This window comes from Arsukibacterium sp. MJ3 (genome assembly GCF_000987765.1).
In the GTDB taxonomy this organism is placed as follows: domain Bacteria; phylum Pseudomonadota; class Gammaproteobacteria; order Enterobacterales; family Alteromonadaceae; genus Alishewanella.
Genome location: NZ_LAHP01000001.1, coordinates 288358 through 329379 on the forward strand (window position 1 = coordinate 288358; position 41022 = coordinate 329379).

Genomic DNA, 41022 nt, shown 5'->3' on the forward strand with positions numbered 1-41022 from the left:
GGCATTAGCACCACTTTGCGCTGACACCGCGCTTTTCGCATCGGTATAACTGGCACTATCAGCGGTTTTACCGCCCCGCTCTAAGGTTTTCACTGCGGCCGGTGGCGGCGTAACCGACTCTGGTGCGCTGAGTGCGGTTTTACGTTCAGGTAAAGACAAAATAAGCAGTTTGTTGTTAAGCAGCGCCGTGGCTAAGGTGCGGCATAATTCAGCGTCACGCACTGCGCTCCAGGGCACCGCTATATTTTTAGTGGCTATCTCGCTGCAGAACCATTGATACACATGTCGAATACTGTCGCTTTGGCTAGCGTTGCGGTCAAACGACTGGCGAAGCCAGCTCGTAGCTGCAGCGCGGCTGGCAAACTGCAATGGTGTGCCATTTTGACCGGTACTTTCCGTACAAAACACATACATATTACCCGAGCGGGATTTAAGGATTAAAGAATGCGCCGCCATGCCAATAATCGTCCTTAACGTTCAGATATACTGCTGGCTTGCTGCCAGCTAAAAACCGCTACGGCGCGATATAATCGTGCCGAAATTTCACACTGTAATGTAAAGCCAGTGTGGCTTGACAAGGCAAACCCAAGATACAAATGCAAAAACCGATATAGCCCGCCGGCGGCCCCCAATTCCCCAGTAACATAAGCAGATAATGCCAACTGGCTATCGGCAGTTATTACCGGCGCTAAGCGTGGGTATTGCAACTGCCAGCAAGCTGTTAATGCGCTGTCGCCATTATCAGCCATGTATATCCGGCTAAGCGGGCCATCAACGCTAGCCGCCGCTGCTGTAAACAACTGTGCCAATGCAGTCTCGTCAGTGTGGTTATTCACTGTGGCATCACTTGCTAGATAATGACAATTAAGGCCAGTGTTGCTTCGCCGTAATGCCAGCGCCACAGCACCCTCGGACCATACAACCGGCTCGTTCAATTGGTGATCAGTTACCGCCATAGTTAACGACAAGTTAGCCAGTATTGTTGTTGCCGGGCTATCGACGCCAATAACCCAGACAAGCGGCTCGCCGCCATGTAATAACTGTCTTGCCGCAACTAATGCCATTAATGCAGCACTTCTACCATAAGGAAAAAACTGGCATGCAGGATGGCTCAGCAGCCTTGGAAAAGTGCGTCGCAAAGCATCAATAAAACCGGCTAGCACATGCTCGTTCGTCAGCAGCTCAGGTAACACTAACATTACAGCAGCATTTTCAGGTACCGTAGCTAGCTGAGCCAACACTTTTTGCAGCAACCAAAGCAAACGCAAAGCGAGATCTTGATTGATGATAAAGGTGATATCAGTCGTGTTATCAGTATCAGTCAAAATATTATACTGCAGCACCCGGTTGTTGATCAGCGCTAACGTTGGCGCAACCGGCATTGCCTCAAGCTGTAATGCCCAGTCAGTCTGGCCGGTTTTACCCAACACCACCGCATAATCACTAATGGTTAAGCAACTGGCCATACGCCCCCTCGCCAGCTGGTCGGCTCTGCTAACGGTAAACCTGGCTGTTGTAATACTCGCAGGGCGGCAGAGGCGAAGCGCTGCCTGGGGTTACCGCTTCGCCAAAGCGCAGCTAAGTTATGCCGCGCTGGTGCCACACCGGCAATAAGCCTCTCTTCGCTTAGAAGAGTGGCAGCGATAGTGGTTTGTTGGTCACGTTGCAGTGCAGCGGTAACCAATGCACCCAACATGGTAATGAGGGCGCTTTGGGTTGCTACCTGATACTCTGGTTGTTTATTCAGCTCCAGCAGCAGCGGGCAAAATTTGCTCAGGCCACTAAAGCCCATCGCGTTAATTGCCAAGGTGGTATCAACCAGACTAAGCGCATTAATAATTCTTATTTTATCATCAGCATTAGCAGCTAACAGCAATAGCTGTAATTGCCTGGGCGTTAAACTGTCAGCAGTTAACAGTTGTTGCAGCAACTCAAATTTATCTGCAGGTTGTCCCAACAGATACAAATTGAAATGAAGCTCGGCCCTTACAGAGGTGCTCAGGCAAGTATCAGTCGAAAGTGCTCGTAAGCTAACCCGCTGCTCTGTTAAACCACAAAGGCCCGTTAACTGAATGGCACTGCGGATATCAAGTGCCAACATTTTTTGAAATACATCAGCCGCCATTGGCTTTGTTGCCAGCAAACACAGCAACGGGCTGTGCTCTGGCCGGCAATACTGCTTTGTATAATGTGCCGCAGTGGTGTGCTTTAATGCCAGCCACAATTCGGCTAATAAACACTGCGCTGGCAGAGCCAAAGGTAACGCCAGTAAAGTAGTAAGTTCTCCGGCCGAATTATCAAGCAGTGCGCTCAGCCACAACGGAATATCATGTTCAACCGGCACCAGATAACGCTGACACAACTGAACACTTTGCAATAAGTGTTGATCGTGCTGCTGTAACTGACTAAGGGTAATGTAATCACTGTTGCACAGGCTTAAACGTTGCTGCCACAATATATCGCAGCGCTCTGCCAAATCAGTGAATGTTTGCGTCATGGCTTAGCCACCTATTAGCACGGTCGGCACGCCCACTACCAGTTTACCGCCGTGCGCGCTGTCATCGCCCAGCCGGGCAGCATTTTTGCCATTAATAAACACCGTAGCCGAGCCACTGCTTATGTTATCAGGCGGGCCAACACACAATAATTTATCTCCTTTACGCGCTGCTGGCATACCGGCAATGCTTACATTAGGTGAGCCCTGTAATACAGGGCCACCGACATGCGGCACCTGACCCGTCACTTTGGGGCAAAGATGCATACAACCAATTATTGCAGCGGGCTGGCTCATATTTCACCTTCGTTTCGTTGACTCATCAGCCTAGTTAATGCTGACTTTGGCGCCATTAATAGTAATGTTAACGCCCTTAATCGCAATAGAGCCGTCACTCTTCATAGCAATAGACGCTGCACCGGTTTTAATGGTTATGGCGTCGCCTGCGTCAATAGTTAATGCTTTGCCTATTTTGTGAATCTCAGCACCGTCTACTGTAGTGCTGCGATCTTTATTGATGATCGAAGTGTCGTTACCTTTGATAACACTGCTGCTGTCATTATCAATGGCGATGTGTTGGTCATGCTCTACCTGCAACTGAAAATCTTTCTCTGCATGCAAGTACAGTAACTCATCGCCTTTTTTATCTTCAAACCGTATTTCATTAAAGTTATCCGCTGCGCCGCCTTCACTGGAGCGGCTTTTTACACCACTCTGTGTTTTATCTACCGGTAAATCATAAGGTGGCATATGATCAGAATTGTAGACTGCACCAATAATGACTGGCTGATCCGGATCAGCATTTAAAAACTCAACCAGTACTTCCTGATCGCGACGCGGATAAAAAAACATGCCCCACTTTTTACCGGCCCAGTTCTGACTGACTCTTATCGGACATGAACTTTCATGGTCAATAATATCGCTGCGATCCCAGTGAAACTTAACCGTTACCCTGCCAAGTTCATCAACGGATATTTCTTCGCTACCTTTACAGGTAACCGTTGCCGTTTGTACCCCTTTAATCAATGGCTTCGCCGTTTGTAATATGGGCCGGTAGGCAACATCTTTTGGCACACACCGAAAACTATTGATAATAACATTTCCCGCGCTTTGGTTAGCACCTACTTGGTTAACTATGGCGGCCTGTAAACGCAAGTCGGTAATAACGTACTGCTTACCCACTTCTGCTTTATCTTCATGATCGCTAATGGTAAAGGTGCGCCCGGCGGTAAAACTGCGACAACTGCTGGTACCCTGTTGCATGGCCATATCACGTTGCAATGCCTCAAGCCGCACAATGGCTATGTCTTTTGCTCTATTATGTATGTCAGCTTCAGCCGCATAATTAAATATTTCATAATCACTGTGTTTGTTAACTAAGCTGCCCTTGTCATAGCTGCCGGTTGGTAACGCTTTCGGCTTTTCCAGGTTATAGCCACGTTGCACAAACTTGCCTGGCACCATCCGCAGCACTTTATGCCATTGGCCAATATGCGCTTGTGCCAGGGTGCCACTATGAAATTTAACGTTTTTTTCCTGGCAAGGCTCATACGCAGTGGCTTTATCAGCCAAAATCAGTTTATGCACACCTTTGCTATGTTCAAAAAAGTAGAAAATACCTTCTTGCTCTAATAGCCGGCTAATAAAACTGAAATCAGCTTCTTCATACTGAACTTTGTACTCATAATCTGGATAGTTGCTGCTAATCTTTGAGTTGGCATCCAATGTAATGCCATGTTCTGCGGCCAGGGTTTCAACAATTTTCAGTACGTTCTGCGCTTTAAAAATGCGACTATTCACCTTATGCTGCATATACCATGCTGCTGGCACGATACTAAGATGATAGTCGCGAAAATTATTACCCGCGGCCTCTTTATTCACCCGCAAGCCTAACCCGTTCAGTTCCGCCACGACACCATGAATGTAGCGTTGGCGGCTATCTCCTAATTCAAGGGTTATGCAAACTTCTTTACCAATCAAATCTTTAGCAACTATTTCCTGTCCGTTCGTATAAATAGTGGCTGCAAGCGAAAATAACCGGGATATCCCCTCATCTAACACAAACTGGGTCAGATAAAGCGCATCTTTACCCAGAGGGGTGTCAATTCTGATGCTGTTTTCATCCTGAGTTGCTTTTTGCATCCGTTCGCCTTAATCAACAATGGATTGGTAAATAAATTTTGGGGTGGAAGTACAGCTAATACCCTAACCAGCATCAGCTGTATTGTTTGCTTACAGCTTGGCGCCTTTAACGCCACTGTAACCGTATACCAATGGAGCGGTAACGTTGTTTTTGTCATCTGTTGGGGTAACAGTCATCATCAGCTCGGTATAGCTGATGACAATTGTTTCAACAGGACGGTCGCCAGAAACTGACATCTGATAGCTGCTGATCATGGCATCAGTCAGTTCAATTTTCATGATTTCTTCAATTTTGTCACCTTGCTTGGTAATGTGAAACACGGCCTTCTGGCCTTTACCAATAGTGGCTTCTTTGAATAAATCGGGTGATGATTTATCTTGCAGTTTAGTAATAACAATGTCGTTTAACCGGGTAGAACTGGCTTCACGGTCCATCGCAGTACCGGTATATGACGTTAGCTCACGGTGAGAACCCCAATCCATCGATAATACGGTAATTAAGTCTTTAAACTCATCTGCGGTTGACTCGCCTTTGATCGCACCATACTTCAGGTAGGTATTTGCTTGCATGCTATGCTCCTTTTGCATATTTAACATAGTGTCCACGAAGGACAGATATAAACCCGGGCACTACACACCCCGGCCAAACGTCAAAAAAACACTTCTGACAATCACTTTTAATACTGCAAACATCTTTACAATGTTTAAACATAAAGTGAACTTTGTTAGTAAAGTACTTTTTAAACTGACTAAATTATACCTTTAAAGTAATTATGATCAACTTTTAATTAACTATTTATACTCACTTATCTCTAAAATAGTATTTAAATAACATTTAAATGTCTACAAATCACAATACGTGTTATTTAGGTAATTTTAATCAACGCTATAATTAAACATTTCTTCACAAAAGCGCAACCTAACCCGATCTACCGTCTGCCGTTGCGCCGTTCGCTGCAGGATCAAGACCGACAATTCTGGCAATAAACTGTTTTGCAAAGTGCCATGAATGGTTCGTGCGCCCGAACCGGCATCCTGGCAACGGCTAACAATGGCGTCTACAACGGCTTGGTCGTAGCTGAAACTTGCACCGTAATGCTGTTGTAAACGCTTTTCAATCCGCAGCAATTGCAGCCGGGTAATCAGCGCCAGCTTGTCATCGGCCAGCGGCAAATAAGGAATAACAGTTAAGCGGCCTAAAAATGCCGGCTTAAATATTTGCAGCAAGTCGTCTTTTAATGCTTTCGTCAGGCCAGCGATAGTAGGCGCCGTCTCCGGATCTTCTAATAAACGCATTGTGGTATCGGTGCCGACATTAGAGGTCATAATGATGATGGTGTTTTTAAAGTCGATATCCCGGCCTTCACCATCCTTAATGGTACCTTTATCAAATACCTGATAAAAAATATCCTGCACCCCAGGATGGGCTTTTTCCATTTCATCCAGCAGCACCACACTATAAGGTTTACGCCGCACCGCTTCCGTTAAAATGCCGCCCTCACCGTAGCCAACATAGCCAGGAGGAGAACCTAATAATAACGACACTTTATGCTCTTCTTTAAACTCTGACATGTTAATCACGGTCAGGTTATCTTCACTGCCGTATACCTGCTCGGCTAATGCCAGCGCAGTTTCTGTTTTACCCACGCCGCTTGGGCCAGTTAACAGGAAAATGCCATTGGGTTTATTTTCATCTGCCAGCTGAGCACGTGAGGTTTGTACCGTGCGGGCAATCAGTTCAAGAGCATGCTGCTGCCCCACCACTCTGCCGGCAAGGTGTTGCTCCAATGCCAGCACATTGTTAATTTCATCGACCTGCATTTTACCCAGCGGTATTCCGGTCCAGTCAGCGACAACTTCTGCGATTAATTGCTCAGTAACCTGCCAGTGCACCATAGGGGTGGTTAGTTCAGCCAGCGAGGCACGTAATTCGGTCAGTTGCTGAATTAGCGGGTTGTTGTCGGCAAGCGGTTCGGCATTTGGCCCGGCATCATCGGCTGTTGGCATCGTATCGTCTGCAGTCGACTTCGGGGTAGCGTGTTGCAACTGTGTTGCCAACACTTTGGCCTGCGTTACCCATTCACGTTGAGTATGCCATTGCTGCTGCAGGCTACTAAGGGTACTTTTCGCGCTTGCTAATTGCTGCTGTAAGTCTGCAAGCTGGCGGGTATGCATTACGCCCAGACGCTGTTCTCGTTGCAGTATGCCAATTTCACTTTCCAACTGAGCAACATGGCGTTGTTTATCTTCAACCGGTCCAGGTACGGCATCCTGGCTCATTGCTACCCGGGCGCAGGCAGTATCCAGCAGCCCTACCGCTTTATCTGGCAGCTGGCGGCCATTAATGTATCGGTCAGATAAATAGGCCGCAGCCTGCAGTGCTTTATCGGTAATGCTTACCCCATGATGCTGCTCCATTACACCCAATAAGCCGCGCATCATCAGTACGGCTTGGGCCGGGCTGGGCTCCTCTACTTTTACCACCTGAAAACGCCGGGTTAGCGCCGCATCTTTTTCAAAATATTTTTTATACTCAGCCCAGGTAGTGGCCGCTATGGTTCTAAGTTCACCGCGGGCTAATGCTGGTTTTAATAAATTAGCCGCATCATTTTGACCGGCCTGGCCACCACTGCCAATCATGGTATGGGCTTCGTCAATAAACAAAATTATTGGCGTGGTGCTTTGCTTAACCTCATTTATCACATTTTTCAGGCGGCTTTCAAATTCGCCTTTCATACCGGCACCGGCCTGTAGCAGGGCTAAATCTAACACCCGCAGCGCCACCGTCTTCAGTTTATCGGGTACATCTGCAGCAGCAATTCGCAGCGCTAGGCCTTCCACTACTGCAGTTTTGCCCACACCCGCCTCGCCGGTTAAAATTGGATTGTTTTGGCGGCGCCGGGTCAAAATATCTATCATTTGCCGAATTTCAACATCACGGCCCACAATAGGGTCTATTTTACCGGCCCGGGCCTGGGCTGTTAAATCAATAGTAAACTGATCCAACGCCGGCGTTTTTCCGGGCTGTGCTGCGTTAGTTTGCGCGGGTGCCGTCCCTTGTTCGGCCGACTGGGCCGCCAAACTGGGCCAGACCCTTATTAACTCAGCCGGGTTAATTTTTTCCAGCTCCGGAATGCGGCGCAGCATTACTCCAGCCAGGCTTTCATCCTGCAGCAGGGTATACAACAGATAAGCGCTGCGAATGTGCCGGTCGCCAAACTCTATAGTAGTATTAAGCCAGGTCGCTTTTAACCAGCTGATCAGCTGCACTGAAATGCCAGGCAGCGAATTATTTCCAGTTTTCAGTTGCTCTAACGCGTGCTGCAGCTGCTGGTGCACCTTATCAATGTCCAGCGCAAAACTGCGAAATAGCAGGTTGAAATCAGCGTTATTTTGCTGCAGCAAGGCATCCAGCCAGTGCTCAATTTCTACCGTATAGTGGCTGCGTGACTGACAGCGCCCAGTAGCGGCTTCCAGTGCTTGCTTACAGTCGTTGTTGAGCTTTTCTACCAGACTCTTTAAAGAACTTGTCGACATAAATGCTTCCTGTGCATTAATTAAAGCCGGCCCAGTTGAAAACCAACCTGAGCGGGGTGCTGCGATATTGCAGCGCGAATACTTAATCTACTACCTCGCCCGAGCGCAGTGTGCCGCTCGGCCAAGCGGGTACAGGCAAAATCCTGCTGTTTAGCCTTAATAACCAGCCGAACCTGCAGATGCGGATCAAGATAACGACTAACAATATGCTGAATAACCTGATAACGGCTGGCGCCGGGTAGCAAGCTCGGCAATGTGGCACCAGGGGCGTCTACTTCAATTATTACTGCCGAGCTAACATCCCACACACGCTGGCCTAACATGGTGGTCTGGCCTAAGGCACCGTTTTGGCCCTCCGGTAGTCGGCTACCGCTAAGTCGGCTTTGCTCCGCAACCCCCAAAGCTAGCCAGCGCCCGGATAACGACACCACCCGGGCAGTGGCGCCAAGTAAGTCGGTTAAAATTTGCTGCAAAAACTGGCCGCTGCGGTTGCGCTGGCTAAAGGCGCCGGCGTAATACAGGCCAAGATTGTCCTGACAGCCACTCAGTTTTTGCAATAACGTGCTAAAAGGATCATTCAGGCCATCGGCAATTTCATACTGGCAGGCAAAGCGGTATTTCTCCCAGGCCCGGTAGTACAGCGATATTAGCCGATGATTAAACATATCGAAAAAGTCACGCATGGCACCATCACGTTGTTTCAGCCGTTGCAATAACATTTCTGTGTAATGTTGCGGCATTACTCCACTAGGCCCGGTTAAGCCTAAAAAGCTGACATACAGCTCCAGTGCCAGTTTGTCATCGTCGCCTTTGCGCGAGGTGGCTTTGTTAATTGGCTGACCGGCAAACCCAAGATGCTGTTCCGCTTTAAAGCGCACTAACTCGGCATGAGGAAAAGCATCGCGCCCTACGCCGTGCCATTGCTTTTGCTCGGCGCTTAACTGGCGCTCTATCTGGTATACCGCTTGGTAAAAATCAAAATCGCCAGGGCTGGCTACTAATGCTTTTAAACTCATAATGTCAAACTCACAACAATACCCTGCTACCCACTCTGGCAGGCCAGCGATGGTAAATTTGCTCGTGCTCTTTCAGTTTTACGCTAAGCCGGGTATAGCTATTAATGCTGGCGTATTGGGCAAAGAACGCATCCAGTATATTGGCAAAAAAGTAAACATTACTGCCAGCATAAGCAGACTGGCTAAACTCCAGTATTATGTCAGTACCACTACATACCGCAATTCGGCCTTGCTGATTTACCCGGGCCGAGCCACTGCTCAGGGTTAAGCCAACAATACCGTCAATCAGCGCCTTAGATTCCGGGGTGCAGCGAAAATCGTACAGCTTCAGGGTTTCCTGTAACACGGTTAACGCCTGCTCGCCGCTAAAATGATTTAGGGTAAGATGGTTAACCAGCTGCCAGCGGCTGCTTTCGGCCAGTGCCGGGCGAATACTCATTGTCGGCGCAACCAGACAGCGCACCGATTTAATCACATCAGCATGTTTACTTATGACAAATTGTGGCTCACCACCGCCAAAGGGCAAATAAGCGGGCTGATTGCGGTTACTGCACAGCGCATTGACCTGAATAACCCAGTTTTGCTGGTCATCATCGCTGTTAACCCCTTTAAATTTGCGGTCAATTATCGACAAATACACTTCAGTGCCGGCTTCGGCGTAACCACCCGCCCAATCTACAAACTCTCGCCGGGTATGCCAGAACAACTGCTGTTGTTGCAGGTAATCAGGGTGCCCTTGGCTGTAATAAGGATTAAGGGTTAGCTCGTTACCTTGTGGATCAAATGCCTGTACCTGCTGCACCTGCACCACTTCACAGACGTCGGCATCGAGATAGCGTGGTGCCAGCCGGTATTCATATTGTGCAGCTTCTAACTTTATCGGCTCCAGCTTTTGTTTAAACAAATTAATCACCGGCGTACAACCCAGCAAAATACTGTCAGCGTTAACATGGCGCTCTAACTCATCCGCGCCCTCCGCCAGATAAAAATACAGGTCAAGCTTGTCGGCAATGCCCGGCCAGCGGGGGTCTAAGTCGGTCAGCGCAAAAAACAGAAATTTTTCCGGACATAAAAACTGTTCAATCAACAGGCGGTAGCCGCTAAAGCTTCGCTGGCTATATGGCACCACTTGCTCATTGTCGGCAAACCCCACAGCTGCTAAGTGCCGTGGCTGCATAAAGCGCATTAACTCTGGTTGCCCTGCAGGCGCCACACCAATGCTAATAACTTGGCGCATAATAAGCTCAAACAATTTATAAACATGGTGGCGCTGACCGTTCAGATAAAACCGCAGCTTACCCACCGCTAACTCTTGCAGCGTGGTATTTTCGAACTCACACGCCAGGCTCAGCGTTAATAACGCTTTGGCCGTTTGGCTGACAGGCGGTTTGGGGGCAGTAAACGGCGCATTTTTAAATTCGGCCTGCACTACTTCCAATGGCCAGATATCCGTGTCGTAACAACTTTGAAAGGTACAGGGTTTTAAACCATTAGCCCGGGTTTCAAATTCGGTACCACGCTTAATACAAATACCCGATGTCGACAGGTTTTGACTTACCAGCTTCAATACCGACACCGAAGGAATAGGAGCCTGATAATCCGGATACATCTGGCCGAGCAAAGCATCGGTTAACTCGGGGAAGCTGTCATCCAGCTTTTGACGAATTTGTGCACTAAGTAAAGCAAAGGCCTCAATTAACCTTGAAACATGAGGGTCTTCAACCGTCTCTTCACTAATCCGCAGCCGGCCGGCAATTTTTGGATATTTCTCAGCGTATTCTGCACCCATCCGGCGAATAAACGTCAATTCACGATTGTAATACTTTAATAACTCATCATTCATTACTGATAATCTCTGATGGTCAGGCCCAGATGAACTGGCTCAACTTCGGAATCAAACATAATATGTTCAGGTTCAGGATCCGCGTACAACAAGGCCTGGATCCGTAAGCGTAATACCCGCTCAATAGTTTGCTGCTCATCAGGCAATGATACCTCTACCTCAACAAACCGCGGCTCAAAGCGGCGGATACATTGCTCTACCGCCCGGCACAGTTGCTGGCGGCCTTCGATAGAGTCGACCACCATTACTGAAAAATCCGGCAGACCGTAATTTAGTAAACTTTGCGACAGTTCCGTATAGCTTTCTGGCCAGACATGCCACTGTACCCGGGTATTGAGCAGGTTCTCTAAATCGCGCCGCACGCTTTGTCGTAATGCTTTTAAATCAAAACCACGGCGTTGCCGGCCCGGATCTTTCTGGCCGGGAGCATCATCAATCAACCGGTCAAGCAGCGACATTTGCAGAGCTTGCTTCTGATGCAGTTTCATCTTAATTATTCAGCCATTGCCGGTTTGGCAGCGGTGCTCGTTGCACTAACTGCGTTAAGCGCCAGCACATCACCTAATGCCACAGCTTGCTCACCCAGCAGGATCATCTTCTGGCCGCTACCGGTTATTAACCGGCGGTCATGCTCATGCCAGTTGGTGGTCCGGCCTAATTTTGTCTCAGCATCGCTGTTGTCCACATTGCCATTGGCAACATAAATTAACGGCAAAAAGGCCTCACCCTGTGGTCCATCAATAATACTGATATCAACGCGCCGCCAAATAATATCTAGCAGGCTTTTCGGCGGGTGTAGCTTTAAACTGTCAATCTGTTCAAAAGCGGCCAGGTAGTATTTGCCGTCGGTGCCAAATAACTCCAGATAACCGCCCAAGCTGTCATCTAAATCACGGATATCAGCGTAAATCTCGCCATTTTGTTCAATAGCAACCTGTGGCCGTAACTGCTCCATTTGCTCAGATGCCTGCACCGCCGCACTACTATCTTGCTCGCGTAGCGCTAAGCGTAACGTTAATAAAGCACTGAACAACGGCGAAGGCTCACCAAATAAATTAGCTGTCATTGCGCCCTGATAAAAGTCACGCCGAGCCGTTTCTGCACGAATTAACTGGCGAACATTAACCGCTCCCAGTAAAAAATCCGGATGTTGGCGTACTATCATATCCAGCTGATTATCGGCTTTTTCCAGTTCACCAGCGATGCACAATAACTCGACATAAATGGCTCGGAACTGGGCATTATTTGGGTCATCCCGTAATACCAAGAGGGTATGCTGCAATGCGGTTTGCAACTGGCCGTTAGCCATTAGTGAATTTAGTTGTTTTATAAAAGGTTGTTTCATAATGATCCCTCAGGCTAACGCCTTTTGTTTCGGAGATAGCTCCGCGACTAATTTGACTGATGTCACCATCTGATCCAGCTGAAAGTGAGGCTGCAACTGGATCACTGAATAGTAGCGACCCGGCTCACCCCGCTTTTCTTTGACCTTAATTCGTGCTTCACGCAATGGCCGACGGGCGCGCACCTCGTAAGAGGCGTCTTCAGAGGCGGTGGTATAGTTATGTAGCCAGCGTTGCAAATCTTGTTCACACGCCTCTGCTGACACATAGCCACCCACTTTGTCCCGGCCAATTACTTTGATGTAATGCGCAAAGCGAGCTACACATAAAATGTATTGCAACATGGCAGATAACCGGGCGTTAACCGTAGATAAGGTTTTATCGTAGGCTTTTGCTTCTTGTACTGACGCGTTATTGTAAAAGGCATAAAAATCACTATAAGGCACTGCCGACAGCGGCACGAAACCGGCATCAGACAAGGCAGACTCAAAGCGATGCCCCACCAGTAAATTTACCGATGGTTTATTAAATTGCTGATATTTCTCTGTTTCATACTGGCTAACCGGCAAATGCGTGACCAGACCAAAGTTATAATGGCCGGCTTTCATGCCGCGAATTTGGCCAAACCAGCCTGACTCGCTATAAGCCCGCACCAGCACCCCGGCAAAAGCCCAGGCAGCGTTACCCCATAAATAATCACGTTGCGGCCGGTTTAGCTGCTCTTTAAACACAAAGCCTTCGCTGCGGCTGCCATCATCTTTATAGGGTGGTCGCATCAGCACCTGCGGCAACACCAAACCTAAAAAGCGGGCATCTTCCATATTACGCAGCGCCCGCCATTTGACATACTCAGGCTGTTTAAACTGGCTGGCGATATCGGCCACCTGGCCCAACTCTGAAAAATGATCAACCCCAAACAATGACGGATGAGCAGCGGCAATAAAGGGAGCAAACGCCGCGGCAGCGGTACGGACCACTTCTTTTAACGTATCAAGATCGTTAATGCTCTGGCCACGACGGATTTTATGGCTAATTTGATAATCGCCAATCAAAACGCCAAACGGTTCACCGCCAGCCATATCAAATTCGTTGTCGTAAATAAGCTTAAAAAAATCGCTCTGGTCAAAATCAATAGCCCGGTTAATATCTTTACTGAGCTCAGGCCAGGATAACGATATTACTTTAACTTTAACTTTTTGCTCGCGATCATAACGCTCGGCCTGCTCAGTTAAATACAGTAAACCACGCCAACTGGCTTCCAACTCCTGCATTACCGGATGGTGTAAAATACCGTTAATTTGCTGATTAATTAGGCTGTCAATTTCAGCAATAGCCCGCCCCAGTACAGGCCTAACAAAAGCCGCCCCTGCACAAGGGCGGCTTTCAATATGTTGTAACCAAAACAGTACCGCCTTTAACGGATCAGACTCACGTAAAAACCTGCTAAGCAAGCCTTTGCGCTCAGCGCTGGCATAAGATGGGCAAGGTCGGTTGCACTCATCAATATCAAAAATTGTATCCGCAACAAAATTAACTGCGTCAACCATGACCTGTCCGTCCCTACTTCTTCTAACGAGCTTAGAATGGATTACTAACGTTAAAATTAGCTACCCATTTCCGGAATTTTGGCTACTAAACGTAACGACGTAGACAACTCTTCCAGTTGCAGCCAAGGTCTTAACCAGGCTACCGCATTGTATGAGCCAGGACGTCCTGGGATCTCACGCACCTGCACTTTGGCATCAGCCAATGGATAACGCGCCCGAACTTCCTGGCCACTGCCCTCTGACGCATTGACATATGTCAGGATCCAACGGTTAAGCCATACTTCAACATCTTCCGCTTCCATAAAACTGCCAATTTTGTCGCGGGCCAGTACTTTTAGATAATGGGCAAAACGTGACGTGGCCATTAAATAAGGTAGGCGGGCAGAAATTGCCGCGTTAGCGGTTGCTTCCGGGCTATCATATTTTTTCGGCTTCTGCGCAGTTTGGGCGCCAAAAAACACCGCATAGTCGGTGTTTTTATAATGGCAAAGTGGTAAAAAGCCCATCTTGCCCAGTTCAGCTTCACGCCTGTCGGTAATACCAATTTCAGTTGGACACTTCAGATCCGGGTCACCATCATCACTCATAAAAATATGCGACGGTAAACCTTCCACTTTACCGCCACCTTCAGCGCCACGAATTGCAGTGCAAAAACCATACTGTGCAAAGGCATTAGTCAGCCGGCTACCCAATACATAAGCGGCATTCATCCAGCAGTAATGGTTATGATTCGGATTAGTCGCCACGGCTTTTTGCGTGTCTAACTCAAACTCTTCATAGCCAAATTCTTCAACAGGCGCAGTAGTGCTGCCATAGGGCAACCGCGCTAATACCCGAGGCATGCTCAGGGTAACAAAACGAGAATCATCACTTTCGCGAAATGAGCGCCACTTGGTATATTCCAATGACTCAAAAATTTTCTCTAAGTCACGCGGTTTAGACAGTTCCGTCCATTCATCAAAGCCAAACAGTGCCGGTGAGGCACTGGACAAAAACGGGCAGAAACCGGCAGCAGAAACGTTTGACATATACGTCAGTGTTTCAATATCTTCCGGATGGTTGGTAAACTCATAGTCACCAATAATCGCGCCATACGGCTCCCCACCTGGGGTACCAAACTCGGTCTCGTAAACTTTTTTAAACGTTTGGCTTTGATCAAACTCCACTGCTTTACTTAAATCTTTGTAAAGCTCCTTTTTACTCATGCTGATCATGCGGATTTTTAACGAGCCACCGGTTTCTGAATTCGTTACCAAGTGATTAAGGCCACGCCAGCTGCCTTCTAACTTCTGAAAATCTTCAGCGTGCATAATGACCGACAACTGATCAGAAATCAGGGAGTCAAGACGATTAATCGCTTCGTTAAAGGTAACAGTCAGGTTTTTATTCCAGCTCACTGTGCCGCTCATGGCTTCTTCAGTTAAGGTGCGAATTAGCTCCTCGGCGCGCGAGGCATCTGTTTGCTTGGTGGCACCAATAGCCTGTTCCAGTAACGATGCTAACTCGGTGCTACTACTCTCATGGCTTGCAACTAAGGCTTCCGTACTCATATTATTTGTCCTCTAAATTCAGTTCCTGCGCCAACTGTTGCAGGTCAGCATTACTGTTAAGCACCCGTTCCAGGATGTTTTCCAGATCTTCAGAGCGGTCAATTTTGGTCATCAGATCACGCAGTTTGTTTCGGGTCTCCATCAGTTTTTCAAGCGGTTCCACTTGGCGGACAATGGCAGCCGGCTCAAAGTCTTGCATCGATTTAAATTGCAAAGCAACGGCAAATTCACTGCCATCATTGGCCAGCTTATTTTCCACTTTAAAATTAAGCTTAGGATTCATCCGCTTTAATACTTCATCAAAATTATCCCGGTCAATCTGCACAAAACGGCGGTCTTTTAATGGCTTTAACGCCTGAGTGTTGTGACCGGCAAAATCGCCCATCACCCCTACTACAAACGGCAACTCTTTTTTAACAGCGTTACCCTCAGTTTCAACATCATAAGTAATGTGAACTCTTGGTTTGCGTACCCGTGACAACTTACTGTGAATACTTTCCATTTACTCTCTCCTATCGTTAGTCTGTCGTGGCCGCGCAGGCAACGCTGGCCGGTTGCTCTACTTAGTCTGCGGTATCCCCGCCAGACGAAAATAACTGTTTCTGGTATTACTATCGTCAATCAACTCTTGTAAAAGCTCAGGCAGAGTCAGATCACTCCAGCGGATCACTTGCTCAAGTGCATATGACATTGGCGAATGTGGTTCAGTCTTACGAAAAAAATCAACAGCATGCTGTAACGAACGAATAACCTGTTGCCGCGATTGCAGCTGCTGATCAACATTGTGGGTACTAAGATTAGCCAGCGACTCGATTTCAGTATTATCGGCCTGGCTATCCGGCTCTGGTTTTAGCTTGTCAGCTGCCAGGTAGTTAACAGCATCAAGACATTGTTGCAGCGCTTTGCTAATGGCCGTTGTTGGTTGTTGCTCGCCAGCCATGGCGGCGTCCATGGCGTCAGACAATAATATAAATTCAGCTATAGCCAGGTGTATGTCACTGCGCAGCTGCTGATAAAAGCTGGCTGGTGTTTCCTGCACGGCCTGCTGAATTTGCTCAAGACTGGCGATACCAGCATCCGTTCGCTGCTTTTGTTTGTTTTCATCTTTGCGGGATAAAGCAGCGGCCCGCACATATTGCCAGCAGGCAAAACAACCAACTGAGCTTGCTTCAGTCAGCGGTATACTTAAGATAGGCGTGATAAGGGCACCATCGCCCTCATAACCGTTAAGTCCAACTAGCGGCGCTATCCGTGCGTCCATGCCTTCATCATCCGGCAGTGGATACACATCCAGCCAAAAATGCTCAATCAATAGACGGGTAGTTTTAAAGCCGGTTGCCAGGCCAGCAAATCCTTCTGTGCGGCACCAGGCTTCAATCAACCAGGCGGCGTATTCCAAATCTTTACTCTGATGAGTCAAAATGTCAGGCAGCGCCTGCTCCAGCGGCCGCCAGTCAAGTACCAACGCCTGAAAATCATCGTCTTCAAACAACATAGCTCGTTCATTAGCGCGGGCCTGACTACGAACGTCTTTTAAGCTGTAGTATTGTGAGGTAGGTGAGATATCGCTGCGTGGATCTACCCCGGCAGGTGCTTGTACCGCCACGGCTTTTATTAACAACTCAAAATCTATTAATTCACTGCGATCCATCACAATTAACCATTAAACATATTAATAGTGAATTATGTTACTTTATAGTTCACAAAATAACAACATTACAAACTATATTTGTACAATTTTGAGGTTTATAGGTATTGTTTTATCATTAATATTAACATAACTGCTATTGTGTAGCTTAACTAAAATACTGGTAACATTATCTTTCGCGCCTGCTACTAGGGTAGAGTGCAATAAGGCTTTGCTGGCATCAGCTATATCTTCATGCTGCAAATAGTGATGAATTTCATGATCAGGTAACTCTTTTGTTAAGCCATCGGTACACAGTAAAAACAAATCACCCGGCTGGCAAACATCTGAATTTACCGCTACATCAAGCACATCGTCAACGCCAACCGCCCGGGTAATAACGTTGGCTAACTCATGGCTTTCTGCCTCACTGGCTGCCAGTAACCCTTGCTCTACCATTTCATTTACCTGGCTATGGTCATGGCTAAGCTGTGTTAGCTGGTTGTGTCGCAGTAAATAACAACGGCTATCACCGGCCCATAGTAAATGGTAATTATTGTGCTGAATAAACAGTACCACCACGGTAGAGCCGGCCATGGTACCCAATAATTGTTGTTTGCTAAAATGCAGCAATGCTTGATTAGCCTGCTGCAGCGCCTGACACAATAAGGCTGGCGTTACCATCGCACCAGCATCGGTAACTGTTTTTTTTAACATATCCATAACTAGTTGACTGGCCACGTCACCGGCGGCATGGCCGCCCATGCCGTCTGCTACTGCCCACACACCCGCTTCAGGCATAGCCAGACAGGCGTCTTCATTAAGTTGTCTTACCAAGCCCTTATGACTTTGTGCCTGAAATACAATTTGCATATCGCCAAAACCATCCATATTAATAGTGAATTTGTTTTTGTTGCCAGTTCCAGCGTGTCCAGTCGCCATCCAGCATAGCGGCATACTGGCTAACTTGCGGTAAGCCGGAGGTAACCAGTAAACAGGGAGTAACGTGCTCAGAACCAGCCGTCCACCACAAGCAGTAACGGGAAAATTGTTGTAAGTAACTTTGGTGTAGCAGGGCCAGACTATCCAACGGCTGATTAGCACTGATGGTCCAGGCCTGACGGATAGCTTCATTACTGCTTTGACTGACACTAAAGCGTGTAGCTTGTGGCCAGGCTATCGCCAGTTTGCTTAATTCTGCTAACCAATGCTGCAAGTTAAACCCCTCGTCAAGTGTCGCCAGCGCCTGCTGCTCCAAGCTGTCAGTCCAGCCGCTTTCTTGCCAGGCCTGCACCGGTGTTACCGCCAGTTCAGCCGCCAACGTAAAGGGATAATGGCGACCAACCTGATCAGCCGATGGCATCAGGGTACCTGCCATAGCCTTGTCACTGCAGACCCCTGGCGATAACGCAAAATGCCAGATGGGGCTAGTTAAGTAGGTTTCGAGCCAACGAGTCCCTAATTGCTCGCGGCTAACCGCCAGCACCGCTTGCAGCCACTCATGCCAACTATCAACAAATGCCACATCGAGGTCTTGCGCCAGAAAATCACCTTGGCTGATAATTTTGCCGCAAATCCCTACCGGGCTTGCTAGCGCTTTCATTACAGGTTGGCCGGACACGAGAACGCCTCCAGTTCATTACTCCAAAATGGGGTATTTACCGTATCTGGCACTAATTCCAGCCGCGCTTTATTGCCCTGAACCGCCAGATAAAGCACCTTATCATCGCGAGTTTCTGGCCGCTCCTGGGTAAGTTCATCCAGTAACCTGAACCAGGACCACTCGCCTTCATAGCTGGCGTTAGCCGATAAACCGGCATTTGCCGGGGTAAACACCAACCGGGTTTGCAGCTTTTTCCGATCGCCGGGCCAGTAAAACTGACTGGAGCGGGTTGGGCCGTGGCGGTAAGACAGTTCCTGGCCATCAATATCTAACATAAGATGGGTGATATGCCGGTCAAGAAATAATGGCTTTAAACTAAACCCCACTTTAAGTTTTTGGCTTCCAGCTTCAAAAAAGGTGCTGCGAATGCGCTGAGCACGTTGAAACGTTTTCAACACATTGGCATTCAGACCAATGTCTTTTTTAAAGGTCCAGTTAGTGCGGCTGGTATTTACGAAGGGGCTCAAATAATCTTTAAAAAAGCTATCCAACGTGCCACCATAACCAAAAAACCGCTCAAAATCACGTAGCTTAATATCTTCACTGGCTCCACGGTTTAACGGATAACGACCCGCTATTGCCCCGCGATACTCGGTTAACACTTTACCATGCCAAGCTTCATTAATATGCTGGCGACTGCCGCGGGCAAATAATTGAGCGGTGTCACTGGACAAATTCCCCAACCAGTTACTAAATGGCGCCGGGAGTTCGCTGCGTAAGCGACGTAACTCAATATTCAGCTCATTGCCTCCCTGCGAATTAAGCTGGTTGGCATAAGCTTGCCGCGCCCTGCCCCCCGGTACATACAGGCGTTCCAGATATTCATAGTAACGCCGAGTGGTCTGGGCTATTTGCTCAAGCTGGGTCGGTTCAATGGCTAATAGTGCAGAAAATGCAGCTTCAACTTCCTTGCCTGGCAAGCTGCGGCTGACATCTGGCATTTCATCAGGTAACAAGCGGTTCAAACGGGCGGTCTGGCTGGAAAACTGAGTTTGTGCCACTTTACTGGCCACATCCGCCGCCATATCCAGCTCGGCTGATGCAGGTAATTGCGTTAACCGTAAATTTTTCTGAGCCGCTTTAATGATACTTTGTATAGGCTGCTCTGGCCCCGCCAAAATTTTAGTGTGGGCCAATCCCTGCTCAACATTAATAATTGGCTGCATTTCAATATCATTTAATAGTTCCTGCCATACATACACGTAGTCCCGTAAATAGCGCATGGTAACTTCTGCCGATAATTCAGTATTACTTTGTTCTGTAGCACCGACTTGCTCATCACCATACACCCAGCTATCAGCCATTAACTGTCGAATGATCCGACGCTTTTCAATATTAAAAACACCATGAAACCCTTGATAAGTGTATAAACCGGAGATCCCCTGACGCAGAGGTTTACCACTGCGCCGGCTAAATAAGGTAACACTGTCGGTTGCCAGCACATCCGATAAGCGAAAATCAGGAATATGGCTCTGCATCAATTCAGTGCGGATCCGCTGATAAGCGCGCTCTGCCAGCGGCACTGTCATCAGTAAATCGCGCGTGCTGGCCACTACAGTTTCATCATATCGCGCGCCTTGAATACCGGCCTGAAGCACCGCATCCAAATGGCGTTGTAGTGAGATACGAAGCGGCTGGTTTATCTCAGCAGGCAACATCCGCTGCGTGTATTGAGAAAACCAGGCCTGAACTTGCTCTGCGTCATAATGTTCAGCCTGAAAAATCATCAGATAGGTTTTTAACGTTTCGTATAGATAATCACGATGCTCGGTATACTGCTGCATGTCAGTGATTAAGCTTTGCAGCATAAAAGGCACAAAATCGGCGTACAGTGCTCGCTGATAGGCCGTTTTAGCTGACTGACCAAGTTTGTCACCCTGATATAACCCCAGGTTTTTCGGGCCATCTGCCGGCAATAAACCGGCATAACCAGCAGGCATATCGCGCAGCACATTAAGCTGCTCATTAAGCTGCAACATCGACCTCGTTGCCGCGACGTGTTCGATGCTCTGGTAATGCTGCAGTGACAGCGCCATTTCATCCACTAATTGCCGGTTCCATTGGTAACTTGCGGTCCAGGCACTGAGTAACCATACTGACAATACTGCCGTCGTAGCCAAGGTGCCGTGGCGGATCCAGCGATGTTTATTTTTATGCTGCAAATTAACCGATGCCAACTCGCGCTCCGGGATCACAATCTGCTCAAAAAAGCGCTTTAAGAAATAACTTTTGCCCGCACCGGTATGACAACGCAGCGGTGGCTCGGCCAGGCCAAAGCTACCGCCAAGCTGCGCCATAACCCGATCAATCGGTTGGCCTTGCTGGGTAGCGCTGGCAATATAGACCCCACGGAACATGGTGGCTTTTTCAAACGGATTGGGTGCAAATATTTCTTTTAAAAAATCGTCGGCGGCGCTTTGTAACAACCTTAACTGCCGGGGAAATTCGTAAATTGCCGCACGGCTGTGTTGCTCGCGCTCGGTTTGCAGGCGGCTAAACAAACGCTGATGCAGCCGGTTAACCATGGCATGAAACTCTTTATTAAACTGTGCCACCACGCCTTTTTCTTCATTTTCAGCCTCAAGCGCGAAGGTAGTGCCCCATACCTGGTCTCTGTCTTCTGGCGCTAAGTCGTCAAAGAACTCAGAGAAACCGGCAATTAAATCTGCTTTGGTAAACATCACATAAACTGGAAAACTCATCCCCAGCTGGTTTTGCAATTCCTGCACGCGCTGTTTAATTGCTCTGGCGTGTAAATTGCGCTCAGTACGCGTTTGGTTAAGTAAATCAGCCAGGCTGACAAACACAATCACACCATTAATCGGCCGGCGTGGCCGATGTTTACGCAGCAACCCCAGAAAGCCCTGCCAGGCCGTGGCGTCCTGCTGTGCATGGCTATCTTGCGTGGTATAGCGTCCGGCGGTGTCAATTAATACCGCCTGATTGGTAAACCACCAGTCGCACTGGCGGGTACCGCCAATACCTTCTATTGCATCAACCCCCATTTGCTCCTTTAACGGAAACTCCAGCCCAGACTGCTGCAGCGCCGTGGTTTTACCTGATCCTGGCGGACCAATCAGCATATACCAGGGTAACTGGTATATATCTCGCGCCTTGCTAAAACGGGCATTTTTTAAAATATCCAGCGCTTTTTGCATCCGGCTGCGCAATATTTCAATATCGCGTTTCGCCATGGCATCCTGTTGTTGATGTTCATCGCCGTTTAACAAAGTGTCTACCGCTTGCATATTAGAGCGATCCTCACGTAAGCCCCGTATATAATGGCTTGCACCCCATATCAGCGCGATAACCAGTAGTGTGAGAAGCCTCGCAGTACTGCTGGCGAGCGGTTCAACGCCTGCAATGGCCACTAGCGGACCACCAAACCAAATTAACAGCGCCAGTGCCGTTAACCCCACTAGCGTAACAAGCCAGCCTGTGGTTAAAATGCGGCGTATTGAGAGGAAAAATCCATTAAATTTCATACATCTAATCCTTGCACTTCACTATTGCGGTAATAAATCAATTTCAACCCGCCGGTTAAGAGCACGGTTTTCTGGGGAGTCATTTGCCGCTATCGGATCCGCTTCACCCCGGCCTTCAGGCCACAGCCGACCATGCAGCTGGCCACCCACAGCCAGCGCATCCGACATCGCATTGGCTCTGGCTAACGATAAATGCCAATTTGACGGATATTTGCTGGTAAATATGGGTAAATCGTCGGTAAAGCCGCTAATCAGAATTCGACCATCAGCCCCTTCCAGTGCCCGGGCAATTTTGCTAATAACTGGTTGAAAACTTTCATTGATGGCTACCCCGCCAGGGGTAAACAAATGATGCAAACCTACCCGGATCCGCACCCGATCAGGCAGCTCAATTACCTGCAACATGTCACGGCTAATTTCAGTTTGTAGCAGCTGTTGCAGGCGTATAGCATCCTGATATGGTTGGCCATTCTGGCCTGAGACATATGCTGGCTGCCAGTCAACCAGGGCATTTAACTCGCGGTGAACCTGATCAGAATATTGGTTAACCTGATAGTTAAGGGTCATGTATACCCCCAATAAGAGGGCTGCAACCACAGCGCTCAATACCCATAACGGCAGTCTGGTTTTCAAAGCATCAGAGTGCACCACCTCACTACGCCATTTAGGTGACAGTTCCCGTGCCGGTGCCCCCCGTTGGCTACGAATGGCTTTGTAGGCCTGGTCTTTTACCAACTCTAGTTTTTCATATCCACGGTCGGCGACCCGCATCTTGCCTATAAAACCGAATGACAAACATAAATATTGTAGTTCCAGTAACATCAGATTTTGTGCGGGTTGGCTAATGGCATTATCCAGCAACGTAAAAAAATATTCGCCGCCAAAAGTTTCGTTATGAAAGGTAGACAACAAGCTTTCAGTCGCCCAGTCACTGTTGCCACCCCAGCTGGTATTCAGCACTATTTCATCGATAAAACAACATAAGGTGTAGCGAGCTTGCTCAATAACATCGGCCAAAATTCCTTTGGTCCGAAGCTGCTGCTCATAGTGATTAATCAGGTTAATACACTGCTTTTTTAACCCATTAACATCATTATGACTGGCCGTGCTGCGTATAGGAGCCACCAGCGAAAACAACATTGCCGCTTCGTCAACCAGTACATTGTCGCTAACAGATAGCGTTTGCAGCCCCTGGCTATTAACATTTCTGCGATTACCGGTTGCTATGCGGGTTTTGTCATTGTTTATGCTACTACCGGGAAATGTCGCGGCAGCAGTACTTGCAGCATTAGCGGGTTCAGCCACATTAGCAGGCACGGCCTCAGACCGGCTGCTGCGGCCACCCGGCCGCGGTTTCATAATAGTGTGATCAGACATTGCCAGCTATCTCAGTTAATCAGGCTTTTATTGCCCAGAGTTCAAGTTTTAACCCGGGATAATTTCCCGACAAATGCAAAGCCAGTGCGCCGCTGTTGGCCAGCCGTTGCCAGTAAATACTGCTTTTATCCAGCTGAAAGTAGTGATAGCCGGCATGATAAGGCACTTGCCTCGGCGCTACCGGCAAACCGGTTACCGCTATGCCTGGGAGTTGGTTATTTACCAACTCACGGATATGCTCAACCGGGCCAATTTTAAGTCTGGCGGGTAAATGTTTACGAATTTCTTCACTGGGTAAATCAGCACTAACTGCTAACACAAACTGGGCGTACTGCAACAGCGTTTTATCAGTTAACGGTGACACTAAAATACCAAATTTTGCCTGCTCTAATGGCAGGGCCTGGGCGGTTTGCTCCAGCACGACACTTAGCGTTTGGTTCATAATTACCGCTAAATTGCCAAACACCGTGGTTAAATCGTCATGAATATAAGCAGGAAACTCAGGTGGCCTTTTATCTTTGCTGGTAAACGTTGCTAATTCACCTAACATACTCACCAGCAATTGATAAAGTGCCAGCGGATTGGTACCATCAAGGTGTTGCCAATGCTTTAACAGTGGCTCGTAACGATTAAGCACCTGCAACATCAAAAAGTCAGCAATTGAGCTACTGTTGCTGCCCTGACCTTTACTAATTCTGCCGCTTAACGCCTGCGCCCGCTGATTAAGCATGCCCAGCGTCTCGCTTAACAACGCTTTTAGTGGTGGATTACGCTGCACATTCAGCAATGGCGGAATAAATTTATCATCCAGCTTTACGTCACCGTGCTCAGTCACTTCCCTAATTCGGGCAATAGCCACACCAATAAAGCCACTTCTGTCATCACTTTCCAGCTTCAGCAACACCCTTAGCCTGGCTAATTGCAAGGTCTCGACGGCCGTTTCGGCTAAACTGGTATCGGTAAGAGTATGATCTGCAAACTGAAAACGGGTTATCTGACTACTTTGTTGTTCAGCAATATTCAGGCCGTTAACCTTATCGGCTGCTAGACACAAGTAAACCTGTTGGTCGCGACAGCCCTTAGAAATACTAAGGGGTGCTGGCAGAGGTTCAATATCAGGTAATTCCAGTAAGGTACCGTCGGGTAAAATGCCACGAACAGCCGACAATCCAAACTGGCTGAATTTTAAACATTGACTGTCTAGCTGATAATCAAAAAGCCCCCAGCTAAAGGGCGCTAGCTGCGCCTGGCGTCGTTGCTGGCTGTACTGCAGATGGCGGTCTTGCTGCTGAAAATGCTGTGGTCGTAAAAACATGCCTTCTGACCAGGCTATTTTACTAAATTCACTCATTGCATTATTACTCCGGGCACATTACCGCAGTTAGCGGTTAGGCCGCTCTAAATCGTGTTCTCGGATATACACTGCCAGCTTATCAACGTAGAGATAAAAATCGTCATAACCCGTCGGTTTTACATCTACTACCGCCCGCCAGCGTGCACCTTCAATATCACGATATGCGGCAATAACGGCAACAGCCTTGGTCGTCGGTAATAAGGCCATTTTATATTCGTTACGTTGTCCGGGTTCAAACACCAACTCATCTATGCGCAGTAAATCGGTGCGCAGGGTTTGCTCCGGATTGTCGTACAACGCAAAAAAATCCTTATTTTCAAATACCGTTTTCGACGCCAGTTCATACACCCGTATAATCACTGGGGACGGTCGCTGGTCCGCATCAGGGTTAATATCTTCCGCTACCCGAAAATGCAGGGTAGTTGACGGAGGAAAAGTAGAATAGACCGCCTGGCAGCCAGTGAACAAGCTGAGACACAACATGACTAACACCAGCAGGTAGATCCGTTTCATAAGTGACAACTCCATTACTATGTCATTTTCGGTTAGTTAAATAGTCTTCATAAGCCTGAATAAAATCATCATTTACCCCACCTTTTGCGGTTCGGTTTACCTCACTGATTAACTGCTGATGTAACGCCTGATACACATTCCAGTAGCGGCTGTAACGCTGCGCCGGGTTAACCTTATCAATAAAACGGATTCCCATATCGCGCCGCTCAATCACCTCAGGGTTTAGCTGAATCAGCAGCCCCTGCATTGCTCCGGCAGCACCAGCAATAATGGCCGCTTCATGCTGGTTAATGTCCGCAAAAGCAGCAGTAATAGCTTGACGGGGCGCCATAAAACTACTGACATTCTGGTTAAACAAGTTATGAAAAGCTTCATTAACATTGGCCGAAAACTTCAGTGGATTGTTTTCCCGTTGCTGAAAAGTAGTTTGATTTACCCGCAAATTATTTTTCATTTCAGAGCGTGACCGCATCACGTCAATCACGCCTTGTAAAGACGCGTGTAATGCTTCACCTAACTGGCCCCACCACGCAGGATTTTGCAACTGCTGAGCTGCAGGCACAGAAACTTGCAAGCCACTAAGAAAAGCTTGCAAGCATTGATCGGCGTTTTCTTGTTGAGTGGACAGAACAGCAGTAAGCGGATTAGGGTCTTCTGTTACCAGATTTAACGGCTCATTGGATAAAGCATCTTGCTGCCACTGTGGTTGCCAGTCATCGGGGATCACGCTTTGCGGCGGCGCAAAACTTTCGGTTAGCATATCGTTATTTGCGAGTACATCAGCATTTTGATTCGCCATGCGACCTGATAACATACTACTAGCACCTGACAGGGAAGTTTTTGTATCAACCGCTGTAATGCTTTGTTGACCCGCCAGATTACATTCACTTACTGCAAGCCCTTGCGTGGGCCAAGCTGCTGTATTAAAGCGTGGCTGCTGATTAGACGAAACGATAGCAACATTTATTTCATAGTCACCCAGGCATAACAAATCGCCATCGGCTAACTGGCGCTTATTACCATTTCCCAGCGGCGTCACCGAACGATTAACAAATAAGCCGTTGGTAGAATTATCAGCAATCCAAAAACCATCGTTGTTAAAACTTATCTGGCCATGAATACTGGAGACCACCCGTTCCGGATCCGGTAAATGCCAGTCAGCATGCTCGGCCCGACCTAAGGTGCCACCTTTACTGTCAAAGCGCTTTAGCGCTACCTGACGAGGTGATAAACGATGATAACTTAACACTGACAACTCGAGTAACCTGTCCGTCTGACTCACTTAACGCCCCCGCCAGCATTGCATCACTATAAAACAATTAATTTACCAATATTTACTGGATAAAAGATTATCGCTATAAAACAACCAAGTCAATGTATATTTAATTTACATTTATGCAATTTTACTTGATGTTTTTTCATCTAAAGCTAAAATAACCAGGCTTAATCGACAGTAATATCTGCTTAAGCGTTGCCAAACAGCAGTAACTACGCAGAATAATTAACAAGGGTAACCATTGAGATGTCTGACAACGCCGAAAAAACAACACCTGCTGAGAACACTGCCGCCATTAGCAAAGACAATACGGCAACAACGACAGCCGATGATAATGACAAAACCCGTTTTGCCCGCCCTCTTGCCACTGTTGCAGAACCCGCCACTGATTTAAGCGGTACGACAATTAAACAACGCTATTTGTTAGAGTGTAAAATTGGCTCAGGTGGGATGAGTGACATTTATCGGGCACGGGATACGTTTTTAACGCAAGCCGGCGTTAATGATAATCAGGTGGCTATTAAGGTATTACAACCGCAATTTGTCAGCCAGCCCGAGGCGCTGCAATTGCTGCTGCAAGAAGCTCATAGAACCCAACAACTGTCTCATCCTAATATTGTCAGAGTGTTCGATGTAGACAGTGATCAAGGCCGCTATTTTATTGTGATGGAGTATCTGGATGGCGAAAGTCTTGAGCAGGTTATTAAACGTTATAAACCAAAAGGGTTGACGCTGGGTGCTGCACTAAAACTGCTTAATCAGCTTGGCGCTGCACTACGTTATGCTCACAGCAAAGGCATAGTACATGCAGATTTAAAACCAGCTAATATTATAGTTAACCGGGGCGGTCTGTTAACAGTACTGGATTTTGGTGTGGCGCATACGCTACAACTTAACCACGATATGTATGCTGCAGAGCAACACAATCCTGCTGCAGCATTAAGTGGCTACACTCCGGCGTACGCCAGTGTTGATTTACTGGCAGGTAAAACACCGGCAGTTACCGACGACACCTTTTCATTTGCCTGCATAAGTTATGAATTACTGACCAGCAAGCACCCTTTTGAGCGGATCCCGGCCAATAAAGCCGCGCAGCAGCTTAAGCAAGCGGATAAGCCCGGCCATGTAAATCCGTTACAATGGTTGGCATTAAAGCAAGCGCTGCAGTTCGATAGCACAGCGCGCAGTATCACTATTCAACAGCTACTGCGGGCGTTTAACCGCCGTTACTGGCCCCTCGCGACTGTTGCCTGTATCGCCGTGCTGGCAGCGGGCGGGTTATGGCATATGTATAGCCAGCAACAGCAACAACTTATAATACTGCACCAACAACAACAGCAGCAACAGCAACAACACAATACTTATTTACAACTGGCCGACAGTAACCCGGCAGATTTTTTAGTCAGGTTTACTGCGCTAGAAGATGCCGAACCGTTAATTCGTGCGGGCTTGCTACAACTGCAATCAGACAAGCTGCTGGCCTATTTCGAGCAGCAGATTGATCAGGTAATTAGTGATCGTCGCTTTACTTATCCTGATTATCCAAAAATTGAACGATTACTTAGCCAAGCCCGTCAGCTTTATCCCGACTCTTACTATTTGTCAGATATTGCCGCGAATATGCGTCGCAGTAAACAAACCGCTCTTGATGTGCTTCGCAATCAGCTAAATAGCCTGTTGGTGAATCAGCACTATCAGCAGGGCCTGGTTGGCAATGATACTGATACTGATATTTTTACTATTCTCGAAGATATTAAACGGATCGAGCAACACTATACTGTGGTGCCTAACGAGGAAGAAATCATTGCTTATCAAACGGCATTTGCCCAAGCCAGTAGCGAGCATAACGCGCAGGTGCTGCATGCACTTATTAAAGTCGGCAAACATGTTTTTGCTGCCAGCGAGCAAACCCGGGAATTATTGATTTACGGTGAACAATTACAAGCAGCAGTAGCTGCTATGGCCGCTTTTGATGCGGCAAAACAGACGGCAAATCCATTACCCTTCCCCCATCAGGAAGCGGCGGTATTTTATAAACACACCTTTGAGCAGCTCGCGGCAACACTAACGACGAGCAGCTCTGCCAGCGAAACCGATGCAGTATTTAAACAATATCAGTATTACAGTAGCCTGTTACCTGCCGATTTTAATTTATTAATGGCTTTAAAACGGCAACTGGCCAACAAGTATTTGGCCTTATCAGGTGAGATGTTAAAAACCAATCAGATACGCAGTGCCGAACGGCTGATGCGCCGCGCCAATACCTTAATGAGCAGTATTAATAGCTAAATATTATTTATTAACGGTATTGGTCCAGCGCCTGACATAGCGCACGAACTCCTTGCAATGTGCGGGGGCTGGTGCGATACAGTAAGTCTGCGTCAACCGTTAAAAAGCGGCCTTGGGCTACCGCCGGTATAACCTGATAAGGTAGCCAGTAATTAACATCAGCCGGTTTAGCGCCGGCGGTGGCTTGAATAATTATCTGCGGTTGTGCTTGCAATACTTGCTCTATGCCCGGCTGCGGATAGTCGCCTACGGCATTCTCAATAATATTATCGCTAGCGCACAGGCTAAGTGCTTGCGCCGGCAATGCCCGGTTAGCTGCCGACGTTAATGGCTCGGTACCCATGCTAAAAAACACCGTTAACCGGGTTTTATGCTGATACTCAACTTTAAGCGCAGCAAGCTGTTGTTCAAACTCGGCAGCAATGTGCTCAGCCTGCGCCTGCCTGGCCGTTAATTGCCCTAAATGGCGCAGTTCGGCTGGTATATCGCTAATAAGCTGTGGATCAGAGAAGGCCACATTAAGGCCAAATTGCTGTAACCGGCTAATATCTGAGGCGATATTGCCGGTTTTCCAGGCGATGATTAAATCGGGCTTTAAGGCTAATATGGCCTCTATATCGACCCCGGCGTAGTGCGCCACTTGCGGTAATGCCAACGCAGCAGCCGGATAATCACTATAAGCACTTACTGCCACCAGTTGCTCGTCGGCGCCAATGGCATACAGCATTTCGGTAATATGTGGCGCCAGGGCAATAATACGTTGCCGCGGCGCATGGTATGCAGTTTCCCCTGCAATAACCTTAGCCTGCATGGTTAACAGCACACTTATTGCCAGCAACAACAGCTGATTTTTATACAGCCTTATGCTTCTAAACCCTGTGCTGCTTGTTTGAATAAATGTTACCAATCGATACCACGCTGCGCTTTAATGCCGGCGTCAAAAGCATGTTTAACTACCTGTACTTCACTGACGGTATCGGCCATTTCAATTAATGTGCGATGGCAAGCACGGCCAGTAATAACCACATGCTGCGCCAGCGGCCTATTTTGCAGTGCCTTAACAATACGTTCTAACTCAATATAATGATAACTAACCATGTAGGTCAGTTCATCCAGCAGTACTACGTCAATAGTAGGGTCGGCTAACATTTGCTCGGCCCGGGCCCATACTCCCTCTGCTGCAGCAATATCAGCCGCTTTATCTTGGGTATCCCAGGTAAAGCCGGTGGCCATAACCGCAAATTCTACCTGATGCTGTTGCAACAGGTTACGCTCGCCACACTCCCAGCTGCCTTTTATAAATTGCACTACGGCGGCCGTTAAACCATGGCCTACCGCCCGGGCAACAGTACCAAAACCTGAAGTAGACTTACCCTTGCCGTTGCCGGTAATAACCAGTAACAGTCCCTTTTCTACCGTTGCCTTGGCAATACCCTGGTGTACCTGCTGTTGTAATTTTTGTTGGCGCGCTTTATGACGTTGTTGCCCGCCAGCTTGGTCGTTATTTGCATCGTCGTTAGTAGTTTGGTCGTTGTTCGTTTGCTTGGGCATGGTTAGCTTGTGCTCCTGCGTTGTCGCATTATTACCAGAAAAAACACACTTCCCAGTACGGAAGTAATAATACCCAGCGGTATTTCCTGGGTTAGCAAAGCACTACGCGCCAGATTATCTACCCAGACCAAAAATAAGGCACCAACTACCGCACAGCCTAGCAGTAACGGTACTGCGGTAACACCAAAAAAGTAGCGTACCAGATGGGGGATCATTAAACCGACAAAAGCAATGCCGCCACACTGCGCTACGATGCAGGCCGTAACCAGTGCGGTCAGCAATAGCAAAATAAAACGTAAGCGCGTCGGGTTAACACCAAGGGTTTGTGCACTTTCATCACTAAGCAACAAAGCGTCCAGCTGACGGCGCAGCATTAACGCAACTAACAGCAATACACACACTGCTGGGGCAATGATGACAACACTGTCCCAGTTGGTGCGGCTTAAACTGCCCATTAACCAGAAAATCACCTTATTTGCGGCAAACGGATCGGCAAAATATAAAATAAAACTGCTGATAGCACTTAACATAAATGACACCGCAACACCGGCCAGCAAGGTCATTTCAATTTTTCGCCATTGCTTGCCCATACACACCAAAAACACCAGTGCCACCGCAAACAAGGCGCCTAAAAAGGCGGCTAAGGTTAGGCTTAATATGTGCGCAGGCAGTAAAATACTGGCGATGCTGGCGCCAAGGCCCGCCCCGGCCATTAAGCCAAATAAGTAAGGGTCGGCTAATGGGTTACGGCTGGCATTTTGCAACACCGCGCCGGCTATCGCTAAGCCGGCACCTACCAGCATAGCGCAAAGTAACCGTGGCAACCGCACCTGCCAGATAATGGTACTGGCTAACGGATTATGCTGGCTACCCATCAAGGCTTGCCAAACATCGGTCACAGTTAAACTGGCGCTACCAATGGTTAGGCTTACTACGCCACTGACCAGTAATACCAATAGCATTATTACCAACAGGATGGGCTGTTTCATAGCGCCATCTCAGTGGCAAAAAATGTAACTTGTAACTTACCATGCCGCGGATGCACAGTAACATCACAAGGTAATTGAAACACCCGGCTCAACTGCTCACTGGTGAGTACCTGTTCCGGGCTGCCAAAAGTCAGTAACTGCCCCTGATGCAGCAAGGCAATTTTATCGCAGTAGCGGGCGGCTAGATTAAGATCATGTAAACAAGCCAGTACCGTTTTACCCAGTTTGCGGCTAAGTTGCAAAATCTGATGCTGATATAATACATCCAGATGGTTAGTGGGTTCGTCTAGCAGTAATAAGTCTGCCTGCTGTACCAGGGCACGGGCTAAATAAAGCCGCTGTAACTCACCGCCTGATAAGGTTTCAACTACTGCCTGAGCTTTTTGCCATAAGCCTAACTGCGTTAATGCCAGTTTAATGTGTTGCTCATCAACACTGGTATTACTGTCAAACCAGCCTTTATGTGGCAGTAACCCCATGGCGGCTATCTGATAAACCGTCAGGGCAAATATGGGAGGGCTTACCTGGCTTACACTGGCAATTTTCATAGCGCGTTGCCGGCCAGACATTTTTGCCAGCGAACGCTGCTGCAGCACAATATCACCCGAACTTAGCGCCATAGTACCGTTAATCAGTTTTAACAGACTGCTTTTACCGGCCCCATTTGGGCCAATAATGCCAACAAAGTCACCTTTGTTTACGCTAAAACTCAGCGGCGCCAGGATACTTTGAGTATTAATGGTTAACGAAGCCTGGTGAAGTCGTAAAAACGCCGATGACAAGCGTAGCTCCTACATTTTCCTGTTTAAAAAAACACTGCCGGCATTTTGCCGGCAGTGTTTACGGTTAACTTTGATGTGGTGCCAATATAAAACTAACGCTAGCGTTAGTTTAAATGCGCCAACAGGGTTTGGTCTAAACCATCTTCATTAAGTATTTTTACAATGGCCTGGCAGTGATCAAGGGTAAAATCACCTTCACCTATCTGGGCATTTAACATATTGCGACGTTTTAATACAATTTCAGCCACTTGTTTGCCATCACCCAGCTTAGCATGTAGCTTGTCTAACCACGGATAGAGCTTTTTCTCAACATCATAAGCGGCTTGGCGTACTTCTGGATGAAAGTCCTGACACGCATTAATGTTCAACAAATAAAAGTTTAGGTAACCGGCTACGGTTATCAGTTTATAATCCTGAGTGTTTGCCTGCACCGGTGCAGTTACTATCAACGCGGCCACTGCGGCACCTAACCATTTTTTCATTGTTATTCCCTGTCATCTGTTGCTAATTATGCTAACCAATCTAAACATAAAATGGTGGTTTTGCAATCTTGCCACCAAAAAAAGCCTGTTAATCATGCCACAACACCACATTGGGCTAACTGGCAATACCCTGCTCGGCTCTTTCGGTCAGGCATTCGTACGAGCCGGTAGCAAACTCCCGGCAAACCCAAGGTCGCTGCTGGTAAATAGTACAACGGTAGGTGTCACGATCCAGCGCTGAGCACCAACCATCATCTAATCGCAGCATGGTTTCACCACCCCATTCATCAACGGCAATATGCTGCTTTGGAACGCCGGTATCCGAAATTATCATTACCTCCAGCCGACAACAGCACGCCTGGCAACTGGCGCAAGTAACAGTAACGGTATCGTTACTGAGCGCTAAATTGGTTATTTCAATATTCATTGTTAATTCTATCCTGCCCAGATAAGACAGTCTGCTGCAGTTGTAAGCCAGCAACTTACTTCGGCTAGGTGAGTCAGATTTACATGCTCTATTTTATAATTTATTTTATAATTTATTTTATAATTTATTTTATAAAATAGCCTCACTAAAACTGTGCTCGATTATTATTTGTATCGTCAATGGCTACTCATGCGACCATTTTATTTGAAACTCAATTTCTTCACTGGTTTCATCACGTTCATGTTCAATACTAAACGTAGCTCTGGCAGGCACATAAATTATTTCATTGGCAATTTGTATTTCAAACTTACTGCCTTGTTCTATGGCGTCCGCAAGTCGACGAAGTTTGGCAACAAATTCAGATGTCGGGTAATTTTTTTCAATATCACGTTGCTGTTTCATATTCACTCCGCTTGCCAATACACGTATGGCCTTACTCACTGTAGTTTACTTAACATTGACGAAATAGCCGTAACGCTATTTCGTCAATCAACCAACGGTTAAATCATACTGGCTTGTTATTTACGCAACGCGCTATTTTTTCGGTGCATTGGTGAATCGTAAATAAGGAAGCTTAATGGTCAGATTGCCAAATTTTTCTTTCGCTTGCTCATCGTTCAAACCCAACCCCACAATCACATCCTGACCAGGAACCCAGTTAGCCGGGGTAGCGATAGGCAAGCCATCTGTCAGCTGAATAGCATCCAGAGCACGCATAATTTCTGCGAAATTACGCCCGACAGACATTGGATACGACATGGTTAGGCGCACCTTTTTATCCGGGCCGATAATAAATACAGTACGCACGGTAGCGGTGTTGGCAGGCGAGCGATTTTCGGCTAAATAAGCACCAGCTGGCAGCATGTCGTAAAGTTTAGATACCTGCAAAGACGTATCATCAATAATCGGGAAGTCGGCAACGGCTCCGGAAAACGTTTCGATATCGCGCTTCCATTTAAGATGCTCAGCAACGTTGTCTACCGACACCCCCATAACCTTAGTATTTCGTTTTACAAATTCAGGCACAAGCTGAGCTACTGCGCCAAACTCGGTAGTACATACCGGGGTAAAATCTTTTGGATGTGAAAACAAAATGGCATAGCTGTCACCAATCCAATCGTGCAGTGTGATCTTGCCGTTAGTAGAATCTACAGTGAAATCTGGTGCAATATCGTCAATACGAATAGACATAATGGTATCCCTCAGTGGTTGTTAGCTCAACAAAAGTACTACTTGGCGCTACGTGGTTTACTTTTAGGCTTTGCCTTGTTTGAACTGTCTAGCTCAATAACCGTTTCACTAGCCTTATTGGAACGTCCCGACAATACTTTACGTGAAATACTTTTTAATAATGAGCCACGGTTACTGACGTCAAAGCCGGGTTTAATAATACGTTTTATATCGCTACCAATGAGTTTTTGAATACGCTCTAACGTTTGCTCTTCTTCACGACTAACAAATGAAATAGCATCACCGGCTGCCCCTGCCCGGCCCGTACGACCGATACGGTGCACATAATCTTCAGGCAAATAAGGCAGGTTAAAGTTCACTACATAATCCAGCCCTTGAATATCCAAACCTCGGGCAGCCACTTCGGTGGCGATTAACACTTGTAATTTAGCCGATTTAAAATCAGCGATGGCGCGGCGTCTGGCACCCTGGCTTTTATCACCATGGCAAACCGCAGCGTTAATTTTACTTTTTTGCAGGCCAGCTAATAGCCGGTCAGCCTGCTCTTTGGTGCTGGTAAACACCAACACCTGAAACCAGTTTTTTTCCGCTAACAGTTGTTCAAATAATTCAATTTTACGGCTTTCTTCTACCGCATACACCACATGGTTTACCGTATCGGCCGCACTATTTGTTTTAGTCACCCGTATTTGCTGATGATTATTCAGAATTTTATGAGACAACTCGTTTACTGCAGGCGAGGTAGTGGCTGAGAACAACAAGGTTTGTCGTGCAGTAGCGGTCATTTGCAATAACTTTAATACATCGGCAATAAAGCCCATATCCAGCATACGGTCTGCTTCATCCAGCACCACAAATTCAACGTCACTTAGTATCACATTGCCAAGGGCCATGTGCTCTAACAAACGGCCAGGGGTGCTAATAACCATATCTACGCCAGCGGTTAATTTGTTGGCTTGGCCACCCATTTTAACGCCACCGTATAGTGCCGTTACCTTAATAGGTAAAAACTGTGCATAACCACTGATAGCGTCGGCTAATTGCTCTGCCAATTCACGGGTTGGCGTTAAAATTAATGCGCGTGGACGCTTCTCTACGGTGGCTTTGGGTTTATCTAGCATGCGTTGTAACAGCGGAATAGCAAAAGCAGCGGTTTTACCGGTGCCCGTTTGCGCCGTTACTTGTAAATCTTTACCCCGGCGCGCTGGTACTATGGCCTGAACTTGTACCGGTGTCATGGTATTGTAACCACACGCATCAAGCGCGCGTTGTAAATCTGGAGCTAAATCTAAAGATGAAAATTGCATAAGTGATCCTCTGTAGAATAGCTACAGTCAAAAATTAGGGGTAAATTATTCAGCGTTGTCTTCAACGTTTTCACGCGGTTTATGTTTACAGGCTTTGGCAATAATTTCGACATAGAAGCTTGATAACGCTTGCGCTAAAGCCGCATCAATATGTTTATTAATGTCAGAAGTAAAGATTTCTGTTGCAACATCCTCTGCTGCACCAAAGCGACAATCGAACGTCCAATAGTCCATACCATTAGGCAGCGACTTACGACGCTCTCTGTTAAGGTACTTTTTAATCTCATGCTTAATAGAGTCGACCAACCGAGCCGGATTTAGCTTGGGGTGAGTTAACGCGATTGTCTTTTTCATCAAAATTCCTACCGATATGCACTGAAAATAAAAGCTGAACACGCTTTAAAACGCGCATTCTACATGGATGAGTAGCAGATAACTGCCACTATCTGCTATTTTCTGTTAAAACCTAAGCCGTACCAACATTACTTTACTTTAAGGCTGCCGCTACCCCAGCTTGCATTGTCTGACATTTCGCGCAGCCTGGCGACCACGGCCGGTGCAGCGCGAAAGCGAAAAAAGGCCCCCGCATCATCAGCGCGTTCTTCCAGCACATTACAAGAGGCAAAGATTTCGCCGCGTAAGCTCTGCGCCGACCAGGGTAAAAAAATCTCAGCCTCAACCAACTGCTGTTGAAAAAAATGCACAATTGCCTGATGTAATGCCGTTATATCGTCCTGTTGGCGCGCGCTAATTACAATACTGTCGGGATATTTTGCCTGCAACTCTGCCTTAAGCGCGTTTTGTGCTACCACGTCATCCAGGTAGTCAATTTTATTGAATACCCGAATACGTGGCACACTATCGGCACCAATCTCGGCCAACACGCTATCGGTTACTTTTAGCTGCATCTCAAACCCAGGATCGCTGGCGTCAATAACATGCAGTAACAGTGAGGCATTAAGGGCTTCGTCTAACGTTGACTGGAACGAGGCAACCAGCCCATGGGGTAAGTTTTTAATAAAACCGACCGTGTCACTCACCAATACCCGTGGCACACTTTCTGGCAGCAAGGTACGTACCTTGGTGTCTAGCGTGGCAAATAATTGGTTGGCCACCAGCACGTCACTGCCGGTTAACGCGCGCATTAAGGTAGATTTACCTGCATTGGTATAACCAACCAACGCCACTTGCGCCAGCCCCGGTTGTCCCTGACGACGTGCTCGCTGCGTATCGCGACTCGCCTCCATGGTATCAATTTCTTTTTGCAGCTCGGTAATACGATCGCGAACTTTAATTCTGTCCATCTGGCTGCGAGACTGGCCCGACCCCCGCCCGCCGGTTCCGCTGCGTTGCCGCCCGGCCGAACCCTCTCGCTTAGCGGCCTCACGCAGACGCGGTGCCATATAGCTCAGGCGGGCAATTTCAACTTGTACCTGGGCGACATGTGAGTGGGCATTGCGATGAAAAATTTCCAGAATGACCACCGTGCGATCCATAACCTCGCAACCCACTTCATTTTCTAAATTAAGTGCCTGCGAAGGTGAAATTTCATGATCAACCAGAACAAAATCTACTGACGCACCAATCGCCAAAGGGTTAGCTTGCAACACAGTATCTAACTCTGCCTGATGGTCTTCTAAAAACTGTCGTATTTCCTCTCGTTTACCCACTCCAACATACGCGGTCGAGTCAAAAGACGAACGTTTTTGGGTAAACTTCCCCACCACCTCCAGCCCTAAGGTTTTTGCCAAGTCACCTAATTCGGCCAACGACGACTCAAATTCGACATCGCTAACGGTATCCAGTTGCACGGCGACAATTAACGCACGGGGCAGGCTTTGTTTTTCGGGGTTTAACATAGGGTAATTTCTCATGGAATTGGGGGGCAGACGTTTATAAACAGGGTGTAACGCCATTAAGTATACACAACATTTTAAACGCGCACCTGAGTATAGGTGCAATACCCTACTTTTATAACGCGCAGCGCTGAAGTGAAGGAGCCGCCGCAATGAAAAAACGGTTGCTGTGCTTGGCCTTATTAGGGCTGCTGGCGTATACTTGTACGGAACTTCCGTACATTAAGGTGCCTTCATGGACACGATCAGTGTAAACAAATTCAGAGATAACCTGAAAAGCGTTGTAGAGCAAGTGGTTAGCAGGCATGAGCCACTCAAGGTAACACGAAGAGCAGGCGAGGCTTTCGTTGTGATAAGCGCCGACGACTGGGAACAAGAACAAGAAACCCTTCACGTTCTACAAAGCAGCAATCTCATGCAGCAAATTGCTGACTCGCTTGAAACCCATACCCGTGGCAAAGGCTATAAACCGACTTGCGAGCAGATGGATGAGATCACTGGTATTTGAAGGCAACACCTGGGAAGCGTATGAGGCTATGCGCGAAAAAGACAAACGATTACACAAGGCCCTGTGCAAATTACTCAAGGAAATGCTGCGATCGGATGACCCTTCATCAGGCTTAGGAAAGCCTGAACCATTAAAGTACAACCTCTCTGGGCTATGGTCTAAGCGGATATCACAGAAAGATCGTTTAATATATCGGTTCGACGACAAGTCCATTTATATCTTCGCTATTGGTGGTCACTACGATCAGCTCTAACACCCTAATAAGTGGCTGATAATATGTAGCTAAAATGTGCAGCGTAACGGAACAGAGCAAACTTTTAGCAATTGCGTATTCCGTAAATAGCTTGCTCATAGACGCCAACGGGAACAGAGTATTTCGATTAATTACATCTATCGACGCAGAGAAATATTCGGTGATGACTTCATTGTTTTCAACTAGAACAAAAGCAACATTTCATCGATTCTCAACTTGTATTTTTTCATTTATAGCACTGATAAATGCCCGCGCATTACTTTTAGGAACATTAGGAGATAGCACCACCTATAAAGAGCACCATATACACTGAAGGCAATCTAAAACCATGATAACCCTAATAGTATTGCAATCGATTTAACATTTACTCATTATCAGGCCTAGTCAACTTGTATCTTCAATGGTAAGCATTAAAGTGGCAGAATTAACACCTCATTAAGAGGTAAGTAATAGTTGGCTAAAGCAAGCGACGAAGGAGCAAATAGTCAACGGTTATCTGCCCTGCTTGAATAGCATGTTATGCTTATATTGCAGCTATGCTGTCGGCCGACGTATTAACAAGGGTTGCAGCACAACCACCATTCTTTTCAATATATTCTGAAACTACATTAAACCCGACCCAGTAACCCGCACGGTTTGGAAATATAGTTTCATCCTCACCTCCAAAATATAATGGATAGTCAAAATTCATTTCATTAAACTGAGATTCCATTTTATTATATAGTTCACGCCATTCATGTTGTTTTATCTCGTCAAAAAACAAAGGTAGTTTGTTTCCATTAAATTTAGTTTCAAAGTGACATGCTAGACCTTCCGCAATTAACACTTGGAACAACGTTTTATCTTCAATACCTGAATTAGCTCTTACTGCATGATGTATTTCATGAGCTATAACAGCAGGCAACTCATCATTAATTACATCGATAATATCTTTTCGGTCCGTATCTAACATTATATCAATAAGATATGGCGTAGTAACACACCCCATAATACCGCTCTTAGTTTTATACTCTTCGGAGCATGGGCTTATAACGATATCTAGTTTTGGTAACGTAACATAATTCTGAATATCACTTAGTGAACTAAGTGTTTTAGACTCTAAAACATCTAAAACGTGGTTGAACTTTTCACTGGCATTTAAAATGTTTATTTTGATACTCATACGATTCCATTGAGCCATAACTATTGATAAGCATAACACCATTTTAAACGGCGGGGCAGCGCTCTTCTGCAACGTCCGTCTTCAAAATACTTGTTAGGCATTACAACATCCGACACCTAAAAAGCATAGTTAAAAATCATGATATAAAAAGGCAAACTGATCGACAAACCAACGAAATTTATAACAAAAAATGATTTTGCAGATACTCCTGACCTTATCCATGAAAGTTTGGGTAACCAGAAAGCACCGATCGAATGTGCAATGACAAGAACTGCATAGAATTGCCAAAACTCTCGTTCTACCAAAGTGACGCTGTAGACATACCCATACATTCCGACACAACCAATCATAATTAAAGGCAAGGTAATGTACTCTTCTATTTGCACAGACTTCGGGGTTTCCTCATATTTCCCTAAAAGCTTAAGCGTGATTTTTGCGGCAAAGCTCAACAAAATGAATGCAGAGAACAAGTACATATAATATTTGAAAAACGTCATCATCTCTGTATGCCTAACGCAAAGCACACGGGCGACGAGCCGCGCAGCGGGTTGGCGTCCCAGCGACCAACGGGAGCGAGTGATGCGTATTGTTAGGCATTTTTCCTCCCCAGCTTAGGCCATTGTTGAAAAGTGCCGACAGCAAATAGAGCGCCGATAAGCAAGCAGATACCTGAGCTTACCAGCCAAAAAGTTAAACTGTTTTCTGGAAACATTGGCATTAAACCAACAAATGAAACACCTCGGAGCAAAAATATACACGTGATGCCAACCAGCGCTAACCTTGTTAGCGGTAAGCGCTTAATAGCACCAGCCCCAGAAAGGGCATAGAACGCCCAAATTAAAAGTATTATAACAATGACAGAAGTAACAATTGTGGGATACCAAAGACCCTGCTCTGCCATCCTGGCCATTTGCTCACCAGCACCAAAGAAGCGATACCAGTCACCGCCAAACACAATGCAACCAACATGAGCAAGGGCAGCTAAAGCACAAAAAAATGCTGCAGCAAGTAAAAACTTATTACTCTCAGAATTCACCTTTCCTCCTTAAATGCCTAACGCAAAGCTTTGGGGCGGCTGCAGCGCAGCGTAAGCCGTCCCAGGCACGACAGTGGCGACAACAGCGCCTTGTTATGTGTTTTTACCATTATGGTTTCTACTAATTGCTGATTTAAGTAACATAAAAATTGCAATTAACCCCAAACCCAACAGCATCACTAGCAAAGCAATACTAAACTGTTCCCATGCTTGGAAGATCAGTAGCAAGTAGACAAATACTATACAAACCAAAAATATATTGCTGATTAAACCAACGTATTTCTTCAAAACGACTTTATTCATAATCTACAGCCTAGTATATATAACGCTTGCAGCACAGGCCGAAACTCGCGCAGCGGTTGAGGTCCAGGCCACGCAGTGGCAGATTGTGACTGCACTTGTTATGTTTAAAATGCATAAAA

39 protein-coding genes (1 of these 39 only partly in view) are annotated in these 41022 nt (G+C 47.0%); 3 read left to right on the forward strand and 36 right to left on the reverse strand.

From position 1 onward, the window contains the following. The 22 genes from VT06_RS01275 to tagH all read right to left on the reverse strand — a co-directional run. Positions 1–456 carry the beginning of an RHS repeat-associated core domain-containing protein gene (locus VT06_RS01275; RefSeq protein ID WP_052750127.1) on the reverse strand. Its footprint begins 3558 nt before the window's first position, so the window shows 456 of its 4014 coding nt (coding positions 1–456); it begins with the start codon at positions 454–456; its stop codon lies beyond the left edge, outside the window. A gap of 14 nt (positions 457–470) precedes the next feature. Then, positions 471–1466 (reverse strand): hypothetical protein, encoded by a 996-nt coding sequence (locus tag VT06_RS01280; protein ID WP_052750128.1) that lies wholly within the window; start codon positions 1464–1466, stop codon positions 471–473. Next, positions 1451–2497, reverse strand: coding sequence for a hypothetical protein (locus tag VT06_RS18360; RefSeq protein WP_046552430.1), 1047 nt, complete (start codon positions 2495–2497; stop codon positions 1451–1453). Before VT06_RS18360 ends, VT06_RS01280 begins: the two co-directional genes overlap by 16 nt. 3 nt (positions 2498–2500) lie before the next feature. Next, a complete protein-coding gene (locus tag VT06_RS01290) occupies positions 2501–2791 on the reverse strand; it encodes a PAAR domain-containing protein (RefSeq protein WP_046552431.1) in 291 nt (96 codons plus the stop codon). A gap of 30 nt (positions 2792–2821) precedes the next feature. After that, positions 2822–4636 (reverse strand): type VI secretion system tip protein TssI/VgrG, encoded by a 1815-nt coding sequence (gene tssI / locus VT06_RS01295; RefSeq protein ID WP_046552432.1) that lies wholly within the window; start codon positions 4634–4636, stop codon positions 2822–2824. Positions 4637–4726: 90 nt separating this feature from the next. Then, positions 4727–5206, reverse strand: a complete 480-nt coding sequence (locus tag VT06_RS01300; protein ID WP_046552433.1) for a type VI secretion system tube protein Hcp — start codon at positions 5204–5206, stop codon at positions 4727–4729. Between the two features lie 306 nt (positions 5207–5512). After that, on the reverse strand, positions 5513–8173 hold the full coding sequence (gene tssH, locus VT06_RS01305) for a type VI secretion system ATPase TssH (RefSeq protein ID WP_046552434.1): 2661 nt from the start codon (positions 8171–8173) through the stop codon (positions 5513–5515). Between the two features lie 20 nt (positions 8174–8193). Next, positions 8194–9189, reverse strand: a complete 996-nt coding sequence (gene tssG, locus VT06_RS01310; RefSeq protein ID WP_046552435.1) for a type VI secretion system baseplate subunit TssG — start codon at positions 9187–9189, stop codon at positions 8194–8196. 10 nt (positions 9190–9199) lie between these two features. Beyond that, entirely contained in the window at positions 9200–11032 is a 1833-nt protein-coding gene (tssF, locus tag VT06_RS01315; RefSeq protein WP_046552436.1) for a type VI secretion system baseplate subunit TssF, read from the reverse strand. Next, on the reverse strand, positions 11032–11520 hold the full coding sequence (gene tssE / locus VT06_RS01320) for a type VI secretion system baseplate subunit TssE (RefSeq protein WP_046552437.1): 489 nt from the start codon (positions 11518–11520) through the stop codon (positions 11032–11034). Before tssE ends, tssF begins: the two co-directional genes overlap by 1 nt. Positions 11521–11525: 5 nt before the next feature. Further along, the gene (locus VT06_RS01325) at positions 11526–12377 is read right to left on the reverse strand and encodes a type VI secretion system accessory protein TagJ (protein ID WP_235357312.1); all 852 of its coding nucleotides are present in this window, start codon (positions 12375–12377) and stop codon (positions 11526–11528) included. 9 nt (positions 12378–12386) lie between these two features. Beyond that, positions 12387–13922: a type VI secretion system contractile sheath large subunit gene (tssC, locus tag VT06_RS01330; protein ID WP_052750129.1), complete on the reverse strand. Its 1536-nt coding sequence runs from the start codon at positions 13920–13922 to the stop codon at positions 12387–12389. A gap of 56 nt (positions 13923–13978) precedes the next feature. Beyond that, positions 13979–15472 carry a type VI secretion system contractile sheath large subunit gene (tssC, locus tag VT06_RS01335; protein WP_046552438.1) on the reverse strand — a complete coding sequence of 498 codons (1494 nt, stop codon included), beginning with the start codon at positions 15470–15472 and terminating at the stop codon, positions 13979–13981. 1 nt (position 15473) lies between these two features. Then, positions 15474–15974, reverse strand: coding sequence for a type VI secretion system contractile sheath small subunit (tssB, locus tag VT06_RS01340; RefSeq protein WP_046552439.1), 501 nt, complete (start codon positions 15972–15974; stop codon positions 15474–15476). Between the two features lie 57 nt (positions 15975–16031). Continuing rightward, entirely contained in the window at positions 16032–17123 is a 1092-nt protein-coding gene (gene tssA / locus VT06_RS01345; RefSeq protein WP_046552440.1) for a type VI secretion system protein TssA, read from the reverse strand. A gap of 72 nt (positions 17124–17195) precedes the next feature. Then, positions 17196–17972: a PP2C family serine/threonine-protein phosphatase gene (locus VT06_RS01350; protein WP_046552499.1), complete on the reverse strand. Its 777-nt coding sequence runs from the start codon at positions 17970–17972 to the stop codon at positions 17196–17198. A gap of 19 nt (positions 17973–17991) precedes the next feature. Next, positions 17992–18720 (reverse strand): type VI secretion system-associated protein TagF, encoded by a 729-nt coding sequence (gene tagF / locus VT06_RS01355; protein WP_235357313.1) that lies wholly within the window; start codon positions 18718–18720, stop codon positions 17992–17994. Then, on the reverse strand, positions 18702–22247 hold the full coding sequence (tssM, locus tag VT06_RS01360; RefSeq protein ID WP_046552442.1) for a type VI secretion system membrane subunit TssM: 3546 nt from the start codon (positions 22245–22247) through the stop codon (positions 18702–18704). Before tssM ends, tagF begins: the two co-directional genes overlap by 19 nt. Positions 22248–22268: 21 nt before the next feature. Further along, positions 22269–23624 (reverse strand): type VI secretion system protein TssL, long form, encoded by a 1356-nt coding sequence (tssL, locus tag VT06_RS01365; protein ID WP_046552443.1) that lies wholly within the window; start codon positions 23622–23624, stop codon positions 22269–22271. A 19-nt stretch (positions 23625–23643) separates the two neighbouring features. Further along, positions 23644–24975, reverse strand: a complete 1332-nt coding sequence (gene tssK, locus VT06_RS01370; RefSeq protein ID WP_046552444.1) for a type VI secretion system baseplate subunit TssK — start codon at positions 24973–24975, stop codon at positions 23644–23646. A gap of 30 nt (positions 24976–25005) precedes the next feature. Further along, positions 25006–25506, reverse strand: coding sequence for a type VI secretion system lipoprotein TssJ (gene tssJ / locus VT06_RS01375; protein WP_235357314.1), 501 nt, complete (start codon positions 25504–25506; stop codon positions 25006–25008). Positions 25507–25513: 7 nt separating this feature from the next. Continuing rightward, positions 25514–26773: a type VI secretion system-associated FHA domain protein TagH gene (gene tagH / locus VT06_RS01380; RefSeq protein ID WP_046552446.1), complete on the reverse strand. Its 1260-nt coding sequence runs from the start codon at positions 26771–26773 to the stop codon at positions 25514–25516. 240 nt (positions 26774–27013) lie between these two features. Between tagH and VT06_RS01385 the strand changes: the two genes are divergently transcribed. Then, a complete protein-coding gene (locus tag VT06_RS01385) occupies positions 27014–29056 on the forward strand; it encodes a serine/threonine-protein kinase (RefSeq protein ID WP_046552447.1) in 2043 nt (680 codons plus the stop codon). Positions 29057–29066: 10 nt separating this feature from the next. Here VT06_RS01385 and VT06_RS01390 read toward each other — a convergent pair whose 3' ends face one another. From VT06_RS01390 to hflX, 11 genes are all read right to left on the reverse strand, one after another. Then, a complete protein-coding gene (locus VT06_RS01390; RefSeq protein WP_052750134.1) occupies positions 29067–29879 on the reverse strand; it encodes a cobalamin-binding protein in 813 nt (270 codons plus the stop codon). A 77-nt stretch (positions 29880–29956) separates the two neighbouring features. Next, positions 29957–30607, reverse strand: coding sequence for a cob(I)yrinic acid a,c-diamide adenosyltransferase (cobO, locus tag VT06_RS01395; RefSeq protein ID WP_046552448.1), 651 nt, complete (start codon positions 30605–30607; stop codon positions 29957–29959). Positions 30608–30609: 2 nt separating this feature from the next. After that, positions 30610–31596: an iron ABC transporter permease gene (locus VT06_RS01400; protein WP_046552449.1), complete on the reverse strand. Its 987-nt coding sequence runs from the start codon at positions 31594–31596 to the stop codon at positions 30610–30612. Next, positions 31593–32378, reverse strand: a complete 786-nt coding sequence (locus tag VT06_RS01405) for an ABC transporter ATP-binding protein (RefSeq protein WP_046552450.1) — start codon at positions 32376–32378, stop codon at positions 31593–31595. Before VT06_RS01405 ends, VT06_RS01400 begins: the two co-directional genes overlap by 4 nt. A 104-nt stretch (positions 32379–32482) precedes the next feature. Continuing rightward, entirely contained in the window at positions 32483–32860 is a 378-nt protein-coding gene (locus tag VT06_RS01410; RefSeq protein ID WP_046552451.1) for a hypothetical protein, read from the reverse strand. 115 nt (positions 32861–32975) lie between these two features. Next, the gene (locus VT06_RS01415) at positions 32976–33287 is read right to left on the reverse strand and encodes a YkgJ family cysteine cluster protein (RefSeq protein ID WP_046552452.1); all 312 of its coding nucleotides are present in this window, start codon (positions 33285–33287) and stop codon (positions 32976–32978) included. A gap of 183 nt (positions 33288–33470) precedes the next feature. Next, positions 33471–33689, reverse strand: a complete 219-nt coding sequence (locus VT06_RS01420) for an amphi-Trp domain-containing protein (RefSeq protein WP_046552453.1) — start codon at positions 33687–33689, stop codon at positions 33471–33473. A gap of 132 nt (positions 33690–33821) precedes the next feature. Beyond that, positions 33822–34478: a peroxiredoxin gene (locus tag VT06_RS01425; RefSeq protein WP_046552454.1), complete on the reverse strand. Its 657-nt coding sequence runs from the start codon at positions 34476–34478 to the stop codon at positions 33822–33824. Positions 34479–34516: 38 nt separating this feature from the next. Further along, positions 34517–35785, reverse strand: coding sequence for a DEAD/DEAH box helicase (locus VT06_RS01430; RefSeq protein WP_046552455.1), 1269 nt, complete (start codon positions 35783–35785; stop codon positions 34517–34519). Positions 35786–35830: 45 nt separating this feature from the next. Next, positions 35831–36139 carry a DUF6172 family protein gene (locus tag VT06_RS01435; protein WP_046552456.1) on the reverse strand — a complete coding sequence of 103 codons (309 nt, stop codon included), beginning with the start codon at positions 36137–36139 and terminating at the stop codon, positions 35831–35833. A gap of 128 nt (positions 36140–36267) precedes the next feature. Continuing rightward, complete coding sequence (hflX, locus tag VT06_RS01440; protein WP_046552457.1) at positions 36268–37644, reverse strand: GTPase HflX; 1377 nt, start codon at positions 37642–37644, stop codon at positions 36268–36270. 232 nt (positions 37645–37876) lie between these two features. Here hflX and VT06_RS01445 point away from each other — a divergent pair, with 232 nt between their 5' ends. Together VT06_RS01445 and VT06_RS01450 are read left to right on the forward strand one after the other, a co-directional pair. Beyond that, positions 37877–38149 carry a type II toxin-antitoxin system Phd/YefM family antitoxin gene (locus VT06_RS01445; protein ID WP_046552458.1) on the forward strand — a complete coding sequence of 91 codons (273 nt, stop codon included), beginning with the start codon at positions 37877–37879 and terminating at the stop codon, positions 38147–38149. Beyond that, positions 38130–38402, forward strand: coding sequence for a Txe/YoeB family addiction module toxin (locus VT06_RS01450; RefSeq protein WP_046552459.1), 273 nt, complete (start codon positions 38130–38132; stop codon positions 38400–38402). The genes VT06_RS01445 and VT06_RS01450 overlap by 20 nt, the downstream gene beginning before the upstream one ends. A gap of 523 nt (positions 38403–38925) precedes the next feature. Here the strand turns inward: VT06_RS01450 and VT06_RS01455 are convergent. The 3 genes from VT06_RS01455 to VT06_RS01465 all read right to left on the reverse strand — a co-directional run bounded on the left by VT06_RS01455 (position 38926) and on the right by VT06_RS01465 (position 40519). Further along, positions 38926–39564, reverse strand: coding sequence for a DUF2268 domain-containing putative Zn-dependent protease (locus VT06_RS01455; protein WP_052750131.1), 639 nt, complete (start codon positions 39562–39564; stop codon positions 38926–38928). Between the two features lie 116 nt (positions 39565–39680). After that, entirely contained in the window at positions 39681–40064 is a 384-nt protein-coding gene (locus tag VT06_RS01460) for a hypothetical protein (protein WP_046552460.1), read from the reverse strand. A gap of 89 nt (positions 40065–40153) precedes the next feature. After that, positions 40154–40519 carry a hypothetical protein gene (locus tag VT06_RS01465; protein ID WP_235357315.1) on the reverse strand — a complete coding sequence of 122 codons (366 nt, stop codon included), beginning with the start codon at positions 40517–40519 and terminating at the stop codon, positions 40154–40156. Positions 40520–41022: the final 503 nt, after the last annotated feature.

Coding starts and splice junctions, on each gene's coding strand:
- cobO (WP_046552448.1), bottom strand. CDS start 30,607: ATGCCCAAGCAAACGAACAACGACCAAACTACTAACGACGATGCAAAT.
- VT06_RS01415 (WP_046552452.1), bottom strand. CDS start 33,287: ATGAATATTGAAATAACCAATTTAGCGCTCAGTAACGATACCGTTACT.
- VT06_RS01430 (WP_046552455.1), bottom strand. CDS start 35,785: ATGCAATTTTCATCTTTAGATTTAGCTCCAGATTTACAACGCGCGCTT.
- VT06_RS01400 (WP_046552449.1), bottom strand. CDS start 31,596: ATGAAACAGCCCATCCTGTTGGTAATAATGCTATTGGTATTACTGGTC.
- VT06_RS01280 (WP_052750128.1), bottom strand. CDS start 1,466: ATGGCCAGTTGCTTAACCATTAGTGATTATGCGGTGGTGTTGGGTAAA.
- tssK (WP_046552444.1), bottom strand. CDS start 24,975: ATGAGTGAATTTAGTAAAATAGCCTGGTCAGAAGGCATGTTTTTACGA.
- VT06_RS01425 (WP_046552454.1), bottom strand. CDS start 34,478: ATGTCTATTCGTATTGACGATATTGCACCAGATTTCACTGTAGATTCT.
- tssE (WP_046552437.1), bottom strand. CDS start 11,520: ATGAAACTGCATCAGAAGCAAGCTCTGCAAATGTCGCTGCTTGACCGG.
- tssJ (WP_235357314.1), bottom strand. CDS start 25,506: ATGGAGTTGTCACTTATGAAACGGATCTACCTGCTGGTGTTAGTCATG.
- tssB (WP_046552439.1), bottom strand. CDS start 15,974: ATGGAAAGTATTCACAGTAAGTTGTCACGGGTACGCAAACCAAGAGTT.
- VT06_RS01460 (WP_046552460.1), bottom strand. CDS start 40,064: ATGATGACGTTTTTCAAATATTATATGTACTTGTTCTCTGCATTCATT.
- tssM (WP_046552442.1), bottom strand. CDS start 22,247: ATGAAATTTAATGGATTTTTCCTCTCAATACGCCGCATTTTAACCACA.
- tssC (WP_046552438.1), bottom strand. CDS start 15,472: ATGAGTACGGAAGCCTTAGTTGCAAGCCATGAGAGTAGTAGCACCGAG.
- hflX (WP_046552457.1), bottom strand. CDS start 37,644: ATGTTAAACCCCGAAAAACAAAGCCTGCCCCGTGCGTTAATTGTCGCC.
- tssA (WP_046552440.1), bottom strand. CDS start 17,123: ATGGATCGCAGTGAATTAATAGATTTTGAGTTGTTAATAAAAGCCGTG.
- VT06_RS01455 (WP_052750131.1), bottom strand. CDS start 39,564: ATGAGTATCAAAATAAACATTTTAAATGCCAGTGAAAAGTTCAACCAC.
- tssC (WP_052750129.1), bottom strand. CDS start 13,922: ATGGTTGACGCAGTTAATTTTGTTGCGGATACAATTTTTGATATTGAT.
- VT06_RS01290 (WP_046552431.1), bottom strand. CDS start 2,791: ATGAGCCAGCCCGCTGCAATAATTGGTTGTATGCATCTTTGCCCCAAA.
- tssH (WP_046552434.1), bottom strand. CDS start 8,173: ATGTCGACAAGTTCTTTAAAGAGTCTGGTAGAAAAGCTCAACAACGAC.
- VT06_RS01445 (WP_046552458.1), top strand. CDS start 37,877: ATGGACACGATCAGTGTAAACAAATTCAGAGATAACCTGAAAAGCGTT.
- VT06_RS01350 (WP_046552499.1), bottom strand. CDS start 17,972: ATGCAAATTGTATTTCAGGCACAAAGTCATAAGGGCTTGGTAAGACAA.
- VT06_RS01300 (WP_046552433.1), bottom strand. CDS start 5,206: ATGCAAGCAAATACCTACCTGAAGTATGGTGCGATCAAAGGCGAGTCA.
- VT06_RS18360 (WP_046552430.1), bottom strand. CDS start 2,497: ATGACGCAAACATTCACTGATTTGGCAGAGCGCTGCGATATATTGTGG.
- VT06_RS01410 (WP_046552451.1), bottom strand. CDS start 32,860: ATGAAAAAATGGTTAGGTGCCGCAGTGGCCGCGTTGATAGTAACTGCA.
- VT06_RS01325 (WP_235357312.1), bottom strand. CDS start 12,377: ATGAAACAACCTTTTATAAAACAACTAAATTCACTAATGGCTAACGGC.
- VT06_RS01385 (WP_046552447.1), top strand. CDS start 27,014: ATGTCTGACAACGCCGAAAAAACAACACCTGCTGAGAACACTGCCGCC.
- tssL (WP_046552443.1), bottom strand. CDS start 23,624: ATGTCTGATCACACTATTATGAAACCGCGGCCGGGTGGCCGCAGCAGC.
- tssG (WP_046552435.1), bottom strand. CDS start 9,189: ATGAGTTTAAAAGCATTAGTAGCCAGCCCTGGCGATTTTGATTTTTAC.
- VT06_RS01420 (WP_046552453.1), bottom strand. CDS start 33,689: ATGAAACAGCAACGTGATATTGAAAAAAATTACCCGACATCTGAATTT.
- VT06_RS01435 (WP_046552456.1), bottom strand. CDS start 36,139: ATGAAAAAGACAATCGCGTTAACTCACCCCAAGCTAAATCCGGCTCGG.
- tssI (WP_046552432.1), bottom strand. CDS start 4,636: ATGCAAAAAGCAACTCAGGATGAAAACAGCATCAGAATTGACACCCCT.
- VT06_RS01450 (WP_046552459.1), top strand. CDS start 38,130: ATGAGATCACTGGTATTTGAAGGCAACACCTGGGAAGCGTATGAGGCT.
- tssF (WP_046552436.1), bottom strand. CDS start 11,032: ATGAATGATGAGTTATTAAAGTATTACAATCGTGAATTGACGTTTATT.